The following is a 55,976-nucleotide window of genomic DNA, read 5'->3' on the forward strand; positions in this document are numbered from 1 at the left end:
CATCTCCAACTTCGGTCGCGCACTGGGCATCACCCGCCGCATCGCCGGCCGCCTCCCGGTGACACCCCCCGTGCTGGAGCTCGACGTCACCGACGACGACCACCTCGCCGGCCTCGCCGACCAGGTGCGCGAGCACGCCGACCACCTGGACGGCGTGGTGCACTCGATCGCCTACGGCAACCCCGAGACGTTGCTGGGTGGCCGGTTCCTGGAGGGCCCGTGGGACGACGTGTCCCAGGCCGTCCAGGTGTCGGCCTACTCCCTGAAGTCGTTGGTGACGGCGTGCCGCCCCCTGATGTCGTCCGGTGGCTCCATCGTCGGCCTCACCTTCGACGCCACCCAGGCCTGGCCCGCCTACGACTGGATGGGCGTGGCCAAGGCGGGCCTGGAGTCCGCCTCGCGCTACCTGGCCCGCGACCTGGGCCCGGACGGTATTCGCTGCAACCTGGTGGCCGCCGGCCCGCTGAAGACCCTCGCGGCCAAGGCGATCCCGGGGTTCGAGGACCTGGAGAGCGCCTGGAAGGACCGCGCACCGTTGGGCTGGGACGAGACTGACCACGACCCCACGGCGCGGGCGGTCGTCGCCCTGCTCTCCGACTTCTTCCCCGCCACGACCGGAGAGATCGTGCACGTCGACGGCGGTTTCCACTCCCAGGGACTCTGATGGGAGCGTCGATCCGCTCGTGCCTGCGGCACGGCGTGGAAGAATGGCCGCCGTGAGTCCGGGTCCGCGTCGGCTGGTGGTCATGCGGCACGCGACGGCCGAGGCCGTGGCGGCCTCGGACGTCGAGCGCCCGTTGACCGACCGGGGCCGGGCAGACGCCGAGGCCGCGGGCGCCTGGCTGCACCAGCACGGCGTCGTGCCCGACCACGCGATCGTCTCCCCGGCCGTACGCACGCGCGAGACGTGGGCGGCGATGGTGCGGGCCACAGGCTGGACCGCACCGCCGGACCTGGAGCCCGCGCTCGTGCACGCCGGGGTGGAGGCCGCGCTCGACCTGCTCCGCCTCGTGCCCGACGACGCGAGGGTCGTGGTCCTCGTGGGGCACAACCCCACGGTGAGCCAGGTCGCCAACCTCCTGCAGGACGGAGCGGGGAAGCGTGAGGCCGCCCTGTCGATGGCTCGTGGTCACCCTCCGGCCGCCTTCGCGCTCTTCGACGTGACCGTGGAGTGGAGTCGCCTGTCGTGGGGCGACGGGCGACTGGCAGCCTTCCGGGTGCCGGACGACTGACGCGCGGCCCCGGGGGTGGCGGGACGTCAGACCGGGGGAGCCGGGGTCGTGAGGCCCGCCTCGGCGTCGGCCACCTCGATCTCCTCGCGGGAGATGCCGAGCAGGTAGAGGATCGTGTCCAGGTAGGGCACGTTGACGGCCGTGTCGGCGGCGTCGCGCACCACGGGCTTGGCGTTGTAGGCCACCCCCAGGCCGGCGACGCTGAGCATGTCGAGGTCGTTGGCGCCGTCGCCGATCGCGATCACGGCCTCCAGGGGCACGCCCAGAGTCGCGGCGAACTCCTGCAACGCCTCGGCCTTGCCGGCGCGGTCGACGACGTCACCGACGATGCGGCCGGTGAGGTGGCCGTCCACGATCTCGAGCTCGTTGGCCCGGGCGAAGTCGATGTCCAGGTCCGCCGCAAGCCGGTCGGTGACCTGGCTGAAGCCACCCGACACGATCGCGAAGCGGTAGCCCAGCCGCCGCAGCGTGCGCACCAACGTACGAGCGCCGGGGTTGAGCTGGAGCTGGGCGTGCACGTCGTCGAGCACGGAGGCGGGAAGACCGGCCAGCAGGGAGACCCGGTGCCGCAGCGACTGCTCGAAGTCGAGCTCACCGCGCATCGCGGCCTCCGTCACGCGCGCGACCTCCTCCTCGACCCCGGCGTGGGCGGCCAGCATCTCGATGACCTCACCCTGGATGAGCGTGGAGTCGACGTCCATCACGATCAGACGCATGCCGTGGCGCAGGAGGTTCGCGGGCTGGACCGCGATGTCGACGCCCTGGGCAGCGGCCTCAGCCGCCAGGACGGTCCGCAACTTCTCCGGGGCCATGCCCGAGACGTGCAGGTCGAGGGCGGTGACCGGGTAGCGGGCCATCCGCACGATGCGGTCGATGTTGGCGCCCGCATCCGCGATCCGACCGGTCACCGCGGCCAGGGCTGAGGCCTTGAGAGGCGCGCCGATGACCGTCACGTGGCTGCGGCCGGCGCCCCGGGCCCGGGTGTCCCCCTCGCCGCGGGAGACCTCGACGTGCATCTCGAGCGACTCGCCCAGCGCCTCGAGGTCGCGGCGCAACTTCTTCCACTCCCGCGGGCCGGTGACCAGGATGCCGAGCACCAGCCGGCTCCTCAGCACGATCTGCTCGACGTCGAGCACGTGGACGCCGCAACGGGCCAACCGTCGCAGGACGCTCGCGGTCACGCCGGGACGGTCCTTGCCGGTGAAGGTGATCAGCAGCGTCTGGGCGTCTTGGTTCTCCATGGCAGTGCAGAGGCTACCTTCGTCGGCTCCGGATCGGCCCCCAGGATCAGGCTTCGGGCTGGCCGGGGGGCCAGCACCACGGGGACGCAGCAGCACTGAGCGCGACCCGTCCTGCGCGGTCGAGGTCGGTCACGACGTGGTGGCGTGCCGACACCTCGTGGGCCGAGACCGCGCCCCCGTGGTCGCGCAGCGCGAGCGCAGCGATCGTGCGCGCCGACAGCGCCCGGCCCGCGAGGGCCCGGACGGGGTCGGGAACTCCGGGCGACGAGGGCAGGGGCCGGTGGTGCGTGGCGTTGAGCACCTCGTCGGCCAGGTCGGGGCTCCAGGCCGCCACGTCGAGACGCTCGAGGGTCTCGACCGACCGCAGCATCACGCCGCGAAGGCCTCGGTCGGCCTCCCCGAGGTCCGGCAGCGGGCGCGGACGGGCGGGGTGCAGCACCCACGTCATCCCGGCACCGACGTGGTGCGGCACGGCGGCCAGGCCGACGTCCGGGCACAGCAGCGCCTCGCCCACGTCGGTCGCGTCGAGGTTGAGCTCCCGCGGGCCGGCGAGGCCCAGCGGGTCGCCCTCGGCCGGGAACGTGGCCCCCAGACTGAGGGCCCCTTGCCGTCGCAGTGCGGCCAGCAGCGGCACCAGGCTGGCGCCCTCCGCCTCGTCCCACCTCGGCGACGACTCCGGCGCCGGGTGCACGGAGTGGACCGCGGCGGCCGCCGTCATGGCCTCGAGGAGGTGGTCGGTGGAGGTGAGGCCGCGGAGCCAGGCGGTGCCCCACCACGCCAGCAGCAGCGCGGGAGCAGTCGAGGTCACCCGGGCGAGACTAGCCCGCGCTCCGACGCGTCGTGGCACGGTGCGGCTCAAGGCACGGTGCGGCTCAAGGCACGGTGCGGTGCACCGCCGGGCTGCGCGCGGCTCGATAGGGTACGCGCCATGACGACAGTCCTGGAGTTCGCGGGCGTGACGGTCCGACGCGGAGGGTCGACGCTGCTCGACGACGTCACCTGGACGGTCGAGGAGGACGAACGTTGGGTGGTGCTCGGGCCCAACGGAGCGGGGAAGACGACCCTGCTCCAGGTCGCCGCCGGGCAGATGCACCCCACCGAGGGGGTCGCCGGCATCCTGGACGAGGTGCTGGGCGCGGTCGACGTCTTCGAGCTGCGCACCCGCATCGGGCTGACCAGCGCCGCACTCGCCGACCGCATCCCGCGCGACGAGCTGGTGGAGAACGTCGTCGTGTCCGCCTCCTACGGCGTGCTCGGGCGGTGGCGTGAGGTCTACGAGGACCTCGACCACGACCGGGCGGCGGGACTGCTGTGGGAGGTGGGAGCCGCCCACCTCTCCGGCCGTGCCTTCGGCACGCTCAGCGAGGGGGAGCGCAAGCGCGTCCAGATCGCCCGGGCCCTCATGGCGGACCCCGAGCTCCTGCTGCTCGACGAGCCGGCTGCCGGTCTCGACCTCGGCGGGCGGGAGGACCTCGTCTCGACCCTCGCCTCGATCGCCCTCGACCCCGACTCACCCGCCACGGTGCTCGTCTCCCACCACGTCGAGGAGATCCCACCCGGGTTCACCCACGCGCTGATGCTGCGCGCCGGGCGGGTGGTGGCCCAGGGGCCCCTGCACGCAGTGGTGACCCAGGAGGCACTCTCGGAGACCTTCGCCATGCCGCTCCTCCTGACCCAGCAGGACGGTCGGTACGCAGCCCGCCGGCGCCCGCCCGCGCGTGCGGCGCAGTGACGCCGGTCGGTCCGGGGTGTGCACAGCCGCCGCCCCGTGTCCCCGCCGGGCGCTAGGGTTCCGGCATGGAGTGGTTCCGTGATCACGTGTGGGAGACCTGGCTGGGGCTGGCCGTCGTGCTCACCGTGGCCGAGATGTTCAGCCTGGACCTGATCCTGATCATGTTGGCCCTCGGTGCAGGAGTCGGCATGGTGGCCGCGCTGCTGGGGGCACCGCTGGTGGCCCAGATGCTGCTCGCGGCCGCGGCCTCACTGGCCGCCCTGTGGCTGGCGCGTCCCTCCATCGCCCGTCGCCTGCACGGCGGCCCCGACCTCATGCTGGGTCACGGCAAGCTCGTCGGCCAGCAGGGCGTGGTCACCCAGGAGGTAGCCGCCCACGCCGCCGGACGCATCCGTCTCGGCGGGGAGATCTGGTCTGCGGTGCCCTACGACGAGAACCTCACCCTCACCGTGGGCGCCACGGTGGAGGTGCTGGAGATCCGCGGCGCCACGGCCGTGGTGCACCCGGTCGCCGCCCCACTCACCTGACTTTTCCACCACCACAGAACAGGAGCAGCCATGTGGCCCTTCGTGCTCATCGGCCTGCTGGTGCTGTTCGTGATCGTCGTGCTCTCCAAGACGGTCCGGATCGTGCCACAGGCCAGGGCTGGCGTCGTCGAGCGCTTCGGCAAGTACAAGCAGACGTTGCCGGCAGGTCTCAACATCGTCGTGCCCTTCATCGACCGGGTGCGCTACCTCATCGACCTGCGTGAGCAGGTCGTCAGCTTCCCGCCGCAACCGGTGATCACGGAGGACAACCTCGTCGTCTCCATCGACACGGTGATCTACTTCCAGGTCACCGACCCCGTCGCCGCGACCTACGAGATCGCCAACTACATCCAGGCCGTCGAGCAGCTCACCATGACCACCCTGCGCAACATCGTCGGTGGGATGGACCTCGAGGACACCCTGACCAGCCGTGAGGAGATCAACGGCGGTCTTCGGGGGGTGCTCGACGAGGCGACCGGCAAGTGGGGCATTCGCGTCAACCGCGTCGAGATCAAGGGCATCGACCCGCCGCCGTCCATCAAGGACGCGATGGAGAAGCAGATGCGTGCCGATCGCGACAAGCGCGCCCTGGTCCTCCAGGCCGAAGGTCAGCGCCAGTCCGCGATCCTCACCGCCGAGGGAAACAAGCAGTCCGCGATCCTGAACGCCGAGGGTGAGCGGGAGTCGCAGATCCTGCGGGCCCAGGCCGACCGCGAGGCCGCGATCCTCCGCGCCCAAGGTGAGGGCCAGGCGATCCAGACGGTCTTCCAGGCCATCCACGACGGACAGCCGGACCAGTCGCTGCTCGCCTACCAGTACCTCCAGATGATGCCGAAGATCGCGGAGGGTGACGCCAACAAGCTGTGGATCGTGCCGTCGGAGATCGGCAAGGCCCTGGAGGGTCTCGGTTCCACGATGACCGACCTGGCCGGCATCCCGCGTGACGCCACCCCCGTCAAGCGGGTCGACATGGGCTCGACCGAGCCGGTGCAGCCTGCCGGCAGCGGAGACGCGGCCCGTGCGGCCCAGGACGCCGCCGCCGAGGCGATCGCCGCGGCGCGTGAGATCAGCGACGTGCCGAGCCCCGGTCCTGCTGCCGGAGGCACCGGCGAGGAAGGCGGGCCGACGGCCCCGTGACACCGCTGGAGGGGGCCATCGTCCTGCTCGCAGGGATGGCCGCCGGAACGATCAACACCCTGGTGGGGTCGGGAACGCTCATCACGTTCCCGACCCTGCTGGCGTTCGGGGTGCCCCCGGTGACAGCCAACGTCTCCAACACCATCGGACTGGTGCCCGGGTCGATATCCGGGGCGATCGGTTATCGCCGTGAGCTCCGCGGTCAGCGCAGTCGCGTCCTTCGTCTGCTCTCGGCCTCGCTCCTGGGTGGCCTCGCGGGCGCGGCGCTCCTGCTCGTCCTGCCTGCCGAGGTGTTCGCCACCGTGGTGCCGGTCCTCATCCTGCTCGGGGTGGCGCTCGTGGTGGCCGGCCCCCGGATCTCACGGTGGGTCGCCGTCCGCCACGACGCCACCGGTGGACTCCCGCACCACGGCGCGTGGTGGGTGTGGCCCAGCATCCTGCTGGCCGGTGTCTACGGCGGCTACTTCGGGGCCGCCCAGGGGGTCCTGCTGATGGCCATCATGGGCATCGGCATCCAGGAGAACCTGCAGAGCCTCAACGGAGTGAAGAACGTGCTGGGCGCGGCCGTCAACGGCGTCTCCGGCCTGGTCTTCGCGTTCGTGGCGCAGGTCGACTGGCAGGTGGTGCTGCTCGTGGCGGCGGGATCGGTGCTGGGCGGTCAGATCGGTGCCGGCGTGGGACGACGACTGTCCGACGCATGGCTGCGGGGGTTCATCGTGGTCGTCGGCCTGGCGGCGCTCGTCGCCTTCGTCCTCGGGTGACCCCTGCCCAGCGAGGGGATCATCCCTCCACGTAGGTGCGGACCCATCGGTCGAGCTCGGCGTAGACGGTGGCGCGGACCGCTGGCCGCGAGAGCACCACGTCGTGACGCGCGCCCGGCACACTGACGGTGGTGACGTGCCTGCTGACGGTGGGCGCCCAACGGCGGATCTGGTCGACGTCGAGCACGATGTCGGTGGTGTGGACGTCCTCGTCCATCCGCACGGGCAGGCTGGTCCGGTCCGAGGACAGCACCAGGACGGGCCGCTGCAGCCCCAGGCCCCTGTGCAGGATGCGGTGGCCCTCCCGGACGGCGCTCAGCCAACCGGCGTACACCGGCCGGGACTTGAGAGGCTTCCAGTCGAGGTCGAAGTGCCACTCGCCCTCGTGGTCGGCGTGCAGGGATCGCGCGTAGTAGCCGCTGACCGACCTCGGAATCACCCGACGCGGGTTCTGCCGTGCCACGCGATGGATCACCGTCGTGCCCACCGAACGCATCAACCACGGACCACGCAGGTCGAACCACGGGGCGTTCAGCACCATGGCGGCGAGCGGCTCGCCCCGGGCGGCATTCCACAGGGGCAGGACCAGACCACCCGTCGAGTGGGCGCTGCCCACGACCACCGAGTGGCCGTCGCGGCGGGTGACGAGGTCCAGCGCGACGTCGAGCTCGGCGTGGTAGGCGGTCAGGTCGTCGACGTAGTTGGGCGTCTGGTGTGGCCGGATCGACCGCCCGTACTTGCGCAGGTCGAGAGCGTAGAAGGTGTACCCGCGGTCGGTCCACCACTGCGCGTACTCGGTCTGGAAGAAGTAGTCGGCAAAGCCGTGGACGTGCAGCACGGCGCGCTCGGTGGGCTGTGCCGGCTCTCGCTTCACCAGGGTCGCCACCACCGGGCCCTCGTCGTCGTCGGCCAGGTGGATCGTCTCCGCCGAGTAGCCGGCGCCCAGCACGTCGGGCACGGGCGCCTCCACCCGGGGCAGGCCTGTCTCCTCACGCATGGCGTCATCCTGCCAGTACGGGGGAATAGGCACCGACCGCGGCACGTTCCCCCGGTCCGTTCGACTTTCAATCAGGAGTTGTGATGCAGTTCGGAATCTTCACCGTCGGTGACGTGACGACCGACCCCACGACCGGTCGTACCCCCACCGAGCACGAGCGCATCAAGGCCACGATTGCCATCGCGCAGAAGGCCGAGGAGGTGGGCCTCGACGTCATGGCCTTCGGCCAGCACCACAACCCGCCCTTCGTCGCGACCTCGCCGACGACGACGATGGCCTACGTGGCCGCCCGGACCGAGCGCCTGCTGCTCTCCACGTCGACGACGCTGATCACGACCACCGACCCGGTGCGCATCGCCGAGGACTACGCCCAGCTGCAGCACCTGGCCGACGGTCGCATCGACCTGATGCTCGGTCGCGGCAACACCGGACCGGTCTACCCGTGGTTCGGCAAGGACATCCGCGACGGCATCGAGCTGGCCGTGGAGAACTACGCCCTGCTCCACCAGCTGTGGCGCAAGGACGTCGTCAACTGGCAGGGCAAGCACCGCACGCCGCTGCAGGGCTTCACCGCCACGCCCCGCCCCCTGGACGGCGTGCCGCCGTTCGTGTGGCACGGGTCGATCCGCAGCCCGGAGATCGCCGAGCAGGCCGCCTACTACGGCGACGGCTTCTTCTCCAACCACATCTTCTGGCCGGCCTCCCACACCGCCCAGATGATTCAGCTCTACCGCCGGCGGTTCGAGCACTACGGTCACGGCGCCGCCCACCAGGCGATCGTCGGTCTCGGCGGCCAGGCGTTCCTGGCCCGCAACAGCCAGGACGCCGTGCGCCAGTTCCGTCCCTACTTCGACAACGCCCCCGTCTACGGCCACGGTCCCTCGCTCGAGGACTTCATGGCACAGACGCCGCTCAGCGTCGGCTCGCCGCAGCAGGTGATCGAGAAGACGCTCGCCTTCCGTGAGTACGCGGGGGACTACCAGCGTCAGCTCTGGCTGATGGACCACGCCGGTCTGCCACTGAAGACGGTGCTGGAGCAGCTCGACCTGCTGGGCGAGGAGGTCGTGCCGGCGCTGCGCAAGGAGTTCGCGTCGCTGCGTCCTGCCGACGTGCCGTCAGCCCCCACCCACGCGTCGCTGCTGGCGGCGCGCGGCGAGCGGGTGGAGACCGCCCCCACCGCGGTGGCCGACACCGTCACCGGCCGTTCGCCCCAGTTGCAGGAGCAAGCATGAGCACCCGCGTCGTCGTCGTCACCGCCGGCCTCAGCAACCCCTCGTCCACCCGTGTCCTGGCCGACCTGCTGGGTCAGCACACCCTCGACGCACTGACGCGGGTCACCGGCGAGCCCGTCGAGCTGGACGTCATCGAGCTGCGGCCCCTGGCTCGCCCCCTGGCGGACCGAATGGTCACCGGGTTTCCCAGCGGCGACCTGTCCGAGGCGATGGAGAAGGTCGCCCGGGCCAACGCGCTCATCGCGGTGACGCCGGTCTTCCAGGCGTCGTACTCGGGTCTCTTCAAGATGTTCTTCGACGTCATGGAGCCGGGGCTGCTCGACGGCACGCCCGTGCTCATGGCCGCGACGGCAGGCACCGCTCGCCACTCCTTGGTGCTGGAGCACGCCCTGCGGCCGCTCTTCGCCCACCTCAAGGCGGTGCCGGTGCCGACGGCGGTCTTCGCGGCCACCGAGGACTTCGGCTCCGACGCGGACGGGGCGTTGGACGCGCGGGCACGACGGGCGGCCGGCGAGCTCGCGGCACTCCTGGGCCCGGCCACGGCGACCGGTTCGTCGAAGCGCGACGAGTTCGCCGACCCGACGCCTTTTGCCGAGCTGCTCGGCCGCGTCTGACGACGCGGGCGCCGTCGGCGCAAGGCGGTGCGCCGGCTCAGTGCTGGTAGGTGCCGTGGATGACGGCGCGCCCCAGAGTCTTGAAGGCGAGGTTGAAGCTCATCACCGCGTTGGACGCGTCAGCGTCGATGCCGAGCTTCTCCTCTCCGACGGCGTGGACGACGAAGAAGTAGCGGTGCGGCTGGTCTCCCGCCGGGGGAGCAGCCCCCATGAAACCGGCCTCGCCGCCGTCGTTGCGCAGGTGGAAGGCGCCCTCCGGCAGGTTCGCCTCGGCGATCCCGGCCTCCAGCGACGTCACGTCGGCGGGCACGTCGACGAGTGCCCAGTGCCAGAAGCCCGAGGGCGTGGGGGCGTCGGGGTCGAAGCAGGTCACCACATAGGACCGCGTGCCCTCCGGCGCTCCCGACCACGAGAGCTGGGGCGAGGAGTTCCCTCCGTCGGCCACCTGCGCCCGGTTGAGCGGCGCGCCGTCCGTCACGTCGGTGGAGGTGACGGTGAAGGACGCGGTGGCCGGCAGCAGGTCGTAGGGATTCGGGGCAACGGGGCGCTCCAGGCTCATGCCCCGTGACTCTAGCGAGACGGGTGCAGGAGACAAGGTCCACGGCAGGGAGAATGGAGCCATGACGACTGCCCCTGCCGCTCCCCAGGCTGCGCCCTACCCGACCGGTCTCCGTCTGGAGGGCCGCCGTGTCGTCGTCGTCGGCGGGGGACACGTCGCGCAGCGACGCCTCCCCGCCCTGTTGGACGCCCGGGCCGACGTGCTCGTCGTCGCTCCCGAGGTGACGCCGGCGATCGAGGGCATGGCAGCCGAGCTGACGCTGGCCCTGCGTCCCTTCGAGACCAGCGACCTCGACGACGCGTGGTACTGCATCGCCGCCACCGACGTGCCTGAGGTCAACGCTGCCGTCGCGGAGGCGTGCGAGCAGCGGCGGATCTTCTGCGTACGCAGCGACGACGCCGGCCGGGCGTCCGCCTGGACCCCCGCCGTGGGTCGCCACGGGTCGGTCACGGTCGCGGTGCTGGGCAACCGTGAGCCCCGCCAGTCCGCCGCGTTGCGGGACGCCATCCTCACGGCGCTGCGCGACGGGCACCTCCACGCCGAGGGCGCCCTCGACCGCTCCCCGGGAGTCGTGATCGTGGGGGGAGGCCCCGGCGACCCCGAGCTGGTGACGGTGGCGGCTCGGCACGCGCTGGCCTCCGCCGACGTGGTGGTCGCCGACCGACTGGCACCTCGGGCGCTCCTCGAGGAGCTCGGACCGGACGTGGAGCTGCTCGACGTCACGAAGCTGCCACGAGGTCGCAGCGCCCGGCAGGAGTACATCAACGACGTCATCGTCGACCGCGCGCTGGCCGGCAAGCGGGTGGTCCGCTTCAAGGGCGGTGACAACTTCGTCTTCGGGCGGGGCTTCGAGGAGATCCTCGCCTGCCGCGAGGCCGGGGTCCCGGTGACCGTGGTACCCGGCCTGAGCTCGGCCGTGGCGGTCCCGGGACTCGCCCAGATCCCGATCACCCACCGGGGAGTGGCCCACGAGTTCACCGTGGTCTCCGGCCACCTGCCACCGGGGCACCCCGAGTCCTTGGTGGAGTGGTCGGCCCTCGCCGGACTGCGGGGGACCCTGGTGCTCCTCATGGCGGTCGAGAACGCGCCGGCGATCGCGACCACACTCATGACGCACGGGCGGCCTGGCACCACACCGGTGGCGGTCGTGTGCGACGGCACGATGCCCACGGAGCGCACCGTGCTCACCACCCTCGAGCACCTGGCGGCGGACATCGAGGCTGAGGCCGTGCGACCGCCGGCCATCATCGTGGTGGGCGACGTCGTGTCCGTGGCCCACCCGGGGCACTACCCCACGGGCTCCTGACGTGGCCACGCTCCACGAGGTCACCGACCCCGACGACCCACGTCTGGCCGACTACCGCGACCTGCGAGACGTCCAGCTGAGGAAGAGCCTGGAGGCTGCGCACGGGCTCTTCCTGGCTGAGGGGGAGAAGGTCGTGAGGCGGGCCGTCGAGGCAGGTCACCGGCCGCGGTCGTTCCTGATGGCGCCGCGCTGGCTCGAGGGCCTCTCCGACGTGCTCGAGCGCACCGAAGCGCCCTGCTACGTGGTCTCGGAGTCGATGGCCGAGGCCGTGACCGGGTTCCACGTGCACCGAGGAGCGCTGGCCTCGTTGCACCGCGCGCCCCTGCCGGGCCTCGACGAGGTGCTCGAGGGAGCTCGGTCGATCCTGGTCCTGGAGGACGTGGTCGACCACACCAACGTGGGAGCGGTCTTCCGTTCGGCGGCGGCCCTCGGCTTCGACGCCGTGCTGCTGTCGCCGCGGTGTGCGGACCCGCTCTACCGTCGGGCGGTCAAGGTCGCGATGGGCAGCGTCTTCCACGTGCCGTGGACCCGCCTGCCCGACTGGTACGACGCCCTCACCGACCTGTCACGTCGCGGGTTCACCTCGGTGGCCCTCACCCTGGCACCCGACGCCACCGACATCGCGGACGCGGTGCGCGGGGTCGACCGGCTCGCCCTCGTGCTGGGCTCGGAGGGCCCTGGGATCTCCCGTCGCTGGCAGGAGAGCGCTGATCGGCGCGCGATCATCCCGATGTCGGCCGGAGTCGACTCCCTCAATGTCGCAGCTGCGTGCGCGGTCGCCTGCTACGTCGCAGCTCGGCGCTGAGGCGCAGGTCTCACCCAGCCGGCCAGAGCGCGGGGTAGCGCTTGGCGGCCTTGTCGTGCGCCTTGGTCAGCTTCTTGCGGAGCTTGGTGGGCAGTCGGTCACCGAACACCGTCCCCTCGGTGTGGTCGGTCTCGTGCTGCAGGCAGCGGGCCAGCAGTCCGTCACCCTCGAAACGGACGGGGGAGCCGTCCAGGCCGACCCCTTCGACCGCGGCCCAGTCGGGACGGGCGCACTCCACGAACGCGCCGGGGAAGGAGAGGCACCCCTCGTCGTCGACGTCGAGGACACGATCGGGCCCCTCAGGCAGGACCAGGTGCGGGTTGCAGACCACGCCGACCGTGCGTCTTCCGCTGGCGTCGGGACAGTCGAAGACGAACAGAGCGACGTCCTCACCGATCTGGCAGGCGGCGAGTCCCACACCCTCGGCCGCGTACATCGTGGCCACCATGTCGGCGGCCAGGGAGCGCAGCTCCTCGTCGAACGTGGTCACCTCAGCCTGCGCGCGGTGCATGACGTCTGCGCCCCATCGGGTGATGGGACGAACGGTCCCTCCGGTGGGCAGCGGACCGTGGGGGGCGTGGGGGACGTCCATGCCTCAACCCTAGACGGACCCCTTATGTGACCTGCGTCACAGGTGTCACTGTGGCGCGGTGTGTAACTCACAGTTACATTTGGCGCATGGCATCTCCCTCCTCGCGCCGTCCCGCCCCTGGCCGGGCCACGGGCCACGGCTTGGCATCGACCGAGAAGCGCGCCCCGATCGGCTACGCGGTGGCGGCACTGAACAAGCTCGCCCAGAGCGACGTGCTCGACCGGCTGGGACTGCGTGAGCGCACCGAACGCATCGTTCACGGGGCGACGAGCAACGGGTTCCGCTCGATGGCGGCCGTGAGCCGCGCCTTCAGCCGGAAGGGCTCGGCGGAGGCCGGGGTGCGCCCCGCCCCCGCCAACCCTGCGGGCGTCTTCGACCTGACACCGTCCGAGGACGAGCAGATGCTCGTCGACGTGGTGCGCGAGTACGCCCGCGAGGTCCTGGCGCCCAACGCCGCGGAGGCTGACGACTCCTGCACCACCTCCGACGTCGTGCTCAAGGCCAGCGTCGAGATCGGTCTGCCCATCCTCGGGTTGCCCGAGTCCGTGGGTGGGATCAGCGAGGAGCGCTCGGCCATGACGGGCGCCCTCGTCGCCGAGGCCTTGTCGCAGGGCGACATGGGCCAGGCCCTCGCCGTGCTGGCCCCGGGGTCGGTGGCCACCGCCATCGGCCTGTGGGGCACCGACGAGCAGCAGCAGACCTATCTTCCGGCCTTCACCGGCGACGACGTCGCCGCCGCGGCCGTGGCGCTCGCCGAGCCCATGGTGCTGTTCGACGCGATGACGCCGGCCACCCGCGCCACCCGGACCGACGACGGCTTCACCCTCGACGGAGTGAAGTCGGCGGTCGTACGGGGGGCCGAGGCCGAGCTCTTCGTCGTCGGAGCCCTGCTCGACGACCGGCCGGCGCTCTTCCTCGTGGAGTCGTCGGCAGCCGGCCTCACCGTCGAGGCAGACCCCTCGATGGGTGTCCGGGCCGCCGGACTGACCAAGATCTCCCTGGACGGCACCCCGGCGCAGCTGCTCGGCGACTCCGAGGGACGCGCGTACGCCGACTGCGTACGCCTGGCGCGCGTCGGGTGGTGCGCCCTGGCCGTGGGCACGGCCCAGTCGGTGCTGGACTACGTGACCGACTACGTGAAGACCCGCGAGGCATTCGGCGAGCCGATCGCGCACCGCCAGTCCGTCGCCTTCATGGTGGCCGACATCGCGATCGAGCTGCAGGCCATGCGCCTGCTCACCTGGCGCGCGGCGTCCCGTGCGGCCCAGGGGAAGGACTTCGCTCGCGAGGTCGCGCTGGCCCGCCGGCTCTGTGCGGAGAAGGGCATGAAGATCGGCCTCGACGGCGTCCAGCTGCTCGGTGGCCACGGATTCGTCAAGGAACACCCTGTCGAGCGGTGGTACCGCGACCTGCGGGCCGTCGGCGTGATGGAAGGAGCAGTCCTCGTCTGAGGACGGTGCACACCATGATCAACCTCGAGACCCCCCGCAAGCACCGCGCCCTCGTCGACCAGGCCCACCAGGTCGCGATGAACATGCTGCGCCCCATCTCCCGGAAGTACGACCGCGCCGAGCACGCCTATCCCAAGGAGCTCGACATGCTGGCCGCGATGATCGACGGCCTCTCCGACTCGGGCACCTCCCAGGGCGCCGGCGCCAGCGGCGCGGCCGTCCCCGAGACCCCCCGGCAGTCGTCCGACCCCGACAAGGTGCGCAACGGTGCCAACCTGGCCTCCATCCTCTCGGTCGCCGAGATGTGCTGGGGCGACACCGGACTGCTGCTCTCGATGCCGCGCCAGGGCCTGGGCAACGCCGCGATCGCCGCGGTGGCCAACGACGAGCAGAAGGCCCGCTTCGGCAAGGTCTGGGCCTCGATGGCCATCACCGAGCCCTCCATGGGTTCGGACTCCGCCGCGCTGACCACCACGGCCGTCAAGGACGGTGACCACTACGTCATCAACGGAGAGAAGATCTTCGTGACCTCGGGCGAGCGTTCGGACGCCGTGGTCGTCTGGGCCTCCCTCGACCGCTCGCTCGGTCGAGCCGCCATCAAGTCGTTCGTGGTCGAGAAGGGCACCCCAGGCATGAAGGTGGAGCGGCTCGAGCACAAGCTCGGGATCCGGGCCTCGGACACCGCCGTGATCACCTTCACCGACTGCCGTGTGCCGGCGGAGAACCTGCTGGGCAGCCCGGAGATCGACGTGAAGGCCGGCTTCGGTGGGGCGATGGCCACCTTCGACAACACCCGTCCCCTGGTGGCTGCCATGGCCATCGGTTGTGCGCGCGCAGCGCTCGACCTCACCCGTGACCTGCTCGAGGGTGCCGGCGTCGTCATCGACTACGACCGCCCGGCCCAGGTCCAGAGCGCCGCCGCCGCGACCTTCCTCCAGCTGGAGGCCGACTGGGAGGGGGCGCGCCTGCTGACCATGCAGGCCGCGTGGATGGCGGACAACAAGAAGCCCAACTCGCTCGAGGCCTCGATGTCGAAGGCGAAGGCGGGGCGCGTGGGCTCGGCCGTCACCCTCGGCTGCGTCGAGCTCGCCGGCACCCTGGGCTACAGCGAGAGCGAGCTGCTGGAGAAGTGGTCGCGAGACTCCAAGATCCTCGACATCTTCGAGGGCACCCAGCAGATCCAGCAGCTCATCGTGGCCCGTCGCGTCCTGGGCCTCTCGAGCGCGGAGCTGAAGTAGTCGTCAGGGGTGGCCGGTAGGTTGCCCTCGTGCGATTCCTCGATGACCGGACCCCGAGCCACGACCTGACCTACCACGACGTCTTCATGGTGCCCGCTGCCTCGTCAGTCGCCAGTCGGGGGGACGTCGATCTCTCGACGGCCGACGGCACGGGTGCCCGCATCCCGTTGGTGGCCTCCAACATGACGGCCGTCTCCGGGCGCCGGATGGCCGAGACGATGGCTCGTCGCGGCGGTCTGGCCGTGCTGCCGCAGGACGTGCCCCTGGCCCGGGTGGCCGAGACCGTGGCGCGGGTGAAGCGCAGTCACGTCGTGCTCGACACCCCGGTGCAGCTGCGGCCGGACCAGACCGTGGACGAGGCCTTGGCGCTGATCCCGAAGCGGGCCCATGGCGCGGCACTGGTCGCCGACGCCGAGGGGCGACCCCTGGGACTCGTCGTCGAGGAGGCCTGCCGCGACGTGGACCGCTGGACCCAGGTGCATCGGGTGATGGACCGCGAGCTGCTGCTGGTGGACGTCGACGAGGACCCCCGCGCGGTCTTCGACCGGCTCGACCACACCCGTACGGCGCTGGCTGTCGCCGTTGACGACGCCGGTCGGTTGCTGGGGGTCCAGAGTCGTCAGGGGGCGCTGCGAGCGACCCTCTACACGCCGGCCGTCGACGACTCCGGGCGGCTTCGGGTCGCCGCGGCGCTGGGCGTCAACGGCGACGTGGCGGAAAAGGCGGCCAGCCTGCTGGGCGCCGGGGTGGACTGCCTCGTGCTGGACACGGCGCACGGACACCAGGAACGGATGATCGCGGCCTTGCGGGTCGTGCGGGCGCTCGATCCGCGCGTGCCCGTCGTCGCCGGCAACGTGGTCTCGGCCGAGGGCACCGTTGCGTTGCTCGACGCCGGGGCCGACATCGTGAAGGTGGGCGTGGGCCCAGGAGCCATGTGCACCACGCGCATGATGACGGGCGTGGGGCGTCCTCAGTTCTCCGCGGTCCTGGAGTGCGCCACCGCCGCTCGGGAGCGCGGCGGTCACGTCTGGGCCGACGGGGGCGTCAAGCACCCCCGGGACGTCGCCCTCGCGCTGGCTGCCGGTGCCGCGTCGGTGATGGTCGGTTCGTGGTTCGCCGGCACCCACGAGTCACCCGGGACCTTGGCGACGGACGCCGAGGGCCGTCGCTTCAAGCAGTCCTTCGGCATGGCGTCGGCTCGTGCCGTCGCCCAGCGGACCGCCACGGAGTCGAGCTTCGACAGGGCCCGCAAGGCGCTCTACGAGGAGGGCATCTCGTCGTCGCGGATGTACCTCGACCCCGAGCGCCCGGGGGTGGAGGACCTCGTCGACCAGATCTGCAGTGGCGTCCGTTCCTCGTGCACCTACGCAGGAGCCCGCACGCTGGAGGAGTTCCACGCCCGGGCCGTGGTGGGCGTGCAGTCAGCGGCCGGATTCGCCGAGGGCCGTCCGGTCACATCCAGCTGGTGACGCCCTCGCCCGGCAGCAGCCGGGTCGCGGCCCCCGAGGCCACCGCGGTCCACACCGTCGGCACGGCCCAGGACCTCGCCGTGAAGGCACCTCTCAGGCTCCTCCGGACGGTCTCCGTGGCCGCTTGCGGACAGAGCGCGATGGCGCAGCCGCCGAAACCACCGCCCGTCATCCGCGCACCCAGTGCGCCCCCGGCGAGCGACGTCGAGACGACCAGGTCGAGCTCGGGGCAGCTGACCTCGTGGTCGTCGCGCAGACTTCGGTGGGAGGCGATGAAGAGCTCGCCGACCTCGTCCCAGTCGCCCCGCTCGAGGGCTCGGACCGCCTCGGCCGTCCGCCGGTTCTCCGACAGCACGTGTCGCCGTCTCCTTGCCAGCACGGGGTCGTCGGGGGTGCCGAAGTCGCTGAGGGCGGCCGTGGCCTCTGCTCGGCGGCGGGCGAAGTCACCGCCCGCGTTGTCGTGACGCACCCCGGTGTCCACCACGAGGAGGTCGAGACCGGCCTGCTCCGGGCGCCAGGGCACGGCCCGCCGGGCGCCGGTGCCGAAGTCGAGCAGGAGGGCGTGACCCGCGGTGGCCAGCAGCGCCACGCTCTGGTCCATCCCTCCTGTCGGCACGCCGACGTGCTCGACCTCGGCGGCGACGGCCGGGTCGACGAGGTCGGGGTTGGGACGCTCGGAGACGGCACGCTGGACGGCACAGATCAGCGCCGCGGAGCTGGAGAGTCCTGCCCCGACCGGGAGCGTCGTCTCGACGTGGAGTGCGATCCCGCCCCGGTGTCCCACGGCCTGCAGCGCCCCCAGGACGTAGGCCTCCCACCCGGTGGACCGTGCGTCGACCCAGCCGTTCCAGCGCAGGTCGTCCCCGCTGCTCATCCGGACGGCCCCCGGAACGGCGTCGGGCAGCGGGCCCACGGCGACCCACGTCGACTCGGCCAGGGCGATCGGCAGGCAGAGCCCACCGAGGTAGTCAGTGTGCTCGCCGATCAGGTTGACGCGTCCGGGCGCTCGCCCCACCGCTGTTGCGGTCACACCGTGGTGTCGGCGGAGGCCGTCGACCGCTGCCTGTGCCAGGTCAGGGGGAGGGTTCGGGACGACGCTCGGGGACACACGCTCAGCGTAGGCGCCCAGCAGTAGGGTCACGCCATGTTTTCGTGGACCTTTGCCAGCGCTGCCCGCGACGCCCGGATCCTGGTGGTCGCGGCCACCCAGGTGGAGGCGGCCCACGTGCCCGGGGACCTGCCACTGCTGGTCACCGGCATCGGCAAGACGCCTGCTGCGGCGCTGACCGCTGCGGCCCTGGCCACCCACCCTGCTCCCGAGACGGTGACGGTCTTCAACATCGGCACCGCCGGTGCCCTGCGCCCGGGCCTGCACGGCCTCCACGAGCCGACGGTGGTGGTCAACCACGACATGGACGGCGACGCCGTCCGGGCGTTAGGCTACGACCCCGAGGAGCGGTTGCACCTGGCGCCGGCGGGCGACGGGGGAGACCTGGTGCTGGCCACCGGCGACCTCTTCGTCACCGACCCGGAGCGGCGCGACCAGCTGGCCCTGGGGGCACATCTGGTGGACATGGAGGGCTACTCCGTGGCGTGGGCCGCTCGTCAGTTCGGTGCTCGGGTGCGACTGGCCAAGCATGTCTCGGACAAGGCTGACGCCTCCGCCCTCGACTGGAACGCCGTCGTGGACCGCAGCGCACGGGCGCTGGGGGAGTGGCTCGCCGACCAGGTGTGAGGGTGGGGCCGACCCTCAGCGTGAGCTGCGGGCCGTACGACCACGGACGACACCGACGAAGGCCTGGGTGCGTTCGTCGTCGCGGTCCTTGGGCCAGAGAAGGGCCATCTGGGTCGTCGGCAGGTCGGTGACGACGGCGTGGGTCACGTCCTTGCGGTGGTGCAGGCGGGCCACCGACATGGGCACGACGACGACCCCGGTGCCGGAGGCGGCGACCTCGATCGCGTCCTTCACCGTCATCGGCCCGAAGGGCAGCTGGTCCATCCGGCTGGGGACCCCGGACGGCACCCCGAGCGGGAACTGCTCGTCCGCGAGGTCGGCGGCGCTCACCTCGTCGAACCCGGCGACGACGTGCTCGGTGGGGACCACGACGACGGGCAGCTCCTCGTAGAGGTGCACGCAGTGCAGGTCCTCACCCGCGCCGGGCACCGGCAGTCGGGCCACCGCCATGTCGACACCTCCGTCCTCCAGCAGGGCGCGGACGTCGGCCTCCTCTACGGGCAGGAGCTCCAGCGGCTCGCGAAAGCGCTCCCTCCAGTGCCGGGCCCACTTGTCGGGCGTGGCACCGGGCACGAAGGCGATCCGCAGGGTCATGGGGCGAGGCTACCGAGGTGGACATCGGCGGCATCCCCTCGGTTCCGGGACATCTGCCCCACTCGCGGCACGGGTGACATGAGACGTTCGGGCCGTACCGGTCGCCATCCACTTCGGACGGCCGGACGAGAGCGAGCCCGACCCCTTCTTCGCCGGGGGAGTGCTCGGCACCCTGGAGCTGCTCCAACACTGCCGCGACGTCATCGGCACCCTGCCGCACGTCTCGTCCCTCCCGGTCCTGCGGCGCACGGGCGGTACGCCCTTCCTGCTGCACCGGGGGGGGGCTGATCCAGCACCCTCACCCAGATCCTGGGTCGACCTGAGGCCGTCAGGAAGCGGAACCGGGGAGTGGGTCAGGCCACGCGTCGTCGGTGGTCCACTCCACCCAGCTGGTCACCTCGTCGCCGGCCTGCCACGTGCCGAGTTCATCCCCGACGACCGTAGGAAGACGGAAACTCAACTCTCCTCGTCCCGTCCAGGTGCCCAGAGGCGCTGTCTGCAGGGCCTGGTCGGTGACCAGCAGGCCGTAGTGCTCCCGCCCGGGTGGCCGGAACCCCACCGGCAGGTCGAGGACCGTACGGCGCTCCGATCGCACCAGACCGACCGTCGCCGGTGTTGGCTCGAGCCGGAGCCGGACCGTCACGCGGTCCTCCACGCGGCGCAACGCGCACACACCATCGGTCCCCGCGACCCGCCACCCGGCTGACGGCGCCACCACACGCCAACCCGAGTCCCGGACCGGGATCGGTTCGACCTCCTCCCGCGGGCCCTGCGGCGCAGGGGCGACGGCGAGGCTCTTGGCCATCAGCTGGGCGATGAGCGCGTGCCCGGCGTCGCTCGGGTGCACGAGGTCGGACGAGATCACTCCGCTCGGGTCCCCGTTGCGGTGTGCCTCCTCGAAGAAGCCCGACAGGTCGACGAAGGAGACGTTGTCGCGAGCGAGTGCGATCTCACGAAGCGTCTGGCCGTACTCCGCCCACTCAGCACCCGTCACCGAGGTCTCGAAGCGACGGTAGGTGTGCACCAAGAGGTGGCACCGCGTCCTCATGGCGTCGAGAGCGGCTTCGACGTTCGCCCGGTAGTCGCGGACGGAGACGAAGGTGCTGCCCGGGACGGAGTCGTTCGAGCCGATCATGTGGACCACGAGTGTCGGGTTGAAGACCCCGATCCCGTAGAGGTGGCCGGGGCTGCAGTAGTTCGCCGACGTCTGGCCCGCGTTGGCGCCGTTGAACCCTTGGATCCCTGGTGCGCTGGGCACCTCACCCGACGCAATGCCGAGCCGCATGACGGCTGTCTCGCTCCCCCCGGACGGGTGAGCTGCTTGCAGCTGGGAGACGAAGAGGTTGGGCCACCGGCGCTCCACGGTCGACGCCCCTGCCCCTTGGGTCGTCGAGGAACCGAGGAAGACCACCCGCGGCCTCCGTGACTCAGACCGCGTGCAGGCCGCCCACCAACGGCCCAGACCGGACGGATTGACCAGCGCGGTGGAGTGCTGCCCGACGCGCGCGTCCACGAGTGGCTCCACGTCTCGGTCGAGGACGAGAGCCGGAAGTTCGCTCCAAGGCTGCTGACCGTCCCCGACCTTGTGCCGGAGCGTGTCCACCTCGAAGCCGGGCTCACCGGCGGCCAGGACAGGGTTCGCACGGCGCCACTGGGCCGCGGTGCCACGACGCAGCTGGATCCGAGTCACGGCTCGCCTCCGTCGAGGACGTCCTCGACGGACTCCGCCTGCGCCGCTGGCGCTGACGTGAGGGCGGCGGCGCCGCCGAGGATGACCGCCAGGAGACCACGCCGCGAGGGCTGTCCTTCACGCACCGGGTTCACGGAGCGCCTCCGTCGATCACGGCGCCAGCGCCTTCTCCCGCAGGTCCTGGCTCACCCCGGGGCCCCTGCTCACCCCGGGGGCCCTGCTCCCCACGGGGACCGGGTTCCCCCTGCTCACCCTGTTGACCTTCGGGGCCCTGGGGACCCTCGGCACCTCGGGGGCCAACTGGGCCCGCAACCCCTGGCCTGCCCGGCGTTCCGGTGGCGCCGTCGGCTCCCCGTGGTCCCGTCGGGCCCATGGCGCCCTCGGGTCCCACCGCTCCGGCTGGACCGGCTGGACCGGCTGGACCCGGGGCGCCTCTCATCGAGACGGTCCGCATCCGCGCGCCGCGGGGACACTTCCGCTTACCGGATCGCGCCGGCGCCACGATGACGCCCCGCTTGACGCAGGCCTTGACCTTTGCGGCGGGAGCGGCGGCCTGGGAGGTGGCCTCCTCGGACGGCACCGGTCCGCTCGGACTCTCCAACAGCGTCACCGCGCTGGCTCCCGACGCTGCCACGACAACGACCAGCGCCCCCGCAACCATCGTTGCTCTCATGCTCATGGGGAGATGATGGGGCTTTCGCCCGAGCGGGTTTCACGAAACGTCCAAATTCTTGGTCGTGGTCTCGTGGCCGGACGTTGGCGTGCAGGGACCTGCCGGCGCCCGGGAAACGCGGCAGGCCCCGGTCCATGAGGACCGGGGCCTGCGTGTCTGTGTCCGAGGGGGGACTTGAACCCCCACGCCCGATAAAGGGCACTAGCACCTCAAGCTAGCGCGTCTGCCTATTCCGCCACCCGGACGAGCAACGAGCAGAACAGTAGCAACACCGTGGGCCAACCGAGAAACCGGGGCCACGGGTGGTCGGCAGGGTTGCGCCGACCGGCGAGGATGGGGGCATGTCCGACGAACCGAACGCCCGGCCCGACGCCGACCCAGCTGCCCGTCCGGGCTCCCACGACGCGGCGGCAGAGGTGGTCGACCTGTGCCGTGACCTGATCCGGATCGACACCTCCAACCCGGGTGACGGCACCGGACCGGGGGAGCGTCGCGCCGCCGAGCACGTCGCGTCGCTGCTCGACGAGGTCGGCATCGCGAGCGAGATCATCGAGTCCGCGCCGGGGCGTACGTCGGTGGTCGCGCGGTGGGGTGGCAGCTCGGGCGAGGGACTCCTGCTCCACGGACACCTCGACGTGGTGCCCGCCCAGGCGGACGACTGGACCCACGACCCGTTCGCGGGCGAGGTCGCTGACGGCTACCTCTGGGGTCGCGGCGCGGTCGACATGAAGGACTTCGACGCGATCCTGCTCTCCGTCGTCCGGGCGAGGGCCCGGGAAGGACGGATCCCCGAACGCCCCGTCGCCCTCTGCTTCACCGCCGACGAGGAGGCTGGCGGCCACCTCGGCGCCGAGGTCATCGTGCGCGACCACGCCCACCTCATCGACGACTGCACCGAGGCCGTCGGCGAGGTCGGCGGGTTCAGCACGACGGTGCGGGGCAAGAGGATCTACCTCATCGAGGCCGCCGAGAAGGGCATGGCCTGGATGAAGCTGACCAGCCGCGGCACCGCCGGCCACGGCTCCATGGTCAACCGCCAGAACGCGGTCACGTCGCTGGCCGCCGCGGTGGCCCGGGTCGGGGCGCACGACTGGCCGGTGCGCCTGACCCCGGCGATGGAGGTGCTCCTGGGATCGGTGGCCGAGATGGTCGGCTCGGAGGTGACGCCGGAGAACGCCGAAAACCTGGTCAGCGAGTTCGAGAGCTCCACCCGCATGCTCGCCGCGGTCATCCGCAACACGGTCAACCCGACCATGCTCGACGCCGGCTACAAGGTGAACGTCATCCCCTCCGAGGCCACGGCCCACCTCGACGGCCGGTTCCTGCCGGGCTACGAGGACGAGTTCTTCTCGACCCTCGACCAGCTCCTGGGGCCTGATGTCCAGCGGGAGTTCGTGAGCCACCAGCAACCGTGGGAGTCGCCCACCGAGAGCACGCTGATGTCCTCCATCACCCGTTCGCTGCTGGCCGAGGACCCCGACGCCGTGGTGGCCCCCTACCTGATGAGCGGCGGCACCGACGCCAAGCACTTCCGTCGCCTGGGCATCACCGGATATGGCTTCGCGCCGCTCCGTCTGCCGGCCGACCTGGACTTCGGGGCGCTCTTCCACGGCGTGGACGAGCGGGTCCCCGTCGACGCGCTGCAGTTCGGCACCCGCGTGTTCGACCGGTTCCTCGACGAGGCGTGAGCCGCTCGGCGCTCAGACGAAGGAGAACGAGCGCCGCTGACGGATCACCTTGCGCTTGAGCACCACCGCCCTGCTGCCGTCCGGACGGATGCGCAGCCGGGAGAGCTCCCACCCTCCGGTCTCCGCCCGCTCCACCAGGAGGCGCCGCACCGCGCTGCGTGAGAAGTCGCCCGGGTAGACCACGGTCTCGACCTCCCACTCCACGCCGGGCGAGAGTCGTGTGCGTGCCTGCACCACGGTCGTCCCTCCTATCCCTGGTCGGCCGAGACGTCGTCGAGGGCGGCGACGATCTCGGGGGGCAGGGTGAGGTCCTCCACCGAGAGCGCCGACTGCAGCTGGGCGGCCGTCCGGGCGCCGACGATCGGGGCGGTCACCCCGGCACGGTCCCGCACCCAGACGAGGGCGACCTGCAGGGGCGTCCAGCCGAGTCCCTCAGCGGCTCGGCAGACGGCCTCGACGATGCCGCGGCCCCGCTCGTCGAGGTAGGCGTTGACGAACCCGGCGAAGTGGTCGGAGGCGCCGCGCGAGTCCTGGGGGGTGCCGTTGCGGTACTTGCCGGTCAGCACGCCCCGTCCCAACGGCGACCAAGGCAGCACTCCCAGGCCCAGGGCCTGGGCGGCCGGGAGCACCTCGTGCTCCACCGACCTCTTGAGCAACGAGTACTCGACCTGGGTGCTGGCCAACGGCGTACGCCCCGGGACGGCCTGCTGCCACGTGGCGGCCTGCGCGGTCTGCCACCCGGTGTAGTTGGACACCCCCACGTAGGCGGCCCGACCGGTCGTCACTGCGTGGTCGAGCGCGGCCAGGGTCTCCTCCAGGGGAGCCTCGTCGGTCCACACGTGCACCTGCCACAGGTCGACGTGGTCGACGCCGATGCGGCGCAGCGACTCGTCGAGGTTGGCCAGGAGCGTGCCGCGTGAGGTGTCGGCGACGCGGTCGTTGCCACGGCGTCCCACCCCGGCCTTGGTCGCGATCACGACCTCGTCGCGACGCACGACGTCGCCGATGAAGGTGCCGAGCAACGCCTCGGAGGCACCGTCGCCGTAGCTGGCCGCGGTGTCCACCAGCGTCCCGCCCGCGTCGTGGAAGGCGCGGAGCTGGTCACGCGCCTCGTGCTCGTCGGTGTCACGCCCCCAGGTCATGGTGCCCAGACCCAGGCGTGACACTCGGAGTCCGGTTCGTCCCACGGCACGCTGCTGCATGGCGCACACGGTAGCCAGCGGCCCCGTACGCACCACGCGCGGCTCGCCGGGACGGCCGTAGGACGCCGAGGTGGGTGCCCCTAGGCTGTGGCGCCATGTGGGATCTGCTCAAGGCCGTCGTGCTCGGAACGCTCCAGGGACTGACCGAGTTCCTGCCCATCTCCAGCAGCGCCCACCTGCGCATCTACCCCGAGCTCTTCGGATGGGGCGACCCCGGCGCCGCGTTCACCGCCGTCGTGCAGATCGGCACCGAGCTGGCCGTCCTGATCTACTTCCGCAAGGACATCTGGACCATCGGGTCGACGTGGACCCGCTCGCTGTGGAAGCCGGAGCTGCGGGGGCACCGCGACACCCGCATGGGCTGGTACATCATCGTCGGGTCGCTGCCGATCGTCGTGCTCGGCATCGCGTTGAAGGACATCATCGAACGCGACTTCCGCAACCTGTGGATCGTGGCCACCATGCTGGTCGTCATGGGTGTCGTGCTCGGCATCGCCGACCGCGTCGGGCGCAACGCCCGCACCATCGACTCCCTGGGGCTCAAGGAGGCGGTCCTGCTGGGCTGCGCCCAGGCCATGGCCCTCATCCCCGGGGTCTCCCGCTCCGGTGCCACCATCTCGATGGGCCGCCTGCTCGGCTTCGAGCGCGAGGCTGCCACCCGCTTCGCCTTCCTGCTGGCGATCCCCGCCGTCGTCGGCGCGGGCCTCTTCACGCTGCCCGACATCCCCAACGGCGACAACGCCTACGGCTGGGGTCCGACGCTGGTGGCGACCGTGGTCTCCTTCGTCGTCGGCTACGCGGCGATCGCGTGGCTGCTGCGCTACGTCTCGACCCGGTCCTACACGCCGTTCGTCGTCTACCGCATCGCCCTGGGTCTGGCCACGATGGGCCTGCTGGGCCTCGGCGTCCTCACCGCCACCAGCTGAGGCCGGCGGCCGGCCGGCGGTGGGCCGTCAGAGCCAGCCGCTCCGCTTGAACGACACGTAGAGACCGGCCACCACCGCTCCCATCAGAGCCAGCACGAGGGGGTAGCCGTAGGTCCAGCCCAGCTCCGGCATGTGCTCGAAGTTCATGCCGTAGACCCCGGCCACGAGGGTGGGCACGACCACGAGGGCCGCCGCAGCGGAGATGCGGCGCATGTCCTCGTTCTGGCGCATCGAGATCCGCGCCACGTGCGCGTCGAAGACGCTGCGCAGGAGGGTGTCCAACGTGTCCACGGACTCCGCCAGGCGATGAAGCCGGTCACCCAGCTGCTCGAGGGCGTGCACCAGCTCGGCATCGGGGTGCAGGTCCTCCCGGGCCAGCTCCTCCAACGGCGTCACCAGTGGCATGACGGCCCGCCGGACCTCGGCGACCTCGCGCTTGAGCGTGTAGATCCGCTCCGCGTCGGAGGTCTGCACCTCTGAGAAGACGGACTCCTCCACCTCCTCGATGTCGACGAACAGCTCCGCGCAGACGGCTTCGTAACCGGCCACCACCCAGCGGCAGAGCGCCGTGACCGCCTCCGGGCCGGCGGGCGTACGCGCCGGCAGCGGTCGGACGTCGCCCTCCACCGGCGGGCGGTGGGCCACGACGACCACGCGCCCACGCACGAGCAGATCGAGCTGGCCGGTCTCGACTGCGTCCGTGGCGTCGTCATAGTCCAGGGTCCGCAACGTCAGCCGTACGATCTCGTGGGCGATGCTGAGCGAGGGACGGCGCACCCGCGCGAGCTCCGCCACGAAGGCCTCCGCGGTTCTCAGCTCGGCCGCAGCAGCCTCAAGACCCTGCGCCTCGGAGCCGGGCACGCTCCAGTGGACCGCGCTCGAGAAGGTGGCATCCGTCACGGACCTCACCGTAGCCGCACTAGAGTCGCCGCCATGGCAACTGTGCTCCTCGTGCGGCACGGGCGGTCGACCGCCAACACCGCCGGTGTCCTGGCCGGGCGGACACCCGGGGTGCACCTCGACGAGACCGGTCGTGAGCAGGTGCGGGCCGTGGGTGAGCGGGTCTCCGCAGTGCCCCTGCGACTCGTGGCGACCAGCCCTCTCGAGAGATGCCGGGAGACCGCCGACGCCCTGCTCACCGGACAGATCTCTGCCGTGCCGCTCACCGTCGAGGACCGCCTCACCGAGTGCGACTACGGGGCGTGGCAGGACGGCCGGATCGCGGAGCTGGCCAAGGAACCGCTGTGGCGCACGGTGCAGGAGCACCCCTCCCACGCCACCTTCCCCGACGGCGAGTCGCTGCGCGCGATGGCGTCGCGGGCCGTCGCGGCGGTCCGCGACCTCGACCGCCGCGTGGAGGAGGAGCACGGCCCGGAGGCGGTCTGGGCCGCCGTGAGCCACGGCGACGTGATCAAGTCCGTCCTGGCCGACGCCCTCGGGGCTCACCTCGACCAGTTCCAGCGCATCGTCGTCGATCCGGCGTCGGTCAGCGTCGTACGGTTCTCCTCGGCACGCCCCTACGTGGTCGCGACCAACACGCACGGGGGAGACCTGGGCTGGCTGGCGACGAAGGTCGAGGGCGCCGGCACCGCCGCGTCGGTGCCAGGTGGCGGCGTGGGCCCCACGAGCACTTCTCCGTCCACCTAGGCTGTCCGCATGCCCGTCGTCCACTCCTTCGACCCGCCGGACCGTTTCGTGACGGGCACCGTCGGCGAGCCCGGTCAGCGCACCTTCTTCCTGCAGGCCCGCGAGGGCACGCGGGTCGTCAGCGTCGCCCTCGAGAAGCAGCAGGTCGCCGTGCTCGTCGAACGGCTCGACGAGCTGCTCGACGAGCTGATGCAGGTGCCGGGCAACGAGACGACCGTCCCCGCCATGGCGCCCTTCGACCTGCGCGACACCGATCCGTTGGACCAGCCCCTCGTCGAGGAGTTCCGCGCCGGGACGATGGCGCTCTCGTGGGACCCCGTGGCCGAACTGGTGGTGCTGGAGGTCTTCCCCGTCGACGCCGGCGCCCCGGACGACGACACGGAGTCCATGGAGGCCGACGAGGTCCTGCTGGTCCGCATGGGAGCGGGGCTGGCCCGCGCCTTCTGCGCACGGTCCACCCAGGTGCTCGAGGCAGGTCGTCCCGACTGTCCCTTCTGCGCACAACCCGTCGACCCCGAGGGGCACCTCTGCGTGCGGGCGAACGGATTCCGCAGGCGAGGCCCGTGACCCGCACCCGCGAGGAGGTCCCGCAGGGGCCCATCACGTTGCACGGGAGGCTCATGAGTGCCTCCAACGCGACCTTCGTGGGGGACGTCGACGGTGTGCGGGTGGTCTACAAGCCCGTGAGCGGGGAGCGGCCTCTCTGGGACTTCCCCGACGGGACGCTGGCGGAGCGTGAGCTCGCCAGCTTCCTCGTCTCCGACGTCCTCGGCTGGGACGTGGTGCCGCCGACCGTGCTGCGCGAGGGGCCCCACGGTCCGGGCATGGTGCAGCTCTGGCGCGAGCCCGACCCCGACCAGCACCCCGTCGACCTGGTGCCCGCCGGCGAGGTCGGCGACGACGTCTGCCATGTCCTCAACGGGCTCGACGCTCGCGATCGACCGGTCACCCTCGTGCACGAACGCAGCGCCGCCCTGCGTCGCATCGCGGTCTTCGACGTCGTGGTCAACAACGCCGACCGCAAGGGCGGCCACGTCCTGCCGATGCGTGACGGACATCGGTACGGGGTCGACCACGGCCTCACCTTCCACACCGAGCCGAAGCTGCGCACCGTGCTGTGGGGGTGGGCGGGGGAGGCTCTGGTGGCTCCCGAGGTCACCGGGCTGGAGGCCCTGATCCACGCCCTGCACGGTGACCTCGGTCGTCGACTCGGCGAGCTCCTCACCCGCGTGGAGGTGGCGGCCACGCTGTCGCGCTGCGAGGAGCTGCTCGCGGCGGGGACGTTGCCGGGGCCGGACGGGCGATGGCCTGCGATTCCCTGGCCACCCTTCTAGGTAGGCTTCCGGTCATGCGCGCCTGGCCTGCTCCGGATGTCCCGTCCCTGTCGACCCGTGGTCCCCGCGTGCGGATCCACGACACCGCGACCGGGGAGCTGGTCGAGAGCACGCCTGAGGGCACCGCGCGGTTGTACGTGTGCGGCATCACCCCCTACGACGCCACGCACATGGGCCACGCGGCCACCTACGTGGCGTTCGACCTGCTCAACCGGGCGTGGCGCAGCGCGGGCCACGACGTGACGTACGTGCAGAACGTGACCGACGTCGACGACCCCCTGCTCGAGCGCGCCACCAAGGTCAAGGTCGACTGGGTCGAGCTGGCCGAGCGCGAGACCGAGCTCTACCGCCAGGACATGCGGGCCCTGCGGGTGCTTCCGCCGGCGCACCTCGTGGGCGCCGTCGAGTCGATCCCGTTGGTGATCGACTACATCGAGCGTCTCCGGGCCGCCGGCGCGGTCTACGAGGTCGAGGGCGACCTCTACTTCTCCGTCTCCGCCGACCCCACGTTCGGCGCCGTCTCCGGCTACGACCGTGAGCTCATGCTCACCACCTTCGCCGAGCGCGGCGGCGACCCCGAGCGCCCCGGCAAGCGGGACCCCCTCGACTGCGTGGTCTGGCTGTCCGCCCGGGAGGGGGAGCCCTCGTGGGAGAGTCCCTTCGGACCCGGCCGACCCGGCTGGCACGTTGAGTGCAGCGCGATCGCCCAGCACCACCTCGGTGGTGACTTCGACGTCCAGGGCGGCGGCTCCGACCTCGTCTTCCCCCACCACGAGATGTGTGCCGCCCAGACCCACGTCGCCCACGGCGGCTTCGCGCGCGCGTACGCCCACGTCGGCATGGTCGCCTACGACGGCGAGAAGATGTCCAAGTCGAAGGGCAACCTCGTCTTCGTCTCCCACCTGCGCAACAGCGACGTCGACCCGATGGCGATCCGTCTGGCGCTGCTGCGCCACCACTACCGCTCCGACTGGGAGTGGCACGACACCGAGCTCTGGGACGCCGTCGACTCCCTGGACCGCTGGCGCAAGGCGCTCTCCCTCGGCGCCGGCGCCGCGGCAGCCCCCGTGGTCGAGGGCGTGCTGGCGGCGCTCGCCGACGACCTCGACGCTCCCCGCGCGGTGGCACTCGTGGACGCCTGGGTCGACGCGACGTTGGGCACCTCGGGCCTTGCGGACAACACCGACCCCGACGCCGCCCGACTCGTGCACCAGGTGCTCGACGCTGCCTTGGGACTGTCGCTCTGACCCGTCCCGGCTGAGGCTCACTCCTGGCCGCGTCGCCTGAGGTAGCGCTCGAACTCACGGGCGATCGCCTCGCCAGAGGCCTCCGGGAGGTCAGCGGCGTCGCGGGCCTCCTCCAGCTGCCGCACGTAGTTGGCGACCTCCTCGTCGTCCTCCGCCAACGACTCCACGCCGCGCTCCCAAGCCTTGGCGTCCTCGGCGAGCTCGCCCAACGGCAGGGTGGCGCCGAGGAGCTCCTCGAGCCGGCCCACCAGCGCCAGCGACGCCTTGGGGCAGGGTGGCTGCGGCACGTAGTGGGGGACCGCGGCCCAGAACGACACCGCAGGGATGTCGAGCCGGGCACACGCATCCTGGACCACTCCGAGGATCCCGGTGGGCCCCTCGTAGGTGGAGACCTCGAGACCGACGCTCTTGGCGAGATCCTGGGTGGAGGCGGTGCCCGACACCGGCACCGGCCGGGTGTGGGGGGTGTCCGCCAGCAGTGCTCCGAGCGTGATGACCAGCTGCGCGCCGAGGTCGTCACAGGCGGCCAACAGCTCGGCGGTGTACTGCCGCCACCGGAAGCTCGGCTCGATGCCGCGCACCAGGATGACGTCGCGGTCGAGGTCGGGAGGGGAGGCCACTGCCACGAGCGTGCCGGGCCACTCGAGGGTCCGGTTGCCGTCCTCGTCGAGCCCCACGACCGGGCGGTTGACCTGGAAGTCGTAGTAGTCCTCGGGGTCGACCCGACCCACCACCGTGGCGTCCCACTCGTCCATCAGGTGCTGCACCACGCTGGAGGCCGCGTCGGCGGCGTCGTTCCACCCCTCGAAGGCAGCGATGACCACCGGGTCGACGAGGTCGGTCAGGGCGTCGAGTTCGATCACCTCTCCAGCCTAGGCCGCGTCCGAGATTTCGCGCCGCACCATCCGCGGTGTCACGATGCGGAATGCCTGTCCAGCCACCGGACAGCGACCTACTGTGGCTGGAGAGGACTCGCCGCCCGACTTCGAAGGAGCCCTGTGTCGACCGACATCGCGCCCGCCCACCGTCCCGACTGCACCGAGGAGCTCGCCGAGCTCCTGCGCAGTCGCGTGGTGGTCATCGACGGCGCGATGGGCACCGCGATCCAGCGCGACCGCCCCGACGAGGCCGGCTACCGAGGTGAGAGGTTCGCCGACTGGCACCTCGACGTGCAGGGCAACAACGACCTGCTGTCGCTGACCCAGCCCCAGATCATCTCCGCCATCCACCGGGAGTACCTGGACGCGGGCGCCGACATCATCGAGACCAACACCTTCAACGCCAACGCGGTCTCGCTCGGCGACTACGACATGGCCGACCTGGCCTACGAGCTGAACCGCGCCTCCGCGGCCCTGGCCCGCGAGGAGTGCGACCGGGCCGAGGCCACCGACCCGGGCCGGCGTCGCTACGTGGGTGGAGCACTGGGACCCACCACCCGCACGGCCTCCATCTCCCCGGACGTCAACGACCCCGGTGCTCGCAACATCTCCTACGACGAGCTCGTGGAGGCGTACGGCACCGCGGCGCGAGGACTGGTCGACGGGGGAGCCGACCTCCTCGTCATCGAGACGATCTTCGACACCCTCAACGCCAAGGCCGCCATCTTCGCGGTGGAGACCATGTTCGAGGAGTACGGCCGCCGCTGGCCGGTCATCATCTCCGGCACCATCACCGACGCCTCCGGTCGCACCCTGTCGGGCCAGACCACCGAGGCGTTCTGGAACTCGGTGCGCCACGCCCGCCCTCTGCTCATCGGGCTCAACTGCGCGCTGGGCGGCGACGAGATGCGCCCCTACGTGGCCGAGCTGAGCCGTCTCGCCGACACCTTCGTCTCCGCGTACCCCAACGCCGGTCTGCCGAACGCCTTCGGCGAGTACGACGAGGCCGCTCACCAGACCGCGGCCGTCATCGGCGAGTTCGCCCGGGCGGGCCTGGTCAACATGGTCGGCGGCTGCTGCGGCACGACGCCGGACCACATCCGCGCCATGGTCGACGCCGTCGAGGGAGTGGCGCCCCGTGAGGTGCCCGAGGTCGCGCCCGCCATGCGTCTGGCCGGCCTGGAGCCCTTCACCGTCGACGACGACAGCCTCTTCGTCAACGTGGGGGAGCGGACCAACATCACCGGCTCGGCCCGGTTCCGCACGCTGATCAAGGACGGGGACTACGACACCGCCCTCAGCGTCGCGCTGCAGCAGGTGGAGAACGGCGCCCAGATCATCGACGTCAACATGGACGAGGGGATGATCGACGGGGTCGCCGCGATGGAGCGGTTCCAGAAGCTCATCGCCTCCGAGCCGGACATCTCCCGCGTGCCGGTGATGGTCGACTCCTCGAAGTGGGAGGTCATCGAGGCGGGCCTGAAGTGCATCCAGGGCAAGCCCGTCGTCAACTCGATCTCCATGAAGGAGGGCGAGGAGTCGTTCCGCGAGCAGGCGCGACTGTGTCGCAAGTACGGCGCGGCGGTGGTCGTGATGGCGTTCGACGAGGACGGCCAGGCCGACAACCTCGCCCGCCGCATCGCCATCTGCGAACGCGCCTACCGGATCCTGGTCGACGAGGTCGGGTTCCCGGCCGAGGACATCATCTTCGACCCCAACGTCTTCGCCGTGGCCACGGGCATCGAGGAGCACGCGAGCTACGGGCTCGACTTCATCGAGGCCACCCGGTGGATCAGTGAGAACCTCCCGCACGCGAAGGTCTCGGGCGGCATCTCCAACGTCTCCTTCTCCTTCCGGGGCAACAACCCGGTGCGCGAGGCGATCCACGCCGTCTTCCTCTTCCACGCCATCCGCGCCGGACTCACCATGGGCATCGTCAACGCCGGCGCCCTGGTGGTCTACGACCAGGTCGACCCCGAGCTGCGCGAGCGGATCGAGGACGTCGTGCTCAACCGACGTCCGGACGCTGCGGAGCGACTGCTGGAGGTCGCCGAGGCGCACAACCGCAAGGGCGAGGCCGCCGAGGCGGTTGCCGAGGAGTGGCGTGACCTGCCCGTCTCCGAACGCATCACCCATGCGCTGGTCAAGGGGATCGACGCCCACGTCGAGGCCGACACCGAGGAGCTGCGTGCGCTGATCGAGGCGCGTGGCGGGCGACCCATCGAGGTGATCGAGGGTCCGCTGATGGACGGCATGAACGTGGTGGGCGACCTCTTCGGTGCCGGCAAGATGTTCCTGCCGCAGGTCGTGAAGTCGGCCCGCGTGATGAAGAAGGCCGTGGCCTACCTGATCCCCTTCATCGAGAAGGAGAAGGCGCTCGACCCGGCGCTCGCCGCGTCGAAGGACACCAACGGCACCATCGTGGTGGCGACCGTGAAGGGCGACGTCCACGACATCGGCAAGAACATCGTCGGTGTCGTGCTGCAGTGCAACAACTACGAGGTCATCGACCTCGGCGTGATGGTCCCTGCGCAGAAGATCCTCGACACCGCCAAGGAGGTCGGCGCCGACATCATCGGGCTCTCGGGCCTGATCACGCCCTCCCTCGACGAGATGGTCAACGTGGCCTCCGAGATGCAGCGCCAGGGATTCACCATCCCCCTGCTGATCGGCGGAGCCACCACGTCGCGGGCCCACACCGCGGTGAAGATCGACCAGCGCTACGAGGGCGACGTCGTGTGGGTGAAGGACGCCTCACGCTCCGTGCCCACCGCCGCCGCCCTGCTGAGTCCTCCGCTGCGCGAGGGCCTCATGGCCGACGTCAAGGCCGACTACGACGCGCTGCGCACCCGACACGCTGCCAAGCACGACCGGCCGATGGTCGACATCGAGACGGCCCGGGCCAACCGCACCCCGATCGACTGGAGCGGATACGAGGCCCCGGCCCCGGCACGCCCCGGCACCCACGTGCTGACCGGCTACGACCTCGCGGAGCTGCGCGACTACATCGACTGGGGTCCCTTCTTCAACGCCTGGGAGATGCGGGGTCGTTTCCCCGACATCCTCAACAACCCCACGACGGGCGAGGCGGCCCGCAAGCTCTACGACGACGCGCAGGCCATGCTGGACCGCATCATCGAGGAGAAGTGGCTGACCGCCAACGCGGTGCTGGGACTCTTCCCGGCCAACGCCGTCGGCGACGACGTCGAGGTCTACACCGACGACACGCGTACGACCGTGCTCACCACCCTCCACCACCTGCGGCAGCAGGGGGAGAAGCGCTCCGGCATGCCCAACCGCTCGCTGGCCGACTTCGTGGCGCCCAAGGAGACCGGCATCGCCGACCACGTCGGCGCGTTCGCGGTCACGGCCGGGCTCGGCGCCCCCGAGCGGGTGGCTGCCTTCCGCGCCGAGCTCGACGACTACTCGGCCATCCTGCTGGAGTCGTTGGCCGACCGGCTCGCCGAGGCGTTCGCCGAGCGCCTGCACCAGCTCGTGCGTACCGAGCACTGGGGACACGCGTCGGACGAGCAGCTGACCAACGAGGACCTGATCGCCGAGCGCTACCGCGGCATCCGCCCCGCGCCCGGCTACCCGGCCTGCCCCGACCACACGGAGAAGGCGCTGCTGTGGGAGCTGCTCGACGTCGAGGCGGCCACCGGCATCACCCTGACCGAGTCGATGGCGATGTGGCCGGGCGCGGCGGTCTCGGGCTGGTACTTCTCGCACCCCGACTCCCAGTACTTCAACGTCGGGCGGCTGGGTCGGGACCAGGTCGCCGAGTACGCCGAGCGCAAGGGCTGGACACTGGCCGAGGCCGAGCGGTGGCTCTCTCCCAACCTGGGCTACGACCCCGAGGACTGATCGGTTCCGACCCCGTCGTCGTCGCGGACCTGCGTCGGGCGTTGGACCGTGCGCCTCAGCGGACGCCGCACGCCCCGCCGTTGCCGAAACGCTGGTAGGGGGCGAACGCCGTGAAGCCCAGGACCAACAGGGGTGCGCCCTCCTGACCGCGGACCTGGACGAGGCCCGGCCCTGAGGTGAGCCGGGTGACGGTCTCGAGGTCGTGAGCGGCGGCCATGGAGCCAACCCATGCCACCCCCCCCAGCGGAAGCAAAGCCTCTGCGGCGATGGGGGAGAGGACGCAGCCAGGGTGCAGACTCGCCTCGTCAGTCGTACGGCGCTTCTTGGAGGGCATTGGTGAACACCGCGTCGTCTCGTGGACCAGCAGGTCAGCACGAGGAAGGTGGTCAGAGGCTGCCCGCAGCCGTCCTCTGGGACATGGACGGCACCCTCGTCGACACCGAGCCCTACTGGTTCGAGAGCGAGTACGCCCTCGCGGAGCGTCACGCGGGCACGTGGAGTGACGAGCACGCACTCAACCTGGTCGGCAACGACCTGCTCGAGTCGGGTCGCTACATCCGCGAGCACATGGGCATCGACCTGACGCCGGAGCAGGTGGTGGAGGAGCTGCTCGACCTGATGGTCGCGCGCACCCGGGTCCGGGTGCCTTGGCGCCCGGGTGCCCGGGAGCTGCTGGCCGACCTCCGCAGCGCGGGCGTGCCCACCGCCCTGGTCACCATGTCCTACCGCCGACTGGTCGACCCCGTCCTCGAGGCACTCGGCGACCAGGGGTTCGACGCCGTGGTCACCGGCGACGTCGTCACGCGCGGAAAGCCCGATCCGGAGCCCTACCTGCGCGCTGCCGCCGAGCTGGGCGTGGCGCCGCAGGACTGCGTGGCCATCGAGGACTCCGACACGGGCGCGCGCTCGGCCGCCGCAGCCGGGTGCGCCGTGCTCTGCGTGCCGTTGCACGTCCCGGTGCCCCCGGGGCCGCCCCGCACCTTCGCCGACTCACTGGTCGGCCTCCACCCCGGGGACCTCGACGCACTGCTCCGCGCCCGCGCCTGACCCGCCTGGCGAGGGGGCGATCGTTGCCGAATGGTTATGCGTCGCAGCGGCCCCGGTCCACTCATCCGTGAGTACTGTGCGTGAATCGCCCGCACTGGGGCCGGGCGCTACCTGGAGGTTGCACGTGAGAAAGACAGCCGTACGACGTCGAGCAAGGATCGGCGCGGTCGGCGTGGCCGCTGCCGCGCTCCTGCTGACCAGCTGCGCGGAGAGTGAGCGCAACGACGAGGAAGCCTCCGGCGGCACCTTCGTCTTCGCCGGTTCCGACGAGCCCAAGCTGCTCGACCCCGCCTTCGCCTCCGACGGTGAGACCTTCCGGGTCGCCCGTCAGATCTTCGAGGGCCTGGTCGGCACCGAGCCCGGGACCGCCGACCCCGCCCCGCTGCTCGCCACCGAGTGGGAGAACAGCGAGGACGGCCTGGAGTACACCTTCACCCTGCGCGACGACGTGAAGTTCCACGACGGCACCGACTTCGACGCCGAGGCCGTGTGCTTCAACTTCGACCGCTGGTACAACTTCCCGGAGTCGGTGCAGAGCGACGACTTCGCGTACTACTACGCCAAGCTGTTCCGCGGCTTCGCCAAGGGCCCCAAGAAGGGCAAGGGCATCTACGAGTCCTGCGAGGCGACGGACACCCACGAGGCCAAGATCACCCTCAACGCTCCCTTCGCCGGCTTCACCGCGGCGCTGTCGCTGCCGGCGCTGTCGATGCAGAGCCCGACGGCACTCGAGAAGTACCAGGACGACGCCGCCGCGAACGTCAACACCACCGAGTACTCGACGGCCCACCCGACGGGTACCGGTCCGTTCGTCTTCGACTCGTGGGACCGCGGCAGCCGCGTGACCCTCAAGCGCAACGACGACTACTGGGGCGAGAAGGCCAAGGTCGACACCGTGCAGGTCGTCGCCATCAGCGACCCGGCGGCCCGTGCGACTGCCGTGCGCAACGGTGACGTGGACGGCGCCGACCTGATCGGTCCGGCCGACCTCAAGCCCCTCGAGGACGAGGGCATGCAGGTCATCCCGCGTGCCCCCTTCACCGTGCTGTACCTGGGCCTGAACCAGAAGACCAAGCCGCTCGACGACATCCGGGTGCGCCAGGCGATCGCCCACGCGATCGACAAGGACGCGGTCGCGGCCGCCTCGCTGCCCGAGGGCTCCGAGATCGCCACGCAGTTCATGCCGCAGTCGGTCAACGGCTGGAGCGACTCCGTCACCGAGTACGAGTACGACCCGGAGAAGGCCCGCGACCTCCTCAAGGAGGCTGGCGCCGAGGGCGCGACCATCGAGTTCAACTACCCGACCGACGTCTCGCGTCCCTACATGCCGTCGCCCGAGGACACCTTCAACGTGCTGCGCTCGCAGTTGCAGGAGGTCGGCCTGAAGATCAAGCCCGTCGCCGACGTCTGGACCCCGGACTACCTGGACAAGATCACGGGAACGGCCAACCACGGCATCCACCTGCTCGGGTGGACCGGTGACTACAACGACTCCGACAACTTCGTCGGCGTCTTCTTCGGCACCGAGCAGGCCGAGTGGGGCTTCAAGAACCAGGAGCTCTTCGACAAGATCGCCGAGGCCCGGGGCATCCCGAGCGTGGAGGAGCAGACGCCCCTCTACGAGGAGATCAACGAGATGACCATGGAGCTGTTGCCGGGCGTGCCGCTGGCGCACCCGTCGCCGTCGCTGGCCTTCGGCCCCGACGTCGAGGGCTTCCAGCAGAGCCCGGTCAACGACGAGGTGTTCAACACCGTCAGCGTCGGCTGACGTCAGCTCCTCACGCGTGGGGCACCGCCGGTCGGTGCCCCACGCGTTCCCCGTCCGAGAGGTGCACCTCCCGTGCTTCGTTTCATCCTGCGCCGTCTGGCGCTGATGGTGCCGGTCCTGGCCGGACTCTCCATCCTCCTCTTCGCCTGGGTCCGGGCCCTGCCCGGCGACCCGGCACGGGCCCTGCTCGGCCAGCGGGCGACACCTGAAGGCATCGCTCGGGTCAACGAGGTCTACGGCTTCAACGAGCCCGTGCTCCAGCAGTACCTGACCTACGTCCAGGCCCTGCTCAAGGGCGACCTGGGACGCTCGATCACCACCGGCCAGCCAGTGGTGGAGAGCTTCTTCGACCGCTTCCCGGGCACGGTGGAGCTGGCGCTCGCCGCGCTCATGATCGCCGTGGTCGCTGGCATCCCCATGGGGTACTGGGCAGCGAAGCACCAGGGGCGCTTCCTCGACACCTTCATCGTCTCCGGCTCGCTCCTGGGCGTGGTCACCCCGGTCTTCTTCCTGGCGATCATGCTGAAGCTCGTCTTCGCCGACTGGCTCGGTTGGCTGCCGACCAGCCTCCGGCAGGACGCACGGATGGACGCCACCCACGTCACCAACTTCTACGTGCTAGACGGCATCCTGACCCAGGAGTGGGACGCGGCATGGAACGCCGCCGTCCACCTGGTCCTGCCCTCGATCGCGCTCGCCTCGATCCCGCTCGCGATCATCGTGCGCATCACCCGCGCGGCGGTTGCCGAGGTGCTCTCCGACGACTACGTGCGCACCGCGCGCAGCAAGGGCCTCGCGTCCGGCCTGATCTCTCGGCGTCACGTCCTGCGCAACGCGCTGCTGCCCGTCGTCACCACCATCGGGCTCCAGGCAGGGCTGCTGCTGAGCGGGGCGGTCCTGACGGAGACGGTCTTCGGGTGGAGTGGCATCGGGAAGTACCTCTTCGAGGCCATCGGCCAGCGCGACTACCCGGTGCTGCAGGGCTACATCCTCTTCATCGCCCTCATCTACGCCCTCATCAACCTTGCCGTCGACGTGGCCTACGGCATCATCGACCCCCGGGTGCGTGTCCAGTGACGATCCCTCTCCCTCCCGCACAGGCCGGAAGCCCCGACCTCCTCGGCCTCCCGGACGACGAACCCGGGGTCGGCCTGTGGCGCGCCGCAGCTCGTCGCCTGCGGCGCAACCCCGCCGCGATCGTCGGTGCCCTGATCGTCGCCGCCTTCGTGCTCGTCGCCCTCGCCGCGCCGTTCCTGACTCCCTACGAGCCCGGGTCGGCGCAGTGGTCAGGCCAGGTGACCCCCTCGTCGGTGCCCGGTCCCAGCGAGGACCACCTGCTGGGCCTGGACCGCTTCGGTTCCGACCTGTTCACGCAGATGGTCTACGGCGCACGCCAGTCGTTGGTCTACGGCGTGGTGGCCACGGTCATCGGTCTCACCCTCGGCACCCTGCTGGGCACGCTCGCCGGCGGTGCCGCCGCGGTGGGTGGCCGGGTCGGCTCGTGGATCGACAACGTCGTGATGCGCCTGGTCGACATCATGCTGTCGGTCCCGAGCCTGTTGCTGGCGGTCAGCATCGCCGCCGTGCTGGGGCAGAACCCCTACGCCGTCATGATCGCCATCGGCGTTGCCCAGGTCCCGATCTTCGCCCGCCTGCTGCGCGGGTCGATGATCAGCCAGGGGCGTTCCGACTACGTGCTCGCCGCCGAGTCGCTGGGCATCAAGCGTCACAAGGTGGTCATCGGTCACATCCTGCCCAACGCCCTGGGGCCCACCATCGTCCAGGCGACCCTGAACCTGGCCACCGCCATCATCGAGGTCGCTGCCCTCTCCTTCCTGGGGCTGGGGCAGCCCGATCCGGCAGTCGCGGAGTGGGGTCGCATGCTCGTGGCCGCCCAGGACCGTTTCCAGGTCGCGCCGCTGCTCGCCATCCTGCCGGGCACCGCGATCGCCGTCACCGCGTTGGGATTCACCCTCTTCGGAGAGGCCCTGCGTGAAGCACTCGACCCGAGGAGCCGTCGATGAGCCGCGCTGGTGAGCCCCTGCTGAGCGTCCGCAACCTCAGCGTGCAGTTCGGGCTGAAGAGACAGGCCGCCACCACCGCGGTCGACGAGGTCAGCTTCGACATCCACCCCGGCGAGCACGTGGGCCTGGTGGGAGAGTCCGGGAGCGGCAAGTCCGTGACCTCCCTGGCCGTGATGGGGTTGCTGCCCCGACGCGGCGTCAAGGTCAGTGGCGAGGTGCTCTACCGCGGCCAGAACCTGCTGACGACGCCGGACTCCGCCATGGCGAAGATCCGCGGCCGGGAGATCGCCATGGTCTTCCAGGACCCCATGACCTCCCTCAACCCGGTGGTGACGATCGGGGTCCAGCTCACCGAGGTGCTCCTGCGCCACGAGACCTCCTCGCGCAAGGAGGCCCGCCGACGGGCCGGTGAGCTGCTCGAACGCGTCGGGATCCCCGACCCGGCCCGACGCCTGGGTGAGTATCCCCACCAGCTCTCCGGCGGCATGCGGCAGCGCGTGCTCATCGCGATCGCGCTCGCGTGCGGTCCCCGACTGCTCATCGCGGACGAACCCACCACCGCCCTCGACGTGACCATCCAGGCCCAGGTGCTGGAGGTGCTCAAGGAGCTCGTCGCCGACACCGACGCCGCCCTGCTGATGATCACCCACGACCTCGGGGTCGTCGCCGGCCTCTGCGACCAGGTCAACGTCATGTACTCCGGACGGATCGTCGAGGCGAGCGCGCGCGACCAGCTGTTCGCGACCCCGCGCCACCCGTACACCGGTGGACTGCTGGCCAGCATCCCCCGCCTGGACTCCCCGCGGGGCGAGCGCCTCGTGCCGATCCCCGGGTCGCCCACCCAGACCCTGCCGTGGTCCCAGGGGTGCGCCTTTGCGCCTCGCTGCCCCCACCGCCAGGACGACTGCACGACCGTGCCGCCCCACCTCGAGGCGACCGGTGACCGACTCCTGCGGTGCCACCACCCACTGGGTGTCGACGGCGTGACCGCTCCCGGCAGCGAGGGCGTGGCCCAGTGAAGGAGACCTCCATGAACCCGGCGTCAGGCAGCGCCACCCCCGCGGAGCCCCTGGTGCGGATCGAGGGGCTGAAGGTGCACTTCCCGATCCGGGACGGTCTCCTGCTGAACCGCCAGGTCGGCGCCGTGCAGGCGGTCGACGGTGTCGACCTCGAGATCCCCGCGGGCCGGACCCTCGGCCTGGTGGGGGAGTCCGGCTGCGGCAAGTCCACCTTGGGCCGCGCCGTCCTGCGGCTGGCGCCCGTGACCGAGGGCCGCGTGCTCTTCGACGGGGTCGACGTCGCCTCGCTCAAGGGGGAGGCCCTGCGGCGCCAGCGGCAGCAGATGCAGATGGTCTTCCAGGACCCGCTCGCCAGCCTCAACCCACGCCAGTCGGTGGAGACGATCCTGACCGAGCCCCTGCGGGCCCACCGCATCCCGCACGAGCGCTCCACGAAGGTCCGCGAGCTGCTCGACCAGGTCGGCTTGCCGGCCAACGCGGCCCGCAAGTATCCCCACGAGTTCTCGGGTGGCCAGCGCCAGCGGATCGGGGTCGCACGGGCGTTGGCCCTGGAGCCCCGCTTCATCATCGCCGACGAGCCCGTCTCCGCCCTGGACGTGTCGATCCAGGCGCAGGTGCTCAACCTGCTGGAGGACCTGCAGCGCGAGCTCGGCCTCACCTACCTGGTCATCGCCCACGACCTGGCGGTCGTGCGTCACGTCTCCGACGAGGTGGCGGTGATGTACCTCGGGGGCATCGTCGAGCAGGCGCCCTCCGACGACCTCTACGCGGCGCCCCTGCATCCCTACACCAAGGCGCTGATGTCGGCCGTGCCGGTGCCCGACCCCGTCGTCGAGGCCACGCGGGAACGCATCATCCTGCGAGGCGACCTGCCCTCGCCGGCCAACCCGCCGCAGGGATGCCGCTTCCACACCCGGTGCCCGTTCCGGCAGGAGACCCGCTGCGACACCGAGCGACCGGTGCTGCGCGACCTCGGTACCGGCCACCGCGTCGCGTGCCACTTTGCGGAGGAGATCGCCAGCGGAGCCCTGCTGCCGGTGCTCCAGGACCCCGCCGTGCGCGCCCCGGGGTGAGGCGTACGCCCTCGGCTAGGCTGGAGGGGTGACCGACCCGCCTGCGCCCGGCCGCGGCGACGACCGATCGTCAGAGCCGCGTCCGGCAGGAACGCTGCGGCTGGGCTCCATCGCCGGAGCCGACGTGCTGGTCAGTGGTTCGTGGTTCCTCGTGGCAGCGTTGATCGCCGTCCTGGTGGCCCCGCGCATCGACCAGGTCGAACCCGGCCTGGGCGGGTGGAAGTACGTCGCTGGCTTCGCCTTCGCGGTGATCCTCTACCTCTCGGTCCTCCTGCACGAGGCCTCCCACGCCTGGATGGCCCAGCGGTACGGGCATCGGGTCACCTCCATCACCCTGCACTTCCTCGGAGGGATGACGGCGGTGGAGGGTGAGGCGCGCAGTGCCCGTCAGGAGTTCTGGATCGCGGTGGTGGGGCCGCTCACCTCCCTGGCCGTGGGAGGGGCGGCCCTCGGGCTGTGGTTCGTGACCCCCGAGGGCGTCGTGCGCGTCGGGGTCGAGGGCCTGGCCGGCGCCAACCTGCTCATCGGCATGCTCAACCTCGTGCCGGCGCTTCCCCTCGACGGAGGCCGGGTGCTGAAGTCGGCCGTGTGGCAGGTTGGCGGCAGCCCGCACCGCGGCACGCTGGTCGCCGGCTGGGCCGGGCGGGTGCTGGCCGTGCTGGCCCTCGGCTGGCCGGTCTACCAGGAGGCCCTCCTGGGCACGCCTCCACTCTTCGTCGACTACCTCCTCGCGGTCGTCATCGCCCTCTTCCTGTGGAGCGGCGCCTCGGCCGCCATCGTCCATGCGCGCCTGCGTTCGCGGATCCCGCACCTCGTGGGCCGGAGCCTCGCTCGTCGCGCTGTGGTGGTCCCGCAGGACGCGCCCCTCGCCGCCGCGGTGCGGACGGCGCAGGAGGCCGCGGCGGGCAGCATCGTCACCGCCGACCGTGACGGGCGCCCCGTCGGGCTGGTCAACGAGACCGCCCTGCTGGCCGTGCCCGTCGAGCGTCGGCCGTGGCTGCCGGTGCAGGGCGTGGCGCGGCCCCTCGAACCCGGTCTGGCGCTGAGCGCCGACATCGCCGGGGAGGAGCTGGTCGCCGCCATTGGTCGACGTCCCGCCCAGGAGTACCTGCTGGTCGAGGACGACGGCCAGGTCTTCGGGGTCCTGTCGACCGTCGACGTCGATCGCGCGTTCCGTCGACGCGCCGACTAGGGTGCAGCCCATGCCTGACGCTCCCACCGTCCGTGACGACGTCCCTCCGCACGCCTGGGCCGGTGTCCACCGTGGCCCGTTGCGTCCGGGGGAGTGGGTGCGTCTGACGGACCAGAAGGGCCGCCGCCACAACTTCGAGCTCGTCGAGGGCAAGCGCTTCTTCTCCAACCGCGGCCACCTCGAGCACGACGAGCTGATCGGGCGCGAGGAAGGCTTCACCGTCACCTCCTCGGCCGGGGGCGAGTACCTGGTGTTCCGTCCGCTCCTCTCGGAGTTCGTGGTCTCCATGCCACGCGGGGCGGCCGTGGTCTACCCGAAGGACGCCGCCCAGATCGTGGCGATGGCCGACATCTTCCCGGGCGCCACGGTCGTCGAGGCCGGCGCGGGCTCCGGCGCTCTCAGCTGCTCACTGCTGCGGGCGGTGGGCCCGCACGGACAGCTGGTCAGCTTCGAGCGTCGCGAGGAGTTCGCCGACGTCGCCCGCCGCAACGTCACCCAGTTCTTCGGCGGCGACCATCCTGCCTGGGACCTGCGCGTGGGTGACCTGGTCGAGCAGCTGCCCACCCTCACCGAGCCCGTCGACCGGATCATCCTCGACATGCTCGCGCCGTGGGAGTGCGTCGACGTCGTGGCGGACGCCCTCGCGCCCGGCGGCATCGTCTGCGCCTACGTGGCCACCACGACCCAGCTCTCCCGCATCGTGGAGACCCTGCGGGCCCACGGTGGGTTCACCGAGCCGCAGCCGTGGGAGTCGCTGGTGCGCGACTGGCACGTGGAGGGCCTCGCGGTGCGTCCCGGACACAAGATGATCGGTCACACCGCCTTCCTCGTCACCGCCCGTCGGATGGCGCCCGGCCAGCGACCGCCCACCAAGAAGCGCAGGCCCGCGCCCGGGGCGTACGGTCCGGACTACACCGGACCCCGCCCCGCCGACCTCCCGTCCCAGGTGGGGCTGGAGACGACGGAGGGCTGAGTCGGGCGGCGACCGTCCGCCGTTGCTCGACCGGGTGGCGCGGGTCGTCGCCAAATCGTGACCCGCACGGGCGCGCTTGCCCTTCCCTCCAGCCGCCACGTGGGTAAGGTCACCTCCACGGAGGTGATCGCGATGACCTACAGCGACAGGGACACCCGGGGGCGCAGCCCTGAGGAGCTGGCGAGCCAGGTGCGCAACCTGGAGGCGGAGGTCGTCGGCCTACGGCACCGTCTGGCCAACGCTCCCGACCGGAGCCGCTCGCTGGAGGAACGGCTGGCCGAGACCCAGCGTTCGCTCGCCGCCATGACGAGCCAGAACGAGCGTCTGGCGCAGACGCTGCGGGAGGCCCGCGACCAGATCACCCGGCTGCGTGACGAGGTCGACCGCCTCGCTCAGCCCCCCACCGGGTTCGGTGTCTTCCTGGCGCGCAACGCCGACGACACCGTCGACGTCTTCACCGGTGGTCGCAAGCTGCGGGTCACCGTCTCCCCGGCCGTGGAGGTCGACGACCTCGTCAAGGGCCAGGAGGTCATGCTCAACGAGGCGATGAACGTGGTCGCCGGGTGCGGCTTCGAGTCCGTCGGCGACGTGGTCATGGTCAAGGAGCTCCTCGCCGACGGTGAGCGCGCCCTGGTGATCGGCAACGCCGACGAGGAGCGCGTCGTCCGTCTGGCGGCTCCGCTGCTGGAGGAGCCGCTGCGCGCGGGTGACTCCCTGCTCACCGATGCCCGCTCCGGCTACGCCTACGAGCGTGTACCCAAGTCGGAGGTCGAGGAGCTGGTGCTCGAGGAGGTGCCGGACATCGACTACACCTCGATCGGTGGCCTGGCGACCCAGATCGACGCGATCCGCGACGCGGTCGAGCTGCCCTACCTGCACCCCGACCTCTTCCGTGACCACCAGCTCAAGCCGCCGAAGGGCGTGCTGCTCTACGGGCCCCCCGGATGCGGCAAGACCCTCATCGCGAAGGCGGTGGCCAACTCGTTGGCCAAGAAGGTGGCCGCTCGCACGGGCACCGAGGGCAAGTCCTACTTCCTCAACATCAAGGGCCCCGAGCTGCTCAACAAGTACGTGGGCGAGACCGAGCGCCACATCCGGCTGGTCTTCCAGCGTGCGCGTGAGAAGGCCAGCCACGGCACCCCGGTGATCGTCTTCTTCGACGAGATGGACTCCCTCTTCCGCACCCGCGGGAGCGGCGTCTCCTCCGACGTCGAGAACACCATCGTGCCCCAACTGCTCAGCGAGCTCGACGGCGTGGAGGCCCTGGAGAACGTGCTGGTCATCGGTGCCTCCAACCGCGAGGACATGATCGACCCCGCCATCCTCAGGCCCGGGCGCCTCGATGTGAAGATCAAGATCGAGCGCCCCGACGCCGAGTCGGCGCGCGACATCTTCAGCAAGTACCTCACCAGTGACCTGCCCCTCCACGACGACGACCTGGCCGAGTTCGGCCGCGACCGTGACGCCTGCGTCGGGGCGATGGTCCGGGCCACCGTCGAGCGCATGTATGCGGAGAGCGACGAGAACCGCTTCCTCGAGGTCACCTACGCCGACGGCGACAAGGAGGTCCTCTACTTCAAGGACTTCAACTCCGGCGCCATGATCCAGAACATCGTCGACCGCGCCAAGAAGATGGCGATCAAGGACTTCCTCGAGCACGACCAGCGCGGGATCAGGGTCCAGCACCTGCTGCAGGCCTGCGTCGACGAGTTCAAGGAGAACGAGGACCTGCCCAACACCACGAACCCCGACGACTGGGCCCGCATCTCCGGCAAGAAGGGCGAGCGGATCGTGTTCATCCGCACGCTCGTCACCGGCAAGCAGGGCACCGAGCCGGGGCGGTCGATCGACACCGTCGCCAACACCGGCCAGTACCTGTGACCCCGTCGACGCGAAGCGCGGCACGCCCGGGACCCGCATGAGCGTCGTCCGGGTGATGGGCACCGAGGTGGAGTACGGCATCTCGGTCCAGGGACGCCCCGAGGCCAACCCGATGCAGGCCTCGTCGCAGGTCGTCAACGCGTACGCCGCCTCGCTCGCGACGGCGCGACGCGCCCGGTGGGACTTCGAGGAGGAGTCCCCGTTGCGCGACGCCCGGGGGTTCGACATGTCCCGGGTGGAGGCCGACCCCAGCCAGCTGACGGACGAGGACCTCGGTCTGGCCAACCTGATCCTCACCAACGGTGCCCGCCTCTACGTCGACCACGCGCACCCGGAGTACTCCACGCCGGAGGTCACCACCCCGCTCGACGTCGTGCGGTGGGAGCGCGCCGGGGAGGTCGTGATGGCCCGCGCCATGGAGCACGCCGCGCGCACCGGGCACGGGCCGCCGATCCTGCTCTACAAGAACAACACCGACAACAAGGGTGCCTCCTACGGGTCGCACGAGAACTACCTCGTCAAGCGCTCGACCCCCTTCAACGACATCGTCCACCACCTCACCCCCTTCTTCGTCTCGCGCCCCGTCGTCTGCGGTGCGGGCCGCCTCGGGATCGGGCAGCGGACCTCGGCCCACGCCTTCCAGATCAGTCAGCGCGCCGACTTCTTCGAGGTCGAGGTCGGGCTGGAGACCACCCTGAAACGACCCATCATCAACACCCGCGACGAGCCGCACGCCGACCCCGACCGGTGGCGTCGCCTGCACGTCATCGTCGGTGACGCGACCATGTCGGAGGTCTCCACGTACCTCAAGGCCGGCACCACCTCGCTGGTCCTGGCCATGGTCGAGGCGGGGTGGATCACGCAGGACCTCTCGGTGCAACGCCCTGTCGCCTCGCTCCACGAGGTCTCCCACGACCCGTCGCTGACGCACCTGCTGACCCTCAACGACGGCCGACGGATGACCGCCGTCCAGCTGCAGCGCACCTACCTCGAGCTCGCCCAGGGCTTCGTCGAGGCGAGCGAGGAGGCGCCCCACGTGCAGACCCTGGACGTGCTGCAGCGGTGGGGGAGCGTGCTCGACCGGCTCGAACGCGATCCGATGGAGTGTGCCGGTGAGCTCGACTGGGTGGCGAAGTGGCGACTGCTCCAGCAGTACCGCGACCGGGACGACCTGGACTGGTCGGACGCGAAGCTGCACCTGATCGACCTGCAGTACCACGACATCCGACCTGCCAAGGGACTCCACCACCGCCTGGTGCAGTCGGGGCGCATGGAGCGGCTGGTGGCCCAGTCGGCCGTCGAGGCCGCGGTGCACGCACCCCCGCCGGACACCCGCGCCTACTTCCGCGGGAGGTGCCTCGAGCAGTACCCCGACCAGGTCGCCGCGGCTTCCTGGGACTCGGTGATCTTCGACCTGCCGGGTCACGACGCGCTGCAACGGGTCCCGACCATGGACCCCCTGCGCGGCACCCGGGCCCACGTCGGCGAGCTGCTCGACGCGTGCGACTCCGCCGAGGACCTCTTCCGCGCCCTGGCGGGGTAGGACCCGATAGGCTCGGCGACATGGCCCAGGAGCAGAAGCACCCGCGCAAGTCCTCCGACACGGAGGAGGCCGTCACCGAGGTCACGGAGACCGACGTCGATGCGCGCCGCGAGGCGCTCGACGACGACGTCGACGCGATCCTCGACGAGATCGACGAGGTGCTCGAGAACAACGCCGAGGAGTTCGTGAAGTCCTTCATCCAGAAGGGTGGCGAGTGAATGAGCGGATCGGACTCGCCCCGGCTCGCGCCGGCGTACATGCAGCCCGGCGTCGTCTCGTTCACGGAGTTCCTGGGCGCCCAGGCGCCCGACCTGCTGCCGGCCCGCCGCGGGCTGCCCAGCGGTGACGCGGCGGGCCTCGCTCCCCACGCGACGACCATCGTGGCCGCCACCTTCGAGGGTGGTGTGGTGATGGCGGGGGACCGCCGGGCCACGATGGGCAACATCATCGCCCAGCGCGACATCGAGAAGGTCTTCCCCGCCGACGAGTTCAGCGTGGTGGGCATCGCCGGCACCGCCGGTCTCGCCGTGGAGATGGTCCGGCTCTTCCAGACCGAGCTGGAGCACTACGAGAAGATCGAGGGCACCACGCTCTCCATGGACGGCAAGGCCAACCGGCTGGCCGCGCTGATCCGCAACAACCTCGGCATGGCGATGCAGGGACTGGCCGTCGTGCCGCTCTTCGCCGGCTTCGACCTCGCCGCCTCACAGGGGCGGATCTTCTCCTACGACGTGACCGGTGGGCGCTACGAGGAGACCGCGTTCCACGCCGTCGGCTCGGGGTCGCTCTTCGCGCGCGGGTCGCTCAAGAAGCTCTACCGCGACACCCTCGACGAGCAGGGGTGCGTCGCCGCTGCCCTCCAGGCGCTCTACGACGCCGCCGACGACGACTCCGCCACCGGCGGCCCCGACCTCACCCGGCGGATCTTCCCCGTGGTGCACGTGGTCACCGCCGACGGTGGACGCCGGTTGCCCGACGAGGTGGTCTCCGAGATCGCCGACCGGGTGATCGCCGGGCGGATGCGTCGCCCCGACGGCCCCGTCGCCGAGCTCACCTGACGCCTCCGCCACCCCTTCCGCCTGCCGAGGAGCCCCTGCCGATGAGCACCCCGTTCTACGTGTCGCCCGAACAGATGATGAAGGACCGGGCCGACTTCGCCCGCAAGGGCATCGCCCGCGGCCGGTCCGTCGTCGTCGTCCAGTACGCCGACGGCGTGCTCTTCGCCACGGAGAACCCCTCGAAGGCGCTGCACAAGATCTCCGAGATCTACGACCGGATCGCCTTCGCGGCGGTGGGCCGCTACAACGAGTTCGAGAACCTCCGCATCGCCGGGGTGCGCCTGGCCGACATGCGGGGCTATGCCTACGACCGCCGCGACGTGACCGGCCGCGGCCTCGCCAACGCGTACGCCCAGACGCTCGGCACCGTCTTCAGTGCCGGTGGCGAGAAGCCCTACGAGGTCGAGCTGTTCGTCGCCGAGGTCGGTGACGACGCCTCCCAGGACCAGATCTACCGGCTCACCTACGACGGCCAGGTCGCCGACGAGCACCGCTACGCCGTGATGGGCGGCGCCGCCGACGTCGTCGCGAAGCACCTCTCCGAACACTACCGCGAGGGCGGCACGCTGCAGGACGCCGTGCGCCTCGCCGTCGCGGCCCTCGGCCACTCCGAGCAGGGCGACCGGCGACTCGACGTCGACGACCTGGAGGTCGCGGTGCTCGACCGGTCGCGCACCCAGGTGCGCAAGTTCCACCGGCTGCGCACCGAACGACTCGCGGCCCTGCTCGAGGCCACGGACGACACCGGGTCCTGACAGCACCCACGGCGTGGCCCGTGCCCCTAGGGTGGTCAGCATGGACCGCAGGATCATGGGCATCGAGAACGAGTACGGGGTCACCTGCACGTTCGAGGGCCACCGGCGCCTGAGCCCGGACGAGGTGGCGCGCTACCTCTTCCGCAAGGTGGTCGCCTGGGGGCGCAGCAGCAACGTGTTCCTCGCCAACGGCGCGCGGCTCTACCTCGACGTGGGCAGCCACCCGGAGTACGCCACGCCCGAGTGCGACTCGGTGGAGGACCTCGTCGTCCACGACAAGGCCGGCGAGCGGATCCTCGAGGAGCTGATGCTCGACGCGCAGGACCGCCTGCGTGACGAGGGCATCAAGGGAGACATCTACCTCTTCAAGAACAACACCGACTCCGGGGGCAACTCCTACGGGTGCCACGAGAACTACCTCGTGGCGCGGCAGGGCGAGTTCGGTGCGCTCGCCGACGTGCTGATCCCGTTCCTCGTGTCGCGCCAGATCCTGGTCGGCGCAGGCAAGGTGATGCAGACCCCGCGCGGGGCCTCGTACGCGATCTCCCAACGCGCCGAGCACATCTGGGAGGGGGTCTCGAGCGCCACCACCCGGAGTCGACCGATCATCAACACCCGCGACGAGCCGCATGCCGACGCCGAACGGTTCCGACGGCTCCACGTCATCGTGGGTGACTCCAACATGAGCGAGACGACGACCCTGCTGAAGGTGGCGTCGTGCGACCTGGTCCTGAGGATGATCGAGGACGGCGTCGTGATGCGCGACCTCGCCCTGGAGAACCCGATCCGCGCGATCCGCGAGATCGCCAGTGACATCACCTGCCGCCGCAAGGTGCGCCTGGCCAACGGCCGCGAGGCGACCGCGGTCGAGATCCAGTCCGAGTACCTGCAGCGCGCCCTCGACCACGTCGACCGCCGGGGCCTGCGTACCCCGACCATCGACCGGGCGCTCGACCTGTGGGAGCGCACCCTCAAGGCCATCGAGTCCGACGACCTCAGCATGGTGGAGCGTGAGATCGACTGGGTCATCAAGCGCCGTCTGATCGAGCGCTACCGCAACGTGCACGACCTCCCGTTGGGGCACCCGCGGGTGGCCCAGCTCGACCTCGCCTACCACGACATCCGACGCGACCGCGGTCTCTTCCACCTCCTCGACGCCCGTGGAGCGGTGGCCCGGGTGACCGACGACGCCACCGTCCAGCTCGCGAAGGACCGCCCGCCCCAGACCACCCGCGCCAAGCTGCGCGGCGACTTCATCCGCCACGCGCAGGAGCAGCAACGCGACTTCACCGTCGACTGGGTGCACCTCAAGCTCAACGACCAGGCCCAGCGCACCGTGCTCTGCAAGGACCCCTTCCGCTCCGTCGACGAGCGCGTCGAGCGCCTCATCGCCGGGATGTGACGCGTCCCGTCGCGCTCAGGGGTCGACGGCTAGTGTGTGCTGCGGTCACGCACCCACCCGAAAGGCAACACCGTGTCATTGCGCCGTACCCTCACTGCCGCTGCCGTCAGCCTCGGCATGCTCACCCTGGCCGCCTGCGGCGACAAAGCTGCCGAGGGAGGCCCCGGGTTGGACGCCGTCACGATCGAGGCTGAGCCCGGCACGGCTCCGACGGTGGAGTTCGGCGACGAGAAGCTGGACCCGGCCGAGACCGAGACCAAGGTGCTCGTCGAGGGCGACGGCGAGGAGACCGCCATCGGCGACATGGTCACCACCTACATCTGGGTCGGCAACGGCTTCGACCGCAAGGAGGTGCTCAACACCTACGAAGCGGGTGAGCCCGAGCGCATCGAGCTGGTCGACGGCCTCTTCCCGGGCCTGAAGGAGGGGCTCGTCGGCCACAAGGTCGGCTCGATCGTGGCCGTGGCCTCCACCGCCGAGGACGCCTTCGGTGAGGGCGGCAACCCCGCCCTGGGGATCGGTGACGGCGACAGCGTGCTCTTCGTGACCGAGATCGTCTCCAAGCTCTCCGACGACGAGGTGAAGAAGTTCAAGGCGGACGAGAAGAAGGCCACCGAGCAGCAGGAGAAGCAGGCGAAGAAGGTCGAGCGAGCCACCAAGAACGCTCCCGACGCCGCCTCCGGGACCCCTGTGGACCCGGCCGGCTGGGCGCCTGAGGTCACCTACCCCAAGGGCAAGGGCAAGGTGCCCACCTTCGACTTCTCCGGGGCCCCGAAGCCCAACGGCAAGCTCCAGGTCACCCAGCTCATCGAGGGTGAGGGCAAGAAGGTCAAGGCCGGACAGACCCTCGTCGTCCACTACGTCGGGCAGGTCTTCGGTGCCGAGCAGCCCTTCGACTCCTCCTACAGCCGCAACGAGCCCGCCTCCTTCCCGATCGGCGTGGGCCAGGTTGTCCAGGGCTGGGACCAGGCCCTCGTCGGCCAGAAGGTCGGGTCGCGCGTGATCGTCCAGATCCCGCCGGAGCTCGGCTACGGTGAGGCCGGCAACGAGGGTGCGGGCATCAAGGGCACCGACACCATCGTCTTCGCCGTCGACATCCTCGCCGCCGTCTGACCCACACCTCTGCGTACGCCGCCGGACCAGCAGGCGGGAAGGAGCGACACGTGTCCCGTCGTCGTAGTGAGCGCCTGCTCAACCTCCTGATCATGCTGCTGGTCCAGCGGCGTTTCGTGCCCAAGGAACGGATCCGGGAGGTGCTTTACCCCGACGCCGAGGGTGACGCCTTCGACCGGATGTTCGATCGCGACAAGGAGGAGCTGCGGGCCCTGGGCATCCCCATCGAGGTCGGCTCGCTCTCGACCTTCCACGACGACGAGGTCGGTTACCGGATCCGACCCGACGACCTGGCGCTGCCCGAGATCAGCCTCACCGCCGAGGAGGCCTCGGTGCTCACCCTGGCGGGCAAGGTCTGGCACCACGCCCGCCTCGCGGACACGACCGCCACCGCCCTGCGCAAGCTGATGCCGGCCCTGCCGGCGTCCGAACAACCGGCTCCGGCCGTCGCTGAGCCCGTCATCGGCGCCGAGGAACCCAGCTTCGAGGCCTTCTGGACCGCCATCCAGGAGCGGCGTCGGGTGACCTTCGACTACCGCAAGTCAGGAGCCGCCGATGGCTCGGCTCGTCGCGTCGAGCCGTGGGGGCTGCTGCGACACTCGGGCCGCTGGTACGTCGTGGGTCAGGACCTGGACCTGGGGGAGGAGCGGATCTTCCGGCTCTCCCGTGTGCAGGGGTCCTGCACCCTGGGCCGCACGCCTGACGCCTACCGGGTGCCCGACGACCTCGACCTGCGGGAGGTGGCGACCCGCCTGCAGCCGCGCACCGAGACGACGAGGGCCCAGCTCCTGCTACGCGCCGGGGCGGGACACGCGTTGCGGCAGCGCGGCACCACGGTGGCCCACGGCGTGATCGGCCCTGACGGCGGAGACGGCTGGGACCGGGTGGAGTGCGAGGCAGACGTCGCCACCCTGGCCGACGAGGTGCTCACGCTGGGCGTGAATGCCTTCGTCGAGTCTCCGGAGAGCCTGCGCGGCCTCGTCCGGCAGCGGCTCACCGCGTTGGCTGAGCTGCTCGACGCGGGAGGTGCCTCGTGAGCCGGGCCGGGACGGGTGCGCGTGACCAGGTGGCGCGTCTGCTCACCCTGGTCCCCCTGCTGCACAGCCGTGACGGGCTGAGGCTGCAGGAGGCGGCCGACCTGCTCGGCACCACCACGACCCAGGTCCTCAACGACCTCCGGGTGCTCTGGATGTGCGGACTACCCGGCGGACTGACCGACGACCTCATCGACGTCGACATGGAGGCGCTCGAGGACGACGGCGCCGCCGGGGTCATCCACGTCTCCAACGCCGACTACCTCACGCGACCGGTCCGACTCTCGGCCACCGAGGCGACGGCCCTGGTCGTGGCCCTGCGGGCCGTGCGCGACTCCTCGTCGGAGGAGACCCGCGCCATCGTCGACAACGTCATCGCCAAGCTCGAGGTCGCCGTCGGTCACGAGGCCCCGAGCTCCCGGGTCGCCGTCGAACCGTCGGCGCCGGCGCTGCAGGGCGTACGGGCCACAATCGACCAGGCGCTGCGGGAGGAACGCCAGCTGCGGCTCTCCTACTGGGTGCCGTCGCGTGACGAGGTCAGCGAACGGACCGTCGACCCCGTGCGCGTCGCCGAGGTCAACGGCGTCGCCTACCTGGAGGCCTGGTGCCACAGCGCCGAGGACCGAAGGGTCTTCCGCCTGGACCGCATGCAGCAGGTGGAGCTCGGTTCACCCGCCGACCGCGCGGCACCGGTGACCGAGGAGACGCTGTCGGCTGAGCTCTTCCGGTTCTCCGAGGAGGCCCTCACCGTGACCCTGCGGCTGGCTCCCAAGGCCCGGTGGGTGCCGGAGTACTACCCGGTCGAGGAGGTGCGCGACCTGGCGGACGGACACCTCGAGGTCGACCTGAGGGTGCTGGACGTCGCCTGGCTGCGCCAGCTGGTGCTGCGCCTCGCCCCGCACGCCACCGTCGTCGGCCCCGAATCGGTGCGCGACGACCTGAGGGCCGCCGTGGACGCCGTGCTGGCCCTGAACCCCTGATCCGGGAGTAGGATCACCACGACGTTTTCACCGAACCGAGGATTGCCATGCACTCGCTGCTCCTGACTCCCATGATCGGCCTCGGCGCTCCCGAGCTGATCATCATCGCCCTCGTGATCGTGCTGCTCTTCGGCGCCGCCAAGCTGCCGGAGCTGGCCCGGGGCAGTGGGCGCGCCCTGCGCATCTTCAAGGCCGAGACCAAGGGACTCCGCAGCGACGACGACACCAAGATTTCCGCAGAGCAGGTCGACGACGACGTGATCGACGCGGAGACGCCGCCCCGCCGCGACGACACCGTCTGACCACGCCCCGGTGCTACGAGGTTTCCTCCGGCTGCTGAAGGGTGCCCCGCAGCAGCCGATCGGGCCTGACGGTCGCATGCCGCTGGGCGACCACCTGAGGGAGTTGCGCGCCCGCCTGCTGCGCTCGGTCCTCGTCTTCGTGGTCGTCTTCATCGGCGCGCTCTTCGTCTATGAGTCACTGCTGCTCGAGCTCGTCATGGCGCCCTACAACGACGCCCGTGAAGTGCTCGGCGCCGACGTGGAGACCAAGGCGTACATGAGCGGTGCGACAGGGCCCCTCATGCTCCTGCTCAAGCTGTCGGCCGTGGCCGCGATCGTGGCGACCAGCCCATACTGGCTCTACCAGATCTGGGCCTTCATCCTTCCCGGCCTCCACCAGAAGGAGAAGAAGTGGTCGCGCATCTTCGCCGCCGTCGCGGGTCCGCTCTTCCTGGGTGGCGTGGCTCTGGGCTACTACGTACTGCCCAAGGGGCTGGAGGTCCTCATCGACTTCACCCCCGCCCAGATGGAGAACCTGGTCGAGTTCGGCGAATACTTCTCCTTCTTCACCCGCATGCTGCTGGTCTTCGGCATCGCGATGGAGATCCCCCTCTTCGTGGTGATGCTGAGCCTCGCCGGGGTCATCTCCGGCTCGACCCTGGGCCGCTACCGGCCGTGGATCATCGTCGGGACCTTCCTCTTCGCGGCCGTTGCGACTCCCTCCACCGACCCGTTCTCGATGTTGGCGCTCGCCCTGCCGATGGTGCTCCTCTTCCTGGCGGCCGAGGTGCTGGCCCGCTTCATCGACCGGTTCCGGCGCGCCAAGCAGACCGCTGCGGCGCTGGGCGACGACGAGCTCTCCCCGCTGTGACCCCCGAGCGCCCCCTCACGCTGACGGAGATCGACCCCTTCGACCTCCCCGAGTGGTTGGGCGAGGAACGCGTGGTCTGGGCACCCCAGGACGGGCTCAGCACCGGCCACCTGGTTCCGGGACGGCTCACTGCCAGCCCGGGTGAGGCCGCGGCACCGGCGCCGGACTCCCTGCCCTGCGACCTCCTCGCCGTCGACGAGGCCTATCCGACGGCGGTGACCGAGCCCGACCTCCGAGTCCGGGCCCACCAGGTGTGGAAGCACGGCCAGGTCCTGCTCACGACCTCGCAGGAGCGACTCACGCTGGCCGTGCCCGGCACCTCGTTCACCGCCGACCGCACCCTCGAGTGCCTGCACCGACTCGCACTCGCGGTGGGGGCCCGCAGTGATCACTTCTCGGCCCTGCTGAGCCTGGGCAGCCGCAGCTCCACGCACCGCGGCTAGGTTGCCGAGCCCGGCGTCGCCCAGCCGTTAGGGTCGAGCCGTGGCAACCCCGGACCGCACCGTCGCCCTGCTGGTGAGCCCCTTCGTCGGCCCCGGAGGTGGGCACCGTCTGCGGGGTCGGGTCGCCGAGCGACTCCGGGCCGGCGGCTGCGCCGTGCGCCACCTCTGGCCCCGCGACGTCGAGGACGTCGCCCCGCGGGTCCGCGCCGCGGTCGCAGCGGGCGCTGAGGCCGTCGTCGTGGTCGGTGGCGACGGGACCTTCCACCAGGCGCTGCAGGCGGTGGCCGGCACCGCCGTGCCTCTGGGGCTGGTGCCGGCCGGCACCGGCAACGACGTGGCGCGCCACCTCGACCTTCCTCGGGACGACGTCGACGCCGCGGTCGACGTGGTGCTGCGCGGAAGGACGAGCGTGCTCGACGCCGCGCGAGCCGGCGACCGTTGGTTCATGACCGTACTGGCCGCCGGCTTCGACGCGGTGGTCAACGAACGCGCCAACCGCATGGCCTGGCCGCGAGGCCACTCCCGCTACACGTTGGCCACCCTCGCGGAGCTGCGCACCTTCCGACCGCTGCCCTACGTGCTGGAGCTCGACGGTCGCACCCTGCGCCTGGACGCCATGCTGGTGGCGGTCGGCAACGGGCCCAGCTTCGGCGGCGGTCTGCGCATCTGCGAGGGCGCCGACCTGCACGACGGGCTGCTCGACGTCGTCGTGATCCGTCCCGTGTCGCGGGCGGAGCTGGTGCGCACCTACCCGAAGCTCTACCGCGGGACCCACACCTCGCACCCGCAGTACGAGCACCACCGGGTCCGTCGCGTGACCGTCGCTGCCCCCGGGGTGGTCGGTTATGCCGACGGGGAGAGACTGGGAGCGTTGCCCCTGACGATCGAGTGCGTCCCCGACGCAGTGAAGGTGTTCACATGACCTCCCCCTCCGAGGCGTACTCGAAGTTCCGGGCCTCCCGGACGCACCCGGCCGTGGCCGAGTTCGTCGATCTCTACCCCTTCGGCCTCGACGAGTTCCAGACCCGTGCCTGCCGAGAGATCGAGGACGGCAACGGTGTCCTGGTCGCGGCCCCCACCGGCTCCGGCAAGACGGTGGTGGGGGAGTTCGCCGTGCACCTGGCGCTGCGCGAGGGCCGCAAGTGCTT

General features: G+C 70.9%; 58 protein-coding genes and 1 tRNA gene (2 of these 59 only partly in view). 43 read left to right on the top strand and 16 right to left on the bottom strand.

From position 1 onward, the window contains the following. Both fabI and IEQ44_RS07050 read left to right on the top strand, forming a co-directional pair. Positions 1-664, top strand: partial view of an enoyl-ACP reductase FabI gene (fabI, locus tag IEQ44_RS07045; protein ID WP_193637724.1) — the 3' portion only. Its footprint begins 107 nt before the window's first position; only the last 664 of its 771 coding nucleotides appear in the window; the start codon falls outside the window, past its left edge; it ends in the stop codon at positions 662-664. A gap of 52 nt (positions 665-716) precedes the next feature. Then, positions 717-1,232 (top strand): SixA phosphatase family protein, encoded by a 516-nt coding sequence (locus IEQ44_RS07050; RefSeq protein ID WP_193637725.1) that lies wholly within the window; start codon positions 717-719, stop codon positions 1,230-1,232. Positions 1,233-1,258: 26 nt separating this feature from the next. On the opposite strand, the gene serB is transcribed toward IEQ44_RS07050, so the two are convergent. Then, positions 1,259-2,473, bottom strand: a complete 1,215-nt coding sequence (gene serB, locus IEQ44_RS07055) for a phosphoserine phosphatase SerB (RefSeq protein WP_193637726.1) — start codon at positions 2,471-2,473, stop codon at positions 1,259-1,261. 46 nt (positions 2,474-2,519) lie between these two features. Next, the gene (locus IEQ44_RS07060) at positions 2,520-3,281 is read right to left on the bottom strand and encodes an Rv1486c family protein (RefSeq protein ID WP_193637727.1); all 762 of its coding nucleotides are present in this window, start codon (positions 3,279-3,281) and stop codon (positions 2,520-2,522) included. Between the two features lie 120 nt (positions 3,282-3,401). On the opposite strand from IEQ44_RS07060, the gene IEQ44_RS07065 reads away from it, so the two are divergent. The 4 genes from IEQ44_RS07065 to IEQ44_RS07080 all read left to right on the top strand — a co-directional run bounded on the left by IEQ44_RS07065 (position 3,402) and on the right by IEQ44_RS07080 (position 6,630). Then, positions 3,402-4,205, top strand: a complete 804-nt coding sequence (locus tag IEQ44_RS07065; protein WP_193637728.1) for an ABC transporter ATP-binding protein — start codon at positions 3,402-3,404, stop codon at positions 4,203-4,205. A gap of 65 nt (positions 4,206-4,270) precedes the next feature. Next, positions 4,271-4,732, top strand: coding sequence for an NfeD family protein (locus tag IEQ44_RS07070; RefSeq protein WP_193637729.1), 462 nt, complete (start codon positions 4,271-4,273; stop codon positions 4,730-4,732). A 30-nt stretch (positions 4,733-4,762) separates the two neighbouring features. After that, entirely contained in the window at positions 4,763-5,869 is a 1,107-nt protein-coding gene (locus IEQ44_RS07075; protein ID WP_193637730.1) for an SPFH domain-containing protein, read from the top strand. Then, positions 5,866-6,630, top strand: coding sequence for a sulfite exporter TauE/SafE family protein (locus IEQ44_RS07080; protein ID WP_438861843.1), 765 nt, complete (start codon positions 5,866-5,868; stop codon positions 6,628-6,630). Before IEQ44_RS07075 ends, IEQ44_RS07080 begins: the two co-directional genes overlap by 4 nt. Positions 6,631-6,649: 19 nt before the next feature. Here IEQ44_RS07080 and IEQ44_RS07085 read toward each other — a convergent pair whose 3' ends face one another. Beyond that, complete coding sequence (locus tag IEQ44_RS07085) at positions 6,650-7,627, bottom strand: alpha/beta hydrolase (RefSeq protein ID WP_193637731.1); 978 nt, start codon at positions 7,625-7,627, stop codon at positions 6,650-6,652. An 83-nt stretch (positions 7,628-7,710) separates the two neighbouring features. Here IEQ44_RS07085 and IEQ44_RS07090 point away from each other — a divergent pair, with 83 nt between their 5' ends. Continuing rightward, positions 7,711-8,859: an LLM class flavin-dependent oxidoreductase gene (locus IEQ44_RS07090; RefSeq protein ID WP_193637732.1), complete on the top strand. Its 1,149-nt coding sequence runs from the start codon at positions 7,711-7,713 to the stop codon at positions 8,857-8,859. Beyond that, positions 8,856-9,473, top strand: a complete 618-nt coding sequence (locus tag IEQ44_RS07095) for a CE1759 family FMN reductase (protein ID WP_193637733.1) — start codon at positions 8,856-8,858, stop codon at positions 9,471-9,473. The genes IEQ44_RS07090 and IEQ44_RS07095 overlap by 4 nt, the downstream gene beginning before the upstream one ends. A 37-nt stretch (positions 9,474-9,510) precedes the next feature. Here the strand turns inward: IEQ44_RS07095 and IEQ44_RS07100 are convergent, their stop codons facing one another. After that, positions 9,511-10,032 carry a YbhB/YbcL family Raf kinase inhibitor-like protein gene (locus IEQ44_RS07100; RefSeq protein ID WP_193637734.1) on the bottom strand — a complete coding sequence of 174 codons (522 nt, stop codon included), beginning with the start codon at positions 10,030-10,032 and terminating at the stop codon, positions 9,511-9,513. A 61-nt stretch (positions 10,033-10,093) separates the two neighbouring features. On the opposite strand from IEQ44_RS07100, the gene cobA reads away from it, so the two are divergent. Both cobA and IEQ44_RS07110 read left to right on the top strand, forming a co-directional pair. Then, entirely contained in the window at positions 10,094-11,338 is a 1,245-nt protein-coding gene (cobA, locus tag IEQ44_RS07105) for a uroporphyrinogen-III C-methyltransferase (protein ID WP_193637735.1), read from the top strand. Position 11,339: 1 nt separating this feature from the next. Continuing rightward, entirely contained in the window at positions 11,340-12,143 is an 804-nt protein-coding gene (locus IEQ44_RS07110; RefSeq protein WP_193637736.1) for a TrmH family RNA methyltransferase, read from the top strand. Positions 12,144-12,153: 10 nt separating this feature from the next. Here the strand turns inward: IEQ44_RS07110 and def are convergent, their stop codons facing one another. After that, the gene (gene def / locus IEQ44_RS07115; RefSeq protein WP_193637737.1) at positions 12,154-12,735 is read right to left on the bottom strand and encodes a peptide deformylase; all 582 of its coding nucleotides are present in this window, start codon (positions 12,733-12,735) and stop codon (positions 12,154-12,156) included. An 86-nt stretch (positions 12,736-12,821) separates the two neighbouring features. Between def and IEQ44_RS07120 the strand changes: the two genes are divergently transcribed. The 3 genes from IEQ44_RS07120 to IEQ44_RS07130 are packed head-to-tail and all read left to right on the top strand — an operon-like array spanning position 12,822 to position 16,893. Next, positions 12,822-14,186: an acyl-CoA dehydrogenase family protein gene (locus IEQ44_RS07120; protein ID WP_193637738.1), complete on the top strand. Its 1,365-nt coding sequence runs from the start codon at positions 12,822-12,824 to the stop codon at positions 14,184-14,186. A 14-nt stretch (positions 14,187-14,200) separates the two neighbouring features. Next, a complete protein-coding gene (locus IEQ44_RS07125; RefSeq protein WP_193637739.1) occupies positions 14,201-15,424 on the top strand; it encodes an acyl-CoA dehydrogenase family protein in 1,224 nt (407 codons plus the stop codon). Positions 15,425-15,453: 29 nt separating this feature from the next. Beyond that, on the top strand, positions 15,454-16,893 hold the full coding sequence (locus tag IEQ44_RS07130; protein ID WP_193637740.1) for a GuaB1 family IMP dehydrogenase-related protein: 1,440 nt from the start codon (positions 15,454-15,456) through the stop codon (positions 16,891-16,893). On the opposite strand, the gene IEQ44_RS07135 is transcribed toward IEQ44_RS07130, so the two are convergent. After that, positions 16,877-18,001, bottom strand: coding sequence for a galactokinase (locus IEQ44_RS07135; RefSeq protein WP_193637741.1), 1,125 nt, complete (start codon positions 17,999-18,001; stop codon positions 16,877-16,879). The genes IEQ44_RS07130 and IEQ44_RS07135 overlap by 17 nt on opposite strands. Positions 18,002-18,037: 36 nt before the next feature. Between IEQ44_RS07135 and IEQ44_RS07140 the strand changes: the two genes are divergently transcribed. Then, complete coding sequence (locus IEQ44_RS07140) at positions 18,038-18,628, top strand: nucleosidase (RefSeq protein WP_193637742.1); 591 nt, start codon at positions 18,038-18,040, stop codon at positions 18,626-18,628. Positions 18,629-18,643: 15 nt separating this feature from the next. Here the strand turns inward: IEQ44_RS07140 and IEQ44_RS07145 are convergent, their stop codons facing one another. The 5 genes from IEQ44_RS07145 to IEQ44_RS07165 form a co-directional block, all read right to left on the bottom strand. Further along, a complete protein-coding gene (locus IEQ44_RS07145) occupies positions 18,644-19,222 on the bottom strand; it encodes a LysR substrate-binding domain-containing protein (RefSeq protein WP_193637743.1) in 579 nt (192 codons plus the stop codon). A 328-nt stretch (positions 19,223-19,550) separates the two neighbouring features. After that, on the bottom strand, positions 19,551-20,912 hold the full coding sequence (locus IEQ44_RS07150; RefSeq protein ID WP_193637744.1) for a GDSL-type esterase/lipase family protein: 1,362 nt from the start codon (positions 20,910-20,912) through the stop codon (positions 19,551-19,553). Further along, entirely contained in the window at positions 20,909-21,046 is a 138-nt protein-coding gene (locus IEQ44_RS07155) for a hypothetical protein (RefSeq protein WP_193637745.1), read from the bottom strand. The genes IEQ44_RS07150 and IEQ44_RS07155 overlap by 4 nt, the downstream gene beginning before the upstream one ends. Beyond that, positions 21,043-21,591 (bottom strand): collagen-like protein, encoded by a 549-nt coding sequence (locus IEQ44_RS17610; protein ID WP_193637746.1) that lies wholly within the window; start codon positions 21,589-21,591, stop codon positions 21,043-21,045. Before IEQ44_RS17610 ends, IEQ44_RS07155 begins: the two co-directional genes overlap by 4 nt. A 153-nt stretch (positions 21,592-21,744) precedes the next feature. Beyond that, positions 21,745-21,830: transfer RNA gene (locus IEQ44_RS07165), tRNA-Leu, on the bottom strand. A 96-nt stretch (positions 21,831-21,926) separates the two neighbouring features. On the opposite strand from IEQ44_RS07165, the gene IEQ44_RS07170 reads away from it, so the two are divergent. Further along, positions 21,927-23,273, top strand: coding sequence for a M20/M25/M40 family metallo-hydrolase (locus IEQ44_RS07170; RefSeq protein WP_193637747.1), 1,347 nt, complete (start codon positions 21,927-21,929; stop codon positions 23,271-23,273). Between the two features lie 12 nt (positions 23,274-23,285). Here IEQ44_RS07170 and IEQ44_RS07175 read toward each other — a convergent pair whose 3' ends face one another. Continuing rightward, positions 23,286-23,510 carry a DUF5703 family protein gene (locus IEQ44_RS07175; protein ID WP_319804541.1) on the bottom strand — a complete coding sequence of 75 codons (225 nt, stop codon included), beginning with the start codon at positions 23,508-23,510 and terminating at the stop codon, positions 23,286-23,288. An 11-nt stretch (positions 23,511-23,521) separates the two neighbouring features. Then, on the bottom strand, positions 23,522-24,475 hold the full coding sequence (locus IEQ44_RS07180; RefSeq protein ID WP_193637748.1) for an aldo/keto reductase: 954 nt from the start codon (positions 24,473-24,475) through the stop codon (positions 23,522-23,524). Between the two features lie 95 nt (positions 24,476-24,570). Between IEQ44_RS07180 and IEQ44_RS07185 the strand changes: the two genes are divergently transcribed. Continuing rightward, positions 24,571-25,401: an undecaprenyl-diphosphate phosphatase gene (locus tag IEQ44_RS07185; RefSeq protein WP_193637749.1), complete on the top strand. Its 831-nt coding sequence runs from the start codon at positions 24,571-24,573 to the stop codon at positions 25,399-25,401. A gap of 27 nt (positions 25,402-25,428) precedes the next feature. On the opposite strand, the gene IEQ44_RS07190 is transcribed toward IEQ44_RS07185, so the two are convergent. Further along, entirely contained in the window at positions 25,429-26,301 is an 873-nt protein-coding gene (locus IEQ44_RS07190; protein ID WP_193637750.1) for a CorA family divalent cation transporter, read from the bottom strand. A 33-nt stretch (positions 26,302-26,334) separates the two neighbouring features. Here IEQ44_RS07190 and IEQ44_RS07195 point away from each other — a divergent pair, with 33 nt between their 5' ends. From IEQ44_RS07195 to mshC, 4 genes are read left to right on the top strand one after another with little or no spacing between them, the layout of a single operon-like run. After that, entirely contained in the window at positions 26,335-27,048 is a 714-nt protein-coding gene (locus tag IEQ44_RS07195) for a histidine phosphatase family protein (protein ID WP_193637751.1), read from the top strand. Positions 27,049-27,057: 9 nt separating this feature from the next. Beyond that, a complete protein-coding gene (locus IEQ44_RS07200) occupies positions 27,058-27,615 on the top strand; it encodes a DUF3090 family protein (RefSeq protein ID WP_193637752.1) in 558 nt (185 codons plus the stop codon). Continuing rightward, positions 27,612-28,382, top strand: coding sequence for an SCO1664 family protein (locus IEQ44_RS07205; RefSeq protein WP_319804542.1), 771 nt, complete (start codon positions 27,612-27,614; stop codon positions 28,380-28,382). Before IEQ44_RS07200 ends, IEQ44_RS07205 begins: the two co-directional genes overlap by 4 nt. 14 nt (positions 28,383-28,396) lie before the next feature. Beyond that, complete coding sequence (mshC, locus tag IEQ44_RS07210) at positions 28,397-29,629, top strand: cysteine--1-D-myo-inosityl 2-amino-2-deoxy-alpha-D-glucopyranoside ligase (RefSeq protein WP_193637753.1); 1,233 nt, start codon at positions 28,397-28,399, stop codon at positions 29,627-29,629. Positions 29,630-29,646: 17 nt separating this feature from the next. Here the strand turns inward: mshC and IEQ44_RS07215 are convergent, their stop codons facing one another. After that, positions 29,647-30,492, bottom strand: coding sequence for a PAC2 family protein (locus IEQ44_RS07215; RefSeq protein WP_193637754.1), 846 nt, complete (start codon positions 30,490-30,492; stop codon positions 29,647-29,649). Positions 30,493-30,720: 228 nt separating this feature from the next. Here IEQ44_RS07215 and metH point away from each other — a divergent pair, with 228 nt between their 5' ends. Continuing rightward, positions 30,721-34,371 carry a methionine synthase gene (gene metH / locus IEQ44_RS07220; protein ID WP_438861845.1) on the top strand — a complete coding sequence of 1,217 codons (3,651 nt, stop codon included), beginning with the start codon at positions 30,721-30,723 and terminating at the stop codon, positions 34,369-34,371. A 55-nt stretch (positions 34,372-34,426) separates the two neighbouring features. Here metH and IEQ44_RS07225 read toward each other — a convergent pair whose 3' ends face one another. Beyond that, a complete protein-coding gene (locus tag IEQ44_RS07225) occupies positions 34,427-34,588 on the bottom strand; it encodes a hypothetical protein (protein WP_193637756.1) in 162 nt (53 codons plus the stop codon). Between the two features lie 119 nt (positions 34,589-34,707). On the opposite strand from IEQ44_RS07225, the gene IEQ44_RS07230 reads away from it, so the two are divergent. From IEQ44_RS07230 to IEQ44_RS07335, 22 genes are all read left to right on the top strand, one after another. Continuing rightward, entirely contained in the window at positions 34,708-35,418 is a 711-nt protein-coding gene (locus IEQ44_RS07230; protein WP_319804543.1) for an HAD family hydrolase, read from the top strand. A 124-nt stretch (positions 35,419-35,542) separates the two neighbouring features. Beyond that, positions 35,543-37,186 carry an ABC transporter substrate-binding protein gene (locus tag IEQ44_RS07235; protein WP_193637757.1) on the top strand — a complete coding sequence of 548 codons (1,644 nt, stop codon included), beginning with the start codon at positions 35,543-35,545 and terminating at the stop codon, positions 37,184-37,186. Positions 37,187-37,258: 72 nt separating this feature from the next. Further along, positions 37,259-38,263, top strand: a complete 1,005-nt coding sequence (locus IEQ44_RS07240) for an ABC transporter permease (protein WP_193637758.1) — start codon at positions 37,259-37,261, stop codon at positions 38,261-38,263. Further along, positions 38,260-39,210, top strand: coding sequence for an ABC transporter permease (locus IEQ44_RS07245; RefSeq protein WP_319804544.1), 951 nt, complete (start codon positions 38,260-38,262; stop codon positions 39,208-39,210). The genes IEQ44_RS07240 and IEQ44_RS07245 overlap by 4 nt, the downstream gene beginning before the upstream one ends. After that, positions 39,207-40,229, top strand: a complete 1,023-nt coding sequence (locus IEQ44_RS07250; RefSeq protein ID WP_193637759.1) for an ABC transporter ATP-binding protein — start codon at positions 39,207-39,209, stop codon at positions 40,227-40,229. The genes IEQ44_RS07245 and IEQ44_RS07250 overlap by 4 nt, the downstream gene beginning before the upstream one ends. Before the next feature lie 11 nt (positions 40,230-40,240). Continuing rightward, positions 40,241-41,302, top strand: a complete 1,062-nt coding sequence (locus tag IEQ44_RS07255) for an ABC transporter ATP-binding protein (RefSeq protein WP_193637760.1) — start codon at positions 40,241-40,243, stop codon at positions 41,300-41,302. 28 nt (positions 41,303-41,330) lie between these two features. After that, a complete protein-coding gene (locus IEQ44_RS07260) occupies positions 41,331-42,494 on the top strand; it encodes a site-2 protease family protein (RefSeq protein WP_319804545.1) in 1,164 nt (387 codons plus the stop codon). Positions 42,495-42,504: 10 nt separating this feature from the next. Beyond that, on the top strand, positions 42,505-43,467 hold the full coding sequence (locus IEQ44_RS07265; protein ID WP_193637761.1) for a tRNA (adenine-N1)-methyltransferase: 963 nt from the start codon (positions 42,505-42,507) through the stop codon (positions 43,465-43,467). Positions 43,468-43,599: 132 nt separating this feature from the next. Continuing rightward, positions 43,600-45,348 carry a proteasome ATPase gene (gene arc, locus IEQ44_RS07270; protein ID WP_193637822.1) on the top strand — a complete coding sequence of 583 codons (1,749 nt, stop codon included), beginning with the start codon at positions 43,600-43,602 and terminating at the stop codon, positions 45,346-45,348. A 37-nt stretch (positions 45,349-45,385) separates the two neighbouring features. Beyond that, positions 45,386-46,891: a depupylase/deamidase Dop gene (dop, locus tag IEQ44_RS07275; RefSeq protein ID WP_193637762.1), complete on the top strand. Its 1,506-nt coding sequence runs from the start codon at positions 45,386-45,388 to the stop codon at positions 46,889-46,891. A gap of 20 nt (positions 46,892-46,911) precedes the next feature. After that, positions 46,912-47,109 (top strand): ubiquitin-like protein Pup, encoded by a 198-nt coding sequence (locus tag IEQ44_RS07280; protein ID WP_193637763.1) that lies wholly within the window; start codon positions 46,912-46,914, stop codon positions 47,107-47,109. Next, on the top strand, positions 47,110-47,949 hold the full coding sequence (gene prcB / locus IEQ44_RS07285; protein ID WP_193637764.1) for a proteasome subunit beta: 840 nt from the start codon (positions 47,110-47,112) through the stop codon (positions 47,947-47,949). It abuts the gene before it with no gap. 41 nt (positions 47,950-47,990) lie between these two features. Then, positions 47,991-48,704: a proteasome subunit alpha gene (prcA, locus tag IEQ44_RS07290; RefSeq protein WP_193637765.1), complete on the top strand. Its 714-nt coding sequence runs from the start codon at positions 47,991-47,993 to the stop codon at positions 48,702-48,704. Between the two features lie 40 nt (positions 48,705-48,744). Beyond that, on the top strand, positions 48,745-50,106 hold the full coding sequence (pafA, locus tag IEQ44_RS07295; RefSeq protein ID WP_193637766.1) for a Pup--protein ligase: 1,362 nt from the start codon (positions 48,745-48,747) through the stop codon (positions 50,104-50,106). A gap of 72 nt (positions 50,107-50,178) precedes the next feature. Continuing rightward, a complete protein-coding gene (locus IEQ44_RS07300) occupies positions 50,179-51,219 on the top strand; it encodes an FKBP-type peptidyl-prolyl cis-trans isomerase (protein ID WP_193637767.1) in 1,041 nt (346 codons plus the stop codon). 50 nt (positions 51,220-51,269) lie between these two features. Continuing rightward, positions 51,270-52,256: a helix-turn-helix transcriptional regulator gene (locus IEQ44_RS07305; protein WP_193637768.1), complete on the top strand. Its 987-nt coding sequence runs from the start codon at positions 51,270-51,272 to the stop codon at positions 52,254-52,256. After that, on the top strand, positions 52,253-53,233 hold the full coding sequence (locus IEQ44_RS17875) for a helix-turn-helix transcriptional regulator (RefSeq protein WP_193637769.1): 981 nt from the start codon (positions 52,253-52,255) through the stop codon (positions 53,231-53,233). Before IEQ44_RS07305 ends, IEQ44_RS17875 begins: the two co-directional genes overlap by 4 nt. A 47-nt stretch (positions 53,234-53,280) precedes the next feature. Further along, on the top strand, positions 53,281-53,535 hold the full coding sequence (locus IEQ44_RS07315) for a Sec-independent protein translocase subunit TatA (RefSeq protein WP_227487048.1): 255 nt from the start codon (positions 53,281-53,283) through the stop codon (positions 53,533-53,535). 10 nt (positions 53,536-53,545) lie between these two features. Further along, complete coding sequence (gene tatC, locus IEQ44_RS07320) at positions 53,546-54,385, top strand: twin-arginine translocase subunit TatC (RefSeq protein WP_319804546.1); 840 nt, start codon at positions 53,546-53,548, stop codon at positions 54,383-54,385. Then, a complete protein-coding gene (locus IEQ44_RS07325) occupies positions 54,382-54,828 on the top strand; it encodes a hypothetical protein (RefSeq protein ID WP_193637770.1) in 447 nt (148 codons plus the stop codon). The genes tatC and IEQ44_RS07325 overlap by 4 nt, the downstream gene beginning before the upstream one ends. A 40-nt stretch (positions 54,829-54,868) precedes the next feature. Further along, a complete protein-coding gene (locus IEQ44_RS07330; protein ID WP_319804547.1) occupies positions 54,869-55,750 on the top strand; it encodes a YegS/Rv2252/BmrU family lipid kinase in 882 nt (293 codons plus the stop codon). Then, a protein-coding gene (locus IEQ44_RS07335) for a DEAD/DEAH box helicase (protein ID WP_193637771.1) crosses the window boundary here: on the top strand, positions 55,747-55,976 show its beginning. Its footprint extends 2,554 nt past the window's final position; only the first 230 of its 2,784 coding nucleotides appear in the window; the start codon lies at positions 55,747-55,749; its stop codon lies beyond the right edge, outside the window. Before IEQ44_RS07330 ends, IEQ44_RS07335 begins: the two co-directional genes overlap by 4 nt.

Origin of the sequence: Nocardioides malaquae, from assembly GCF_015070385.1 — a bacterium.
Classification (GTDB): Bacteria; Actinomycetota; Actinomycetes; order Propionibacteriales; family Nocardioidaceae; genus Nocardioides; species Nocardioides malaquae.

Bases quoted from the DNA above. Each gene is read 5' to 3' on its own strand.
- serB (WP_193637726.1), bottom strand. From the start codon at position 2,473: ATGGAGAACCAAGACGCCCAGACGCTGCTGATCACCTTCACCGGCAAG.
- IEQ44_RS07065 (WP_193637728.1), top strand. From the start codon at position 3,402: ATGACGACAGTCCTGGAGTTCGCGGGCGTGACGGTCCGACGCGGAGGG.
- IEQ44_RS07070 (WP_193637729.1), top strand. From the start codon at position 4,271: ATGGAGTGGTTCCGTGATCACGTGTGGGAGACCTGGCTGGGGCTGGCC.
- IEQ44_RS07075 (WP_193637730.1), top strand. From the start codon at position 4,763: ATGTGGCCCTTCGTGCTCATCGGCCTGCTGGTGCTGTTCGTGATCGTC.
- IEQ44_RS07085 (WP_193637731.1), bottom strand. From the start codon at position 7,627: ATGCGTGAGGAGACAGGCCTGCCCCGGGTGGAGGCGCCCGTGCCCGAC.
- IEQ44_RS07090 (WP_193637732.1), top strand. From the start codon at position 7,711: ATGCAGTTCGGAATCTTCACCGTCGGTGACGTGACGACCGACCCCACG.
- IEQ44_RS07095 (WP_193637733.1), top strand. From the start codon at position 8,856: ATGAGCACCCGCGTCGTCGTCGTCACCGCCGGCCTCAGCAACCCCTCG.
- IEQ44_RS07100 (WP_193637734.1), bottom strand. From the start codon at position 10,032: ATGAGCCTGGAGCGCCCCGTTGCCCCGAATCCCTACGACCTGCTGCCG.
- cobA (WP_193637735.1), top strand. From the start codon at position 10,094: ATGACGACTGCCCCTGCCGCTCCCCAGGCTGCGCCCTACCCGACCGGT.
- def (WP_193637737.1), bottom strand. From the start codon at position 12,735: ATGGACGTCCCCCACGCCCCCCACGGTCCGCTGCCCACCGGAGGGACC.
- IEQ44_RS07120 (WP_193637738.1), top strand. From the start codon at position 12,822: ATGGCATCTCCCTCCTCGCGCCGTCCCGCCCCTGGCCGGGCCACGGGC.
- IEQ44_RS07125 (WP_193637739.1), top strand. From the start codon at position 14,201: ATGATCAACCTCGAGACCCCCCGCAAGCACCGCGCCCTCGTCGACCAG.
- IEQ44_RS07140 (WP_193637742.1), top strand. From the start codon at position 18,038: ATGTTTTCGTGGACCTTTGCCAGCGCTGCCCGCGACGCCCGGATCCTG.
- IEQ44_RS07145 (WP_193637743.1), bottom strand. From the start codon at position 19,222: ATGACCCTGCGGATCGCCTTCGTGCCCGGTGCCACGCCCGACAAGTGG.
- IEQ44_RS17610 (WP_193637746.1), bottom strand. From the start codon at position 21,591: ATGAGCATGAGAGCAACGATGGTTGCGGGGGCGCTGGTCGTTGTCGTG.
- IEQ44_RS07170 (WP_193637747.1), top strand. From the start codon at position 21,927: ATGTCCGACGAACCGAACGCCCGGCCCGACGCCGACCCAGCTGCCCGT.
- IEQ44_RS07180 (WP_193637748.1), bottom strand. From the start codon at position 24,475: ATGCAGCAGCGTGCCGTGGGACGAACCGGACTCCGAGTGTCACGCCTG.
- IEQ44_RS07185 (WP_193637749.1), top strand. From the start codon at position 24,571: ATGTGGGATCTGCTCAAGGCCGTCGTGCTCGGAACGCTCCAGGGACTG.
- IEQ44_RS07195 (WP_193637751.1), top strand. From the start codon at position 26,335: ATGGCAACTGTGCTCCTCGTGCGGCACGGGCGGTCGACCGCCAACACC.
- IEQ44_RS07200 (WP_193637752.1), top strand. From the start codon at position 27,058: ATGCCCGTCGTCCACTCCTTCGACCCGCCGGACCGTTTCGTGACGGGC.
- mshC (WP_193637753.1), top strand. From the start codon at position 28,397: ATGCGCGCCTGGCCTGCTCCGGATGTCCCGTCCCTGTCGACCCGTGGT.
- metH (WP_438861845.1), top strand. From the start codon at position 30,721: ATGGGCACCGCGATCCAGCGCGACCGCCCCGACGAGGCCGGCTACCGA.
- IEQ44_RS07225 (WP_193637756.1), bottom strand. From the start codon at position 34,588: ATGGCCGCCGCTCACGACCTCGAGACCGTCACCCGGCTCACCTCAGGG.
- IEQ44_RS07250 (WP_193637759.1), top strand. From the start codon at position 39,207: ATGAGCCGCGCTGGTGAGCCCCTGCTGAGCGTCCGCAACCTCAGCGTG.
- IEQ44_RS07255 (WP_193637760.1), top strand. From the start codon at position 40,241: ATGAACCCGGCGTCAGGCAGCGCCACCCCCGCGGAGCCCCTGGTGCGG.
- IEQ44_RS07265 (WP_193637761.1), top strand. From the start codon at position 42,505: ATGCCTGACGCTCCCACCGTCCGTGACGACGTCCCTCCGCACGCCTGG.
- arc (WP_193637822.1), top strand. From the start codon at position 43,600: ATGACCTACAGCGACAGGGACACCCGGGGGCGCAGCCCTGAGGAGCTG.
- dop (WP_193637762.1), top strand. From the start codon at position 45,386: ATGAGCGTCGTCCGGGTGATGGGCACCGAGGTGGAGTACGGCATCTCG.
- IEQ44_RS07280 (WP_193637763.1), top strand. From the start codon at position 46,912: ATGGCCCAGGAGCAGAAGCACCCGCGCAAGTCCTCCGACACGGAGGAG.
- prcB (WP_193637764.1), top strand. From the start codon at position 47,110: ATGAGCGGATCGGACTCGCCCCGGCTCGCGCCGGCGTACATGCAGCCC.
- prcA (WP_193637765.1), top strand. From the start codon at position 47,991: ATGAGCACCCCGTTCTACGTGTCGCCCGAACAGATGATGAAGGACCGG.
- pafA (WP_193637766.1), top strand. From the start codon at position 48,745: ATGGACCGCAGGATCATGGGCATCGAGAACGAGTACGGGGTCACCTGC.
- IEQ44_RS07315 (WP_227487048.1), top strand. From the start codon at position 53,281: ATGCACTCGCTGCTCCTGACTCCCATGATCGGCCTCGGCGCTCCCGAG.